Annotated in this window: 53 protein-coding genes and 1 pseudogene (1 of these 54 running past the window's edge); 37 read left to right on the top strand and 17 right to left on the bottom strand. The window is 33.8% G+C overall.

Annotation, left to right across the window (positions count from 1 at the left end):
* Window positions 1–739: the 5' portion of a quinone-dependent dihydroorotate dehydrogenase gene (locus ACNFIH_RS06595; protein WP_426485992.1), read on the bottom strand. 296 nt of this gene lie to the left of the window's left edge; the window shows 739 of its 1,035 coding nt (coding positions 1–739); it begins with the start codon at window positions 737–739; its stop codon lies off the left edge, out of view.
* Between the two features lie 305 nt (window positions 740–1,044).
* Between ACNFIH_RS06595 and ACNFIH_RS06600 the strand changes: the two genes are divergently transcribed.
* The 6 genes from ACNFIH_RS06600 (at window position 1,045) to ACNFIH_RS06625 (ending at window position 7,196) form a co-directional block, all read left to right on the top strand.
* The gene (locus tag ACNFIH_RS06600) at window positions 1,045–1,632 is read left to right on the top strand and encodes a hypothetical protein (protein ID WP_426485993.1); all 588 of its coding nucleotides are present in this window, start codon (window positions 1,045–1,047) and stop codon (window positions 1,630–1,632) included.
* A gap of 18 nt (window positions 1,633–1,650) precedes the next feature.
* Window positions 1,651–2,883 (top strand): OprO/OprP family phosphate-selective porin, encoded by a 1,233-nt coding sequence (locus ACNFIH_RS06605; protein WP_426485994.1) that lies wholly within the window; start codon window positions 1,651–1,653, stop codon window positions 2,881–2,883.
* 86 nt (window positions 2,884–2,969) lie between these two features.
* Window positions 2,970–3,968, top strand: coding sequence for a DUF6515 family protein (locus tag ACNFIH_RS06610; protein ID WP_426485995.1), 999 nt, complete (start codon window positions 2,970–2,972; stop codon window positions 3,966–3,968).
* A gap of 100 nt (window positions 3,969–4,068) precedes the next feature.
* Window positions 4,069–5,211 carry a formylglycine-generating enzyme family protein gene (locus ACNFIH_RS06615; RefSeq protein WP_426485996.1) on the top strand — a complete coding sequence of 381 codons (1,143 nt, stop codon included), beginning with the start codon at window positions 4,069–4,071 and terminating at the stop codon, window positions 5,209–5,211.
* Between the two features lie 120 nt (window positions 5,212–5,331).
* Window positions 5,332–6,603, top strand: a complete 1,272-nt coding sequence (pepT, locus tag ACNFIH_RS06620) for a peptidase T (RefSeq protein WP_426485997.1) — start codon at window positions 5,332–5,334, stop codon at window positions 6,601–6,603.
* A 5-nt stretch (window positions 6,604–6,608) separates the two neighbouring features.
* Window positions 6,609–7,196, top strand: a complete 588-nt coding sequence (locus ACNFIH_RS06625; RefSeq protein ID WP_426485998.1) for a YdeI/OmpD-associated family protein — start codon at window positions 6,609–6,611, stop codon at window positions 7,194–7,196.
* A 318-nt stretch (window positions 7,197–7,514) separates the two neighbouring features.
* Here ACNFIH_RS06625 and yajC read toward each other — a convergent pair whose 3' ends face one another.
* The 3 genes from yajC to ACNFIH_RS06640 all read right to left on the bottom strand — a co-directional run bounded on the left by yajC (window position 7,515) and on the right by ACNFIH_RS06640 (window position 10,065).
* A complete protein-coding gene (gene yajC / locus ACNFIH_RS06630) occupies window positions 7,515–7,790 on the bottom strand; it encodes a preprotein translocase subunit YajC (protein WP_035649136.1) in 276 nt (91 codons plus the stop codon).
* A gap of 62 nt (window positions 7,791–7,852) precedes the next feature.
* The gene (gene nusB, locus ACNFIH_RS06635) at window positions 7,853–8,764 is read right to left on the bottom strand and encodes a transcription antitermination factor NusB (RefSeq protein WP_035649460.1); all 912 of its coding nucleotides are present in this window, start codon (window positions 8,762–8,764) and stop codon (window positions 7,853–7,855) included.
* 194 nt (window positions 8,765–8,958) lie between these two features.
* On the bottom strand, window positions 8,959–10,065 hold the full coding sequence (locus tag ACNFIH_RS06640) for a Glu/Leu/Phe/Val family dehydrogenase (RefSeq protein ID WP_035649138.1): 1,107 nt from the start codon (window positions 10,063–10,065) through the stop codon (window positions 8,959–8,961).
* A gap of 203 nt (window positions 10,066–10,268) precedes the next feature.
* Between ACNFIH_RS06640 and ACNFIH_RS06645 the strand changes: the two genes are divergently transcribed.
* The 4 genes from ACNFIH_RS06645 (at window position 10,269) to ACNFIH_RS06660 (ending at window position 14,018) form a co-directional block, all read left to right on the top strand.
* Window positions 10,269–12,047, top strand: a complete 1,779-nt coding sequence (locus ACNFIH_RS06645) for an ABC transporter ATP-binding protein (protein ID WP_426485999.1) — start codon at window positions 10,269–10,271, stop codon at window positions 12,045–12,047.
* Window positions 12,048–12,116: 69 nt separating this feature from the next.
* Window positions 12,117–12,485: a PUR family DNA/RNA-binding protein gene (locus ACNFIH_RS06650; RefSeq protein WP_026728980.1), complete on the top strand. Its 369-nt coding sequence runs from the start codon at window positions 12,117–12,119 to the stop codon at window positions 12,483–12,485.
* 134 nt (window positions 12,486–12,619) lie between these two features.
* On the top strand, window positions 12,620–13,450 hold the full coding sequence (locus tag ACNFIH_RS06655; protein WP_426486000.1) for an alpha/beta hydrolase: 831 nt from the start codon (window positions 12,620–12,622) through the stop codon (window positions 13,448–13,450).
* A 19-nt stretch (window positions 13,451–13,469) separates the two neighbouring features.
* On the top strand, window positions 13,470–14,018 hold the full coding sequence (locus tag ACNFIH_RS06660; protein WP_426486001.1) for an RBBP9/YdeN family alpha/beta hydrolase: 549 nt from the start codon (window positions 13,470–13,472) through the stop codon (window positions 14,016–14,018).
* A gap of 169 nt (window positions 14,019–14,187) precedes the next feature.
* On the opposite strand, the gene ACNFIH_RS06665 is transcribed toward ACNFIH_RS06660, so the two are convergent.
* Complete coding sequence (locus ACNFIH_RS06665) at window positions 14,188–14,523, bottom strand: tRNA-binding protein (protein WP_035649143.1); 336 nt, start codon at window positions 14,521–14,523, stop codon at window positions 14,188–14,190.
* A gap of 130 nt (window positions 14,524–14,653) precedes the next feature.
* Here ACNFIH_RS06665 and ACNFIH_RS06670 point away from each other — a divergent pair, with 130 nt between their 5' ends.
* Window positions 14,654–15,547, top strand: a complete 894-nt coding sequence (locus ACNFIH_RS06670; RefSeq protein ID WP_426486002.1) for an alpha/beta fold hydrolase — start codon at window positions 14,654–14,656, stop codon at window positions 15,545–15,547.
* Window positions 15,548–15,999: 452 nt separating this feature from the next.
* Window positions 16,000–16,395: a GreA/GreB family elongation factor gene (locus ACNFIH_RS06675; RefSeq protein WP_426486003.1), complete on the top strand. Its 396-nt coding sequence runs from the start codon at window positions 16,000–16,002 to the stop codon at window positions 16,393–16,395.
* A 107-nt stretch (window positions 16,396–16,502) separates the two neighbouring features.
* On the opposite strand, the gene ACNFIH_RS06680 is transcribed toward ACNFIH_RS06675, so the two are convergent.
* The 8 genes from ACNFIH_RS06680 to ACNFIH_RS06715 all read right to left on the bottom strand — a co-directional run bounded on the left by ACNFIH_RS06680 (window position 16,503) and on the right by ACNFIH_RS06715 (window position 22,353).
* The gene (locus ACNFIH_RS06680) at window positions 16,503–16,814 is read right to left on the bottom strand and encodes a cytochrome c (protein ID WP_426486004.1); all 312 of its coding nucleotides are present in this window, start codon (window positions 16,812–16,814) and stop codon (window positions 16,503–16,505) included.
* Window positions 16,815–16,915: 101 nt separating this feature from the next.
* Window positions 16,916–17,848 (bottom strand): peptidylprolyl isomerase, encoded by a 933-nt coding sequence (locus ACNFIH_RS06685; protein WP_426486005.1) that lies wholly within the window; start codon window positions 17,846–17,848, stop codon window positions 16,916–16,918.
* A gap of 48 nt (window positions 17,849–17,896) precedes the next feature.
* A complete protein-coding gene (locus tag ACNFIH_RS06690; protein ID WP_238567982.1) occupies window positions 17,897–19,039 on the bottom strand; it encodes an MFS transporter in 1,143 nt (380 codons plus the stop codon).
* Window positions 19,040–19,173: 134 nt separating this feature from the next.
* Window positions 19,174–19,515 (bottom strand): cupin domain-containing protein, encoded by a 342-nt coding sequence (locus ACNFIH_RS06695; RefSeq protein WP_426486006.1) that lies wholly within the window; start codon window positions 19,513–19,515, stop codon window positions 19,174–19,176.
* A 5-nt stretch (window positions 19,516–19,520) separates the two neighbouring features.
* Window positions 19,521–20,429 (bottom strand): archaemetzincin family Zn-dependent metalloprotease, encoded by a 909-nt coding sequence (locus ACNFIH_RS06700; protein WP_426486007.1) that lies wholly within the window; start codon window positions 20,427–20,429, stop codon window positions 19,521–19,523.
* A 3-nt stretch (window positions 20,430–20,432) separates the two neighbouring features.
* Window positions 20,433–21,305, bottom strand: a complete 873-nt coding sequence (locus tag ACNFIH_RS06705; RefSeq protein ID WP_426486008.1) for a sugar phosphate isomerase/epimerase family protein — start codon at window positions 21,303–21,305, stop codon at window positions 20,433–20,435.
* 58 nt (window positions 21,306–21,363) lie between these two features.
* A complete protein-coding gene (locus ACNFIH_RS06710) occupies window positions 21,364–21,903 on the bottom strand; it encodes an NADPH-dependent FMN reductase (protein WP_426486009.1) in 540 nt (179 codons plus the stop codon).
* A 90-nt stretch (window positions 21,904–21,993) separates the two neighbouring features.
* Window positions 21,994–22,353, bottom strand: a complete 360-nt coding sequence (locus ACNFIH_RS06715) for a hypothetical protein (RefSeq protein ID WP_426486010.1) — start codon at window positions 22,351–22,353, stop codon at window positions 21,994–21,996.
* Window positions 22,354–22,627: 274 nt separating this feature from the next.
* On the opposite strand from ACNFIH_RS06715, the gene trmD reads away from it, so the two are divergent.
* The 15 genes from trmD (at window position 22,628) to ACNFIH_RS06790 (ending at window position 39,088) form a co-directional block, all read left to right on the top strand.
* A complete protein-coding gene (trmD, locus tag ACNFIH_RS06720; RefSeq protein ID WP_035649164.1) occupies window positions 22,628–23,308 on the top strand; it encodes a tRNA (guanosine(37)-N1)-methyltransferase TrmD in 681 nt (226 codons plus the stop codon).
* A 226-nt stretch (window positions 23,309–23,534) separates the two neighbouring features.
* Window positions 23,535–23,885, top strand: coding sequence for a 50S ribosomal protein L19 (rplS, locus tag ACNFIH_RS06725; protein WP_035649165.1), 351 nt, complete (start codon window positions 23,535–23,537; stop codon window positions 23,883–23,885).
* Window positions 23,886–24,166: 281 nt separating this feature from the next.
* A complete protein-coding gene (locus tag ACNFIH_RS06730; protein ID WP_426486011.1) occupies window positions 24,167–26,389 on the top strand; it encodes an NADP-dependent isocitrate dehydrogenase in 2,223 nt (740 codons plus the stop codon).
* A gap of 152 nt (window positions 26,390–26,541) precedes the next feature.
* Window positions 26,542–28,926, top strand: coding sequence for a TonB-dependent receptor (locus tag ACNFIH_RS06735; protein WP_426486012.1), 2,385 nt, complete (start codon window positions 26,542–26,544; stop codon window positions 28,924–28,926).
* Window positions 28,927–28,952: 26 nt separating this feature from the next.
* Window positions 28,953–29,783, top strand: coding sequence for a DUF4249 domain-containing protein (locus ACNFIH_RS06740; RefSeq protein WP_426486013.1), 831 nt, complete (start codon window positions 28,953–28,955; stop codon window positions 29,781–29,783).
* Window positions 29,784–30,266 (top strand): GyrI-like domain-containing protein, encoded by a 483-nt coding sequence (locus tag ACNFIH_RS06745; RefSeq protein WP_426486014.1) that lies wholly within the window; start codon window positions 29,784–29,786, stop codon window positions 30,264–30,266.
* A gap of 29 nt (window positions 30,267–30,295) precedes the next feature.
* On the top strand, window positions 30,296–30,742 hold the full coding sequence (locus tag ACNFIH_RS06750) for a DinB family protein (protein ID WP_426486015.1): 447 nt from the start codon (window positions 30,296–30,298) through the stop codon (window positions 30,740–30,742).
* A 54-nt stretch (window positions 30,743–30,796) separates the two neighbouring features.
* Window positions 30,797–31,459, top strand: a complete 663-nt coding sequence (locus ACNFIH_RS06755) for a thiamine diphosphokinase (protein ID WP_426486016.1) — start codon at window positions 30,797–30,799, stop codon at window positions 31,457–31,459.
* Window positions 31,460–31,903: 444 nt separating this feature from the next.
* Window positions 31,904–32,848: a 23S rRNA (adenine(1618)-N(6))-methyltransferase RlmF gene (rlmF, locus tag ACNFIH_RS06760; protein ID WP_426486017.1), complete on the top strand. Its 945-nt coding sequence runs from the start codon at window positions 31,904–31,906 to the stop codon at window positions 32,846–32,848.
* A gap of 58 nt (window positions 32,849–32,906) precedes the next feature.
* The gene (locus ACNFIH_RS06765; protein ID WP_426486018.1) at window positions 32,907–33,137 is read left to right on the top strand and encodes a hypothetical protein; all 231 of its coding nucleotides are present in this window, start codon (window positions 32,907–32,909) and stop codon (window positions 33,135–33,137) included.
* 156 nt (window positions 33,138–33,293) lie between these two features.
* Window positions 33,294–33,425: a type II toxin-antitoxin system RelE/ParE family toxin gene (locus tag ACNFIH_RS06770; RefSeq protein WP_426486716.1), complete on the top strand. Its 132-nt coding sequence runs from the start codon at window positions 33,294–33,296 to the stop codon at window positions 33,423–33,425.
* Between the two features lie 88 nt (window positions 33,426–33,513).
* Window positions 33,514–33,750: a hypothetical protein gene (locus tag ACNFIH_RS06775; RefSeq protein WP_008462143.1), complete on the top strand. Its 237-nt coding sequence runs from the start codon at window positions 33,514–33,516 to the stop codon at window positions 33,748–33,750.
* A 77-nt stretch (window positions 33,751–33,827) separates the two neighbouring features.
* The gene (locus ACNFIH_RS06780) at window positions 33,828–34,802 is read left to right on the top strand and encodes an alpha/beta fold hydrolase (RefSeq protein ID WP_426486019.1); all 975 of its coding nucleotides are present in this window, start codon (window positions 33,828–33,830) and stop codon (window positions 34,800–34,802) included.
* Between the two features lie 17 nt (window positions 34,803–34,819).
* Complete coding sequence (uvrB, locus tag ACNFIH_RS06785; protein ID WP_426486020.1) at window positions 34,820–36,811, top strand: excinuclease ABC subunit UvrB; 1,992 nt, start codon at window positions 34,820–34,822, stop codon at window positions 36,809–36,811.
* Between the two features lie 102 nt (window positions 36,812–36,913).
* Window positions 36,914–39,088 carry a prolyl oligopeptidase family serine peptidase gene (locus ACNFIH_RS06790; protein ID WP_426486021.1) on the top strand — a complete coding sequence of 725 codons (2,175 nt, stop codon included), beginning with the start codon at window positions 36,914–36,916 and terminating at the stop codon, window positions 39,086–39,088.
* Window positions 39,089–39,137: 49 nt separating this feature from the next.
* Here ACNFIH_RS06790 and ACNFIH_RS06795 read toward each other — a convergent pair whose 3' ends face one another.
* Window positions 39,138–39,539, bottom strand: a complete 402-nt coding sequence (locus ACNFIH_RS06795) for a TerB family tellurite resistance protein (protein ID WP_426486022.1) — start codon at window positions 39,537–39,539, stop codon at window positions 39,138–39,140.
* Window positions 39,540–39,592: 53 nt separating this feature from the next.
* On the opposite strand from ACNFIH_RS06795, the gene ACNFIH_RS06800 reads away from it, so the two are divergent.
* The 4 genes from ACNFIH_RS06800 (at window position 39,593) to ACNFIH_RS06815 (ending at window position 43,042) form a co-directional block, all read left to right on the top strand.
* Window positions 39,593–40,396 (top strand): alpha/beta hydrolase, encoded by an 804-nt coding sequence (locus ACNFIH_RS06800; protein ID WP_426486023.1) that lies wholly within the window; start codon window positions 39,593–39,595, stop codon window positions 40,394–40,396.
* A 29-nt stretch (window positions 40,397–40,425) separates the two neighbouring features.
* A complete protein-coding gene (locus ACNFIH_RS06805; protein ID WP_426486024.1) occupies window positions 40,426–41,436 on the top strand; it encodes a dipeptide epimerase in 1,011 nt (336 codons plus the stop codon).
* Window position 41,437: 1 nt separating this feature from the next.
* Entirely contained in the window at window positions 41,438–42,466 is a 1,029-nt protein-coding gene (locus tag ACNFIH_RS06810) for an aminotransferase class I/II-fold pyridoxal phosphate-dependent enzyme (protein WP_426486025.1), read from the top strand.
* A gap of 111 nt (window positions 42,467–42,577) precedes the next feature.
* Complete coding sequence (locus tag ACNFIH_RS06815) at window positions 42,578–43,042, top strand: DUF1456 family protein (RefSeq protein ID WP_426486026.1); 465 nt, start codon at window positions 42,578–42,580, stop codon at window positions 43,040–43,042.
* Window positions 43,043–43,360: 318 nt separating this feature from the next.
* Here the strand turns inward: ACNFIH_RS06815 and sucC are convergent, their stop codons facing one another.
* On the bottom strand, window positions 43,361–44,554 hold the full coding sequence (sucC, locus tag ACNFIH_RS06820) for an ADP-forming succinate--CoA ligase subunit beta (RefSeq protein ID WP_142449779.1): 1,194 nt from the start codon (window positions 44,552–44,554) through the stop codon (window positions 43,361–43,363).
* A gap of 416 nt (window positions 44,555–44,970) precedes the next feature.
* Here sucC and gltB point away from each other — a divergent pair, with 416 nt between their 5' ends.
* From gltB to ACNFIH_RS06845, 5 genes and pseudogenes are all read left to right on the top strand, one after another.
* Entirely contained in the window at window positions 44,971–49,488 is a 4,518-nt protein-coding gene (gene gltB / locus ACNFIH_RS06825) for a glutamate synthase large subunit (RefSeq protein WP_426486717.1), read from the top strand.
* 99 nt (window positions 49,489–49,587) lie between these two features.
* A complete protein-coding gene (locus ACNFIH_RS06830) occupies window positions 49,588–51,042 on the top strand; it encodes a glutamate synthase subunit beta (protein ID WP_426486027.1) in 1,455 nt (484 codons plus the stop codon).
* A 523-nt stretch (window positions 51,043–51,565) separates the two neighbouring features.
* A pseudogene (gene lysA, locus ACNFIH_RS06835) lies at window positions 51,566–52,792 on the top strand (diaminopimelate decarboxylase); the annotation flags it as partial.
* 339 nt (window positions 52,793–53,131) lie between these two features.
* Window positions 53,132–53,446 carry a GIY-YIG nuclease family protein gene (locus tag ACNFIH_RS06840; RefSeq protein WP_426486028.1) on the top strand — a complete coding sequence of 105 codons (315 nt, stop codon included), beginning with the start codon at window positions 53,132–53,134 and terminating at the stop codon, window positions 53,444–53,446.
* 177 nt (window positions 53,447–53,623) lie between these two features.
* Complete coding sequence (locus tag ACNFIH_RS06845; protein WP_426486029.1) at window positions 53,624–53,998, top strand: hypothetical protein; 375 nt, start codon at window positions 53,624–53,626, stop codon at window positions 53,996–53,998.
* A 117-nt stretch (window positions 53,999–54,115) separates the two neighbouring features.
* Here ACNFIH_RS06845 and ACNFIH_RS06850 read toward each other — a convergent pair whose 3' ends face one another.
* Both ACNFIH_RS06850 and ACNFIH_RS06855 read right to left on the bottom strand, forming a co-directional pair.
* Window positions 54,116–54,568: a hypothetical protein gene (locus ACNFIH_RS06850; protein WP_426486030.1), complete on the bottom strand. Its 453-nt coding sequence runs from the start codon at window positions 54,566–54,568 to the stop codon at window positions 54,116–54,118.
* Window positions 54,569–55,516: 948 nt separating this feature from the next.
* Window positions 55,517–56,725: an MFS transporter gene (locus ACNFIH_RS06855; protein WP_426486031.1), complete on the bottom strand. Its 1,209-nt coding sequence runs from the start codon at window positions 56,723–56,725 to the stop codon at window positions 55,517–55,519.
* 100 nt (window positions 56,726–56,825) lie between these two features.
* Here ACNFIH_RS06855 and ACNFIH_RS06860 point away from each other — a divergent pair, with 100 nt between their 5' ends.
* Window positions 56,826–57,644 (top strand): AraC family transcriptional regulator, encoded by an 819-nt coding sequence (locus ACNFIH_RS06860; protein ID WP_426486032.1) that lies wholly within the window; start codon window positions 56,826–56,828, stop codon window positions 57,642–57,644.
* Window positions 57,645–57,671: the final 27 nt, after the last annotated feature.

Genomic DNA, 57,671 nt, shown 5'->3' on the forward strand with positions numbered 1-57,671 from the left:
CACCCGCAATTTGAGTCGTTTTTACAATATCAATAATATCTAATAATTGCTCATCTGTTAAGTCTGGAGCAATTTTTAAAAGAATTGGTTTTACTTTTTGAGTGCTTGTTTTTTGCTTTTCAACATTTCTGTCTTGCAATGTCTGCAATAAGGCAGTCAAAGGTTCTTTATCTTGAAGCGCTCTTAAATTTGGCGTATTTGGAGAACTTACATTCACCACAAAATAATCGACGTGATCAAACAAGGCATCAAAGCAAATGATGTAGTCATCAACAGCATTTTCGTTTGGTGTCACTTTGTTTTTTCCAATATTTCCTCCAATTAAAACGCCTGAATTCTTTTTCAAACGTTCTACAGCTTCAATAACACCGCCGTTATTAAATCCCATTCGGTTAATAATCGCTTGATCTTCTTTCAAGCGGAATAAACGTTTCTTAGGATTTCCTTCCTGACCAACCGGGGTCACAGTTCCAATCTCAATAAAACCAAAACCAAAGTCTCCAAGTTCTTTATAAAGCTTCGCATCTTTATCAAATCCTGCCGCAAGTCCAACTGGATTTTTGAATTTAATTCCGAAAACTTCTCTTTCTAATCGAGCATCTTTTACTTCATAAATTGCTCTTATAATTGACGAAACTCCTGGGATTTTTGAAATGAATTTTACAAATGAAAAAGTAAAGTAATGTACTTCTTCTGGATCAAACCAAAAAAGTATCGGGCGAATTATCAATTTATACATAAGAATTTTATTGTGTTGTTTTCGGGTGCAAATTTAAATATTATAGTTTAAAAAGGTGCTTTTTTATCCAAAACAAATTATACGAGTTTTCCCGATCAATTTTAATTTCTAAAAAATGAAAACATATGCAAAACGAAAAATATCGCAGTAAAGTTTACTTTTTTAACGTTGCAGATTATAAAATGAAACAACTTCAGAGCTTCTTTCGGCTACGTTTGGGACATTTATTATCTATTTTTGAGACACTTAAGAAAATTATTTACTAGTAAATTCATTTATATAAATAATAATCAACATGAATCGCAATGTTTTATATAAATAGTCGTTTTAAAAACAGTTTTTTTTTAGCAGTTTTTTTTGCTTTATCAAGCTTCTTTTCAAACAAAATTATTGCTCAGGAAAACGAAGAAAAAGCTTTCAGTCCGCATCATCAAATAGGTGTTTCAATAAATCATGTTCATGTTTTTGAAGGCAGAGATGATGAAGGAAATCGGGAAGTTTTGAGCCTTCCGGCTTGGGGATTAGATTATACTTTTCAATTTCACGAAAAATGGGCAATTGGTCTTCATACTGATTTTATTATCGAAAAATTTAAAGTCGAAAAAAATCTCGAAAGCGGAGACGAAAAAGAAACCGTTGAAAGAAGTTACCCAATTGCACCAGCTTTAATGGGAATTTATAAACCCAATGAACACTGGAGTTTTCTTTTGGGCTTTGGAGGCGAATTTGCCAAAGAAGAAGACTATTTCTTGACCAGAGCCGGAGTTGAATATGGCTATGAACTTCCAAAAGACTGGGAAATTTTTGGAACTGTCAGTTATGATTTTAAATGGAATGCCTATGATAGTTGGGGAATTGGATTAGGTATTGCAAAAAGCTTTGGAGGAAAATAAATATTTTAAAAACCAATTATGCAGAGATATAAAACAAATAAAACTGTTTCGATTTCAAAAATTATTTTGACATCCTTATTGCTTTTAATTGGTTTAAACGGAATGGCGCAACTCGAAAAAGAAAAAGACACTACTAAACTGATTAATGTAAGCTATGGAAGCAAAGGAATTGAATTACGAACCAGAGATAATAAATTTCTTTTTCAATTACAAAGCAGACTCCAATTCCGATTTTCTACTCCCAATGATACAGATCCTCTAACTTATGACGATTACAGTCAAGAAGCAAAAACAACTTTTAAAATCAACAGAGCCCGATTAAAAGTTGGAGGACACGCTTTTCATCCTTGGCTGAAATATTATTGGGAATACGAACTCAGCCAGTCTAATTTATTAGATTTTAGATTGATGGTTGAAAAATGGGAATGGCTTAGTTTTAAAGCCGGACAATGGAAAGTCGAATATACAAGAGAACGTTTTATAAGCAGCGGTGAACAACAAACAGTTGACCGATCTTTAATAAACCGACCTTTTACTGCTGACAGACAAATGGGAGTTGAAGTTTACGGACATCTTAAAGGCGCCGGAATTGCCGATTTTAATTATTGGGCCGCCGCACTTACGGGAACTGGTCGAGGAAATACAGCAAATGACGATGGAAATCTAATGTATTTTGGACGCGTTCAATGGAATTTCCTAGGAAGATTTCTTGATTTTGAAGGAAGTGATTTGGAATTTCATGAAAAACCAACACCAATTATCGCAATCTCAGGTTTAACAAATCGAAGCCCTTATACCCGATTTTCACAATCAGGCGGAGGATCTTTAGAAGGTTTCGAAAATGGTGCGCCAGGTCAATACCGAGTTAATCAATGGAATATTGAAACTGCCTTTATGTATCGCGGTTTTTCCTGGCAAAGCGAACTGCATACAAAAGACATCATCGATAAATTAAATTTTGACAAGACTACAACATTAAGAGGTTATTATATTCAGGCAGGCTATTTCTTTAGTAATGTTTTTGGATGGTGGCCAAAAAAATTAGAAATGGCTGCCAGACATGCTGGATATCGTCCTGATGATTCAATCAAACAGAACTCACAGGAAGAAACAACTATTGCTTTTAACTGGTTTTTTAATGGACATAAAAACAAACTAACTTCAGAAGTTAGTTATTTCAGTTTTCAGGATAAAACACTGCCTTTAGAACAAGGCTGGCGCTTTAGAATTCAATGGGATATCTCATTATAACCAAAAAACCTGTTCCACTGAATTATAGTTAAATTTTAAAAGAGAAATCATTTTTTTAATAACTTTATGAAACTAAAACTCTGAAAATGAAAAATATAACCTTTACAATAAGAAAAACGGTTTGTATGCTTTTCGTGGGATCGTTTTTTATGATTTCAATTGACAGTTTTGCGCAACGCGGCCGCGGCGGTTTTCACGGGGCTGGTGGCGGTGGTGGAGCTAGACAAGCAAGACCTGCCAGGGAAGCCAGACCAGCAACACAATCTAGACCCGCCAATATAAATAGGCCTTCAACTGCAAACAGACCTTCTAATGTGACACGTCCGGGAGCTAATAATGGAGGAACCAGAATTAATGGAGGAACAGCAAATAATTCGAATATCCGAAACAAAAACGGTAATAATCGAAATTCAAACAATACAAACAGAATTAATAATTCTGGCAACAGAAATACCAACATAAGCGGCAATACAGTTAATAGAAACAGAAATAATGTAAATATTAACGTCAACAATAGTGTTCATGTTCGCAACAATCGAAACACGATAGTTAGACCAGGACCAAGACCGTATGTTCGTCCGCCTTATGTTTATGGCGGTTATAGATACAATTGCTACCATCCTTATTATCCACGTCCATACAGACCATTTTACTGGGGACCAGTTTGGCATCCATGGGGATTTTTTGTAGCTACTTTAACAACAACGGCAATCATTGTTAGTGTTGAAAATCAGAAATACCACTATGACCAAGGAGTTTGGTACAGTTCTACGAGTGGAGGTTATACTGCTGTTCCTGCCCCAGTTGGAGGTACTGTTAATAATATTCCTAGCGGAGCAGAAACCGTCAATACGGGAACGGTAAATAATTACTATTACGGAGGAACTTACTATGAAAAAGATGGAAGCAAGTACACCGTAGTTGCACCAACTGCCGGAACAATTGTAGAGAATTTACCTGAAGGAGGTGAAGAAGTTACTATTGGCGATGCTAAATATGTGAAATTTGGAGAAACGTATTATCAGCCGGTACAAGTAGATGGCAAAGATAAATATGAAGTTGTTTCGGTTGAAAAAGAAGGTTAAACAAAATAGTCTATAAATTCTATAAAATAAATAGACTATTATCGTGTTATTTTTATAATTTTATCACCTAATTAACAACCACTACATTAAAACTATTATAATGAAAAATAAAACCTATTGGATATTTGCACTGCTGACTATTTCAATTATTTCGATTGCTTCTTTTGGATACACTAAATTAAATACTCCAAAGCAAGAAAAACCAGTCGCAATGGATTGTGCCGAAACTCCAAGTACTACAGAAGCATCTGCATTTAAACCAACTATTGAAAACAAAAACAAACCTGCTGGAAAAGCACCAAAAGGAATGGTTTGGATTCCGGGTGGAGAATTTTCTATGGGATCAAATGTTGAAGATGAAAGTTTATGCAGCATAAAAGGTGTCACAAAAGACGCCGCTCCTATTCATCGTGTGTATGTTGACGGTTATTATATGGATCAAACTGAAGTAACAAACGAAGAATATGAAAAATTTGTAAAAGCAACCGGATACATAACGGTCGCTGAGCAAAAACCAACAAAAGAAGAATTTCCTACTGCCAATGAGGAAGATTTAGTTACAGGATCTGTAATTTTTACTCCTACCCCAAGTGCTGTTAATTTAAACAATTTTTTGCAATGGTGGCGTTATGAACCAGGCACAGATTGGAAGCATCCAGATGGTCCTCAAAGTACTATCAAAGGAAAAGAAAAATATCCTGTTGTACACATTGCATATGAAGATGCAGCTGCATACGCAAAATGGGCAGGAAAAAGACTTCCAACTGAAGCCGAATGGGAATTTGCGGCGAGAGGCGGAAAAACCGGAAATCTTTATGCTTGGGGAAATTCATTAAAACCAAATGGAAAATTTCAGGCTAATATTTATCAAGGTCATTTTCCGATAAAAGATGGTGATACTGGCGAAGATGGCTTTAAAGGAATCGCCCCTACCGGACAATATGCGCCAAATGCTTACGGTTTATACGATATGGCGGGAAATGTTTGGGAATGGGTAAACGACTGGTATAGCGTTGACTATTACAAAAGTCTTGCAGAAAACGGAGCTGTAACAAAAAATCCTCAAGGACCAGATGCATACAACGATCCAAATGATCCAACTCAGATTAAAAAGGTACACCGTGGAGGCTCTTTCTTATGTACAGATCAATATTGTACACGATATATGGTTGGAACCCGTGGAAAAGGCGAAGTTCGATCTGCAGCGAATCATCTTGGTTTTAGATGTGTTAAAAGCAAATAATTAAAATATTCGAAAAGAGATTTATAAATTTATAAATCTCTTTTTTTGTACCTAATTGCGAATAAAATTTTAAAATCATACCATTGAAAAATTTCTATATTTGCTAAAAAAAACAAAAAAATGCAACATATAATAGATCGTTTTATCAGTTATGTAACAATTGATACCGAATCAGATCCAAATTCTCAAACAACACCAAGTACAGAAAAACAGTGGAATCTTGCCAATAAATTAGTTGAAGACTTAAAAACAATTGGCTTACAAGATGTTACTATTGACGATAAAGCCTATATCATGGCAACACTTCCAAGCAATGTTGAGCATGAAGTTCCAACAATTGGTTTTGTTTCTCATTTTGATACTTCACCAGATTTTAGCGGTGCAAATGTTAAACCTCAAATTATTGAGAATTATGACGGAAAAGATATTGTTTTGAATGCTGAAAAAAATATCGTTTTATCTCCAAATTATTTCAAAGATTTACTTCAATACAAAGGCCAAACTATCATTACAACTGACGGAACAACTTTGTTAGGTGCCGATGATAAAGCCGGAATTACAGAAATCGTTTCGGCAATGGAATATCTAATTCAGCATCCGGAAATCAAACACGGAAAAATCAGAATCGGATTTACGCCAGATGAAGAAATTGGTCGTGGAGCACATTATTTTGATGTTGAAAAATTCGGCGCACAATGGGCCTACACAATGGACGGAAGCCAGATTGGCGAATTAGAATATGAAAATTTCAATGCTGCCGGAGCTAAAATTACTTTCAAAGGAAAAAGCGTTCATCCAGGTTACGCTAAAGGAAAAATGATCAATTCTATGCTTTTGGCTAATGAATTCATCAATGAACTTCCGAAAGGAGAAACACCTCAGGAAACAAAAGGTTACGAAGGTTTTTTCCATGTGCATCACATCAAAGGAAACATTGAAGAAACTGTTTTAGAGTTGATTATTCGTGATCACAACAAAAAGAAATTCGAGAAAAGAAAAGAACTTATTTTTAAGATCGCGAAAAGCTTCAATAAAAAATATGCCAAAAAATTCGGTGAAGATATTGTGATTCCAGTTGTAAAAGATCAATATTACAATATGAAGGAAAAAGTACTTCCGGTAAAACATATTGTTGATATTGCCGAAAAAGCAATGCGTGAATTAAACATAAAACCAATCATAAAACCAATTCGTGGCGGAACTGACGGTTCTCAACTATCTTTCATGGGATTACCTTGTCCGAATATCTTTGCTGGCGGGCACAATTTCCATGGAAAATACGAATATGTTCCTGCAGAAAGCATTCAGAAGGCAACAGAAGTAATTGTAAAAATTGCAGAGCTAACAGCTATTCCTGGAATTTTTAATGCAACAGAAAAATCTAAAAAATAAAATAATTGGAAGCCAAATCTGAAAATAAAGGCATGTGGAAATATGGCAGTCAGTGGGAAGAAGAATTACTCCTACTTAAAGCCATTATCGATAAAACTGAACTGACTGAAACCACAAAATGGGGCGGTACTGTTTATGTTTACGATAAAAGAAACGTTATTGGAATTGGCGGATTTAAAGATTATTTTGCTTTATGGTTTTTTAATGGCGTTTTCTTAAAAGATGAGAAAAAGAAATTAATTAACGCTCAGGAAGAAGTCACAAAGTCGTTGCGACAATGGAGATTTGCTTCTAAAGACGAAATCAACGAAAAAGTGATTTTAGAATACATCAAAGAAGCAATTGAAAACGAAAAGCAAGGAAAAGTCATTAAACCTTCTAAAAAAGAAGCGATTATTTCTGAACTTCTTAATGCAGAAATGAGTAAAAATCCGGCTTTAAAAGAAGCCTTTGAGAAGTTTAGCCCTTATAAACAATATGAGTTTTTAGAATATATTGAAACCGCAAAACAGGAAAAAACTAAAATTTCCAGAATCGAAAAAGTAATTCCGATGATTTTAGCGAATGTTGGGCTGAATGATAAATACAGGTAAATTAATTTCAAATTCCAAGCTATATGAAACCTTTGTCAAAGTTTAAAATTTTGACAAAGGTTTTCACTTTTTTGTTGTTCTACAAAATTTACCCGTAAAGTTTGTCATTCTGAGGAACGAGGACACGAGCGATAGCGAACTGGCGAAGCAATCTCCACTAGAAACTCTACAAAGATTGGCGATTTTCGTTGCGGAACTACTTACGAAGATTCCTCGTTCCTCGGAATTACAAGAATCTGGACAATCGGTTAAAAACAAAAAAAATCCCAAACTCCATTAAGGAATTTGGGATTTTTAAATTGAAAATTCTTAAAAAAATTAAGCTTTTTTATTCAAAGTAGCGCTCAATTCTAAAGAAATAGCTGAACGCTCTAATTTTAATTTTCCAGACATTGTTTCGATTACAACTGTAGTTTCTGCAAGCTCAACAACTTTACCGTGAAAACCACTTTTAGTAATTATTTTATCACCTACTTTTAGGTTGCTTTCAAATTCTTTTTCGTTTTTTGCTCTTTTTTGTTGTGGTCTAATCATAAAGAAATAGATTACTACAAACATTAAAAGGAATGGCGCAAATTGACCTAATTGTCCCATAATTAAATTCTGTTTTTTGATTTATATTAATATTTTCTAATTGTAATTCGTCTTTTCTAAAATTACATCAAACCTCTTCCTACTTTCACCATTTTTTTATTGGCTTCAAGTTCTTTCACAAGGTTGTCTAAAATTCCGTTGATAAAAATACTGCTTTTTGGTGTAGAATACTCTTTTGCAATTTCTAAATATTCGTTAAGAGTTACTTTCACTGGAATTGATGGGAATTTCAAAAATTCGCAAATTGCCATTTTCAAGATAATAGTATCGATTTCTGCAATACGCTCGCTATCCCAGTTTGGTGTTTTATCGTCATATTCTTTTGCAAGAACAGATTCGTTCAAAACTGTACGTCGAAACAAATCTTTTGCAAAATCCTTATCTTCAACATCTTTGTATAATTTTGGAACTCTAAAAGCATCTGGATCTTCTGTTTTGATCGCTTTTAATTGTTTGATGATGTGTGTATTTACAACCGGAATATCATCAACCCACGTCAATTTATCATCTTCTAAATACTCATATAATTTCTCATTCGGAACAATTACATTTTCAAACAAATCAATAATAAATTGTCTGTCTTCTTCAAACGTATTAACGTTGTTGCTCATGTATTTTTTATAGATATCGCTTGCTTTGATATCATTTAAAAGCAAAATGATATAATCGTCGTTTAAAGACCAATTGTTGATTTTACGAGTTTCTAAAGCAATGCTAAGAGAGTTGCTTTCGGCAAGAAGTTGAAAAATTTTGTTTTTAACAAACTTTTCATTCGGGTTACGTTCTGCTGCAGTTGCAAGGTGTTTTTTGCTTGATAAATGCAGGAATACTGATTCTTTTTTGCAAATTTCAATTAATGAAGAAAGCATTATAAGATATAAGTCCTGAATATTATCTATGCTGTAAAAAAGAAATTTTTCTTCTTTTTCCATATTATCAGAACCGCTTTGATGCATTGCATAAATAGATTGCATTACTTTAACGCGTATGTGTCTTCTGTTTACCACCTTGTAAGAACTTTTAAAAATTAGTCTGCAAAATTAAGAATTTCAATTCTTATAATAAAATTAAATCGACAAAAAAAGTCTCAGTTTTCAGTCACAATTTTAAGATTTATCTAAAAATTGTGGCCGAGACTGAGACTCTTCAACAATAAACTTTGTTTTTATTATTTTTTAGCGTTTTCAATTTTTCTCGCATCAATACGATTTTGAGCAATTGTAAGCGCCGCTTTATGAGTAGTGATATTATTTTTAGCTGCAAAATCAATGATTTCCAGAGTTGTATTGTAAATATTCTCTGTTTTGCTCATAATCTCAGCTTTGCCGTAGTTTGCTAATTCAGCATAAACATTGATAATTCCACCAGCGTTGATCAAGAAATCTGGAGCGTATAAAATTCCTCTTTCCTGCAATCTTGCACCGTGAACATTTTCATCAGCTAATTGATTGTTGGCAGCACCAGCAATAACTTTAGCTTTAATTTTGTCAACTGTATTTGCATTGATAGTTGCTCCCATCGCACATGGCGCATAGATATCAACATCTGCAGTATACAAATCTTCTCCTGTATAAATTGTTGCGTTGTATTTTGAAGCTACTTGATATAATTTTTCTTCGTTGATATCAGTAATAGTAACCTGTGCTCCTTCTTTAGTTAAATATTCAACCAAAGCTTCACCAACGTGACCAATTCCCTGAACCAAAACTTTTTTGCCATCTAAAACATCAGAACCAAATTGACTTTTTGCAGCCGCTTTCATTCCTAAGTAAACTCCGTAAGCTGTAACAGGCGAAGGATTTCCAGATCCACCTCTTTCTTCAGAAATTCCAGTTACATAAGGCGTAACATCTCTTACAGTGTCCATGTCTTTTGTCTCCATTCCAACATCTTCAGCAGTAATGTATCTTCCGCTTAAAGAGTGAACAAATTCTCCAAACTTGCGCATTAATTCAGGAGTTTTCTGCGTTTTAGCGTCACCAATAATAACCGCTTTTCCACCACCAATATTCAATCCGGTAATAGCAGATTTATAAGTCATTCCTCTTGAAAGACGTAAAACATCATTTAAAGCTTCCCATTCTGTGTTGTAATTCCACATTCTGGTGCCTCCTAAAGCTGGTCCCATAACCGAATTATGAATACCAATAATTGCTTTTAAACCTGTATCTTTGTCATTGCAAAATACAATTTGTTCGTGATCGTCAAAAGATAATTGACCAAAAACAGGATCCATTTTTTGAAGTTCCTTTCCAGTTGTGAAAGTTGCATCCATAGCGCTAGTATTAATTAGTTAAAATTGTGAATTTGTCAAAAAGACTTCTCAAACATAATTAAAAAATACACATGTGCTAATTTTTTATCTTTAAAATAACAATTTTACAATATAATTGTTTTGATTAAATCGTAATTTATTATAATTTTAATTAATAATAATTCATAATTTTAAATCAATTCAATATCACATTTCTTAAAAAAATGAAAGAATTAAGCTATTTAAACAAATATTTCATCAAATATAAATTCAGTTTCTCTTTTGGAATTTTAACCACAATAATCGCACAAATATTCTTTTTATTCACTCCAAAATTGGTCAGCCATTCCTTTGATGTGATTGAGCGCTTTCTAAAACTCTCAGAAGCAGATCAAAAATCCTCAATAATTAGAGATTTTTACAGACAAGATTTAATTCATAACGTACTGTTAATCATTGGAAGTGCTATTGTAGCGGGTTTCCTGACCTTTTTAATGCGCCAAACATTGATTGTAATGTCACGTCATATTGAGTTTGATTTGAAAAATGAGGTTTTCAAACAATACGAAACGCTTTCTCAAAATTTCTACAAACAAAATCGCACCGGAGATTTAATGAACCGAATTTCTGAAGATGTTTCAAAAGTGCGTATGTATGTAGGTCCGGCGGTAATGTATACTATTAATACGTTTATCCGTTTTGCGATCGTAATCATATATATGTATAATGTATCGCCGTTGCTGACATTGTATACGATTTTGCCATTGCCAATTTTGTCGTATTGTATTTTCAAACTGAGTTCAGAAATCAATAAACGAAGCACAACATTTCAGCAATATTTATCTAAAGTTTCGAGTTTTACACAAGAAATTTTCTCAGGAATTAGAGTTATAAAAGCCTATTCATTAGAAAATCAACATCAAAACAATATGATTGATCTTGCTGATGAAAGCAAACGCAAAAGTTTGGATTTAGCCAAAGTGCAATCGCTTTTTGGGCCTTTGATGATTGCTTTGATCGGAATCAGTAATTTGGTTGTGATTTATTTTGGAGGCGTTATGTACATCAACGGAACGATTCCAAATATTGGAACGATTGCCGAATTTATTTTATATGTAAACATGCTAACCTGGCCGGTCGCATCTTTAGGTTGGGTTTCATCGATGGTTCAGGAAGCCGAAGCTTCTCAAAAACGCTTGAATGAATTTTTGAAAATCGAGCCAGAAATCAAAAACAACAATCCGAATTCATCAGAAATTCAGGGTTCTATTGCTTTCGAAAATGTAAGTTATACGTATGAAGACACTAATATTGAGGCTTTAAAAAATGTTACGTTCTCAGTTAAAAATGGAGAAACATTAGCTATTTTAGGAAAAACAGGTTCAGGAAAATCGACCATTCTTTCTTTAATTTCTCGTTTGTATGATGTTACCGATGGAAGAGTAACAATTGATGGAAATGAAATCAGCACTTTGAATTTGAATGATTTGAGAAACAATATCGGAATTGTACCTCAAGACGCCTTTTTATTTTCAGATACAATTAAAAACAACATCAAATTTGGCAATCAAAATGCTACAGATGAAGAAGTTATCGAAGCAGCAAAAAATGCTGTAGTTCATGATAATATTGCAGCATTTAACAAACAATACGACACTATTTTAGGTGAACGAGGCATAACACTTTCGGGCGGACAAAAACAACGTGTGTCTATTGCGCGTGCCATAATCAAAGATCCGGCGATTTTACTTTTTGACGATTGCCTTTCTGCGGTAGATACAGAAACCGAAGAAACAATCTTAAATAATTTGTTTGAAATTTGTAAAAATAAAACTACAATTATTGTAAGTCACCGAGTTTCATCGGCCAAAAATGCCGATAAGATTATCATTTTAGAGGATGGTAGAATCATTCAACAAGGCTCTCATAATCAATTAATAAATCAGGAAGGTTATTATTCATCGTTATATTTAAAACAACTTTCGGAAAAAGAATTACTTTAATTGTTGTGTAATAGATAATTTTTTATGATTTTTGAGTACTATTAATTCCAAAAAATGATAGAACGTATTATGAGAGAAAATGACATGTTAGAAAAAGAAGAGATTTTTTCTAAAGTATTACGAGCAGGAAGAAGAACTTATTTCTTTGATGTGAGAGCTACAAAAGCTGACGATTACTACATCACGATTACCGAAAGTAAAAAATTCACTGAAGAAGATGGTTCTTTTCATTTTAAAAAACACAAAATTTACTTGTACAAAGAAGATTTTAGTGCATTTGCTGAAATACTAGAAGAAATGACTTCATACGTCTTGAACCACAAAGGCGAAGAAGTAATCTCTGAAAGACACCAAAAAGATTTTAAAAAAGAATACAGTTCTGATAAAGCTGAAACACAAAGATCTAGCTTTACCGATATTGATTTTGACGATATTTAGTCTCCAGATAACTTTTTAAAAAAGTACGAGTCCAATTTGTATAGCATTTTGGGCTTTTTTTATATATTTAAATTCTATTACTTTAATCGAATTTCATAACTGAATCACCTTTGGATTCAGCTAAATTGGCAATTATGAAAAAATTACTTTTCCTTCTAAGCTTTGTTATTTTTAGTATTTCGGCATTTGCACAAAAACTGGAATATGAAACAAAATCAAATATTCAATATTACAATGCCGCAGCAAACAAATCAGATAGTTACATTAACGAAAGATGTGTTTTAGATATTTATTATCCAAAAAATAGCAAGAATTTTGCAACAATTGTATGGTTTCACGGCGGCGGATTGACTGGCGGAAACAAAGAAATTCCTGAAGCATTAAAAAATAAAGGTTTTGTTATTATTGGTGTTAATTACAGGCTTTCGCCGAAAGTAAAAGCAGAAAAAGCTATTGAAGATGCTGCAGCTGCTGTAGCATGGGCTTTTAATAATATCGACAATTATGGTGGCGATTCTTCTCAGATTTTTGTTTCAGGACATTCAGCTGGAGGCTACTTAGGCATGATGATTGGCTTGGATAAAAAATGGCTTCAAAAAGAAGGAATTGATGCGAATAAAATTGCTGGATTAATTCCGTTTAGCGGGCAATGTATTACGCATTTTGAAATTAGGAGAGAAAATGGAATTCCAGATACAACACCTACAATTGATGCTTATGCACCACTTTTTTATGTTCGCGCTGATGCGCCGCCATTATTATTAATTACCGGCGACCGTGAATTAGAAATGTTAGGCCGATATGAAGAAAACGCATACATGGCACGCATGATGAAACTAAAAGGTCATAAACAAACCAAACTTTATGAGTTAGACGGTTACGGACACGGAATGACGGAACCTGGTTTTCCACTTCTTGTTAATGAAGTAAACCGAATTCTAAAAGAAAAACAAACCAAAAAATAATAATATAAAATCCACGGCAATGGAGACACAACTTTTAATTTTACCAGGACTTGGAGATTCTGGAGAGAAACACTGGCAAACTTTTTGGCACGAAAAATTCAAAAATTCAATTCGTTTGGTTCAAGATAATTGGGACAAACCGGTTCGCGAAGATTGGATTGCACGTTTGAATGAAGAAACTTCAAAACTAGAGAATCCGACAATTTTAGTTGCGCATAGTCTTGCCGTTTCTTTGGTATTGCATTGGGCCGAAAATAATTCGAATAAAAATATAATCGGCGCTTTATTGGTCGCACCTGCAGATGTTGATTCACCGGAACATACTCCCGATATTATTAGAAATTTTTCGCCAATGCCAATTTACAAACTACCATTTCCGTCAATTGTAGTTGCCAGCGAAAATGATCCTTATGCTTCTTTCGAAAGAAAAAAATATTTTGCGGAAAAATGGGGAAGTGATTTTGTAAACGTTGGACAACAAGGTCACATTAACTCTGATTCAGATTTAAAATATTGGGAAGAAGGACAAGTGATTTTGAATCAATTGATTAAAAAGATTAACCCTTAACCACTTACTTTTAACACATAGAAACATAGATTTCATTTAAAAAAAAGAATTATAAAAAAGAAACTAGTTTCTTAACACATATCCCGATAGCTATCGGGATGTTTTTATGAAAATGAAATGCCTTTTTTAAGATTATTTCAGACTATGTTTCTATGTGTTTAATGAAAAATTATCCAATCCTAAGTCCATTCGGTATTTTAAAATCCGGAGCTAATAAAATAACATCTCCCTCCTCGCCTACAGCCCCAAGAACCAGACATTCGCTCATAAATTTTCCGATTTGTTTTTTCGGAAAATTTACAACCGCAACAATTTGACGATTTACTAAATCTTCTTTTTTATAACGTTTTGTAATTTGTGCCGATGATCTTCGGATTCCAATTTCGGAACCAAAATCGATTGTTAATTGAAATGCAGGTTTTCGTGCTTCAGGAAAATCATTTACCTCAACAATGGTTCCAACACGCATATCGGTTCTTTCAAATTCATTCCAGGTTAAATCCATTTTATCTTTTATCTAGTTTATTTACAAACCTATAATTTTGTAATGAATTGCACTAATTCTATAATTAGTTTTTTCCTCTATCCTTTTAATTTTAACTATTCGTTTTTTACTAATATTTAAAATATACAAAATGGAAAATAGTATAATAACTCCCGGGATTTCTCTTAAAGACTTTGATTATGAGGTTAATAAATCAAATAGCGATAAATATATTGAAGTGGCAAAAAATGTAAAGCTATATGTTAAAGATTACGGAAAAGGAAAACCCGTAATTTTAATTCATGGCTGGCCACTTTCAAACGAAATGTGGGAATATCAAATAGAATTTCTGGTTCAGAATAATTACAGAGTAATTGCTTATGATCGCCGTGGTTTTGGTAAATCGTCTCAACCTTGGGATGGTTACGATTATGATACTTTAACTGATGATTTAAACGAAATTATTGAACAATTGCAATTAGATGATGTAACTTTAGTTGGCTTTTCTATGGGAGGCGGAGAAGTTGTGCGTTATTTTAGCCGATATCAGGGAAAAGGTGTTACAAAAGCTGTTTTAATTTCATCTATTATTCCATTTTTAGCAAAAACAGAAGATAATCCTGAAGGGCGTCCGAAAGAAAAAAGCGAAACAACTGCAGCTTCAATAAAAGAAGACAGAATTGGTTTTCTGGATAATTTTAGCAAAATCTTTTTTGGTGTAAACATCATCAATAAACCTTTGAGCACGCCTTTGTTAGAATATTACAGAAATTTATGTTCTATAGCTTCGCCAAGAGCAACTTTGCAATGTGGAGAATCTTTAAATACAACCGATTTTAGAGATGAACTTCACACTATTAAAGTTCCAACTTTAATAATTCACGGAACCGATGATAAAAATGTTCCTATTGAAATCAGTTCAGAAAAAACAGCAAAAGCAATCGAAAACAATACTTTCATTACCTATGAAGGAGCGCCACACGGCTTATTTTATACCGAAAAAGACAGATTAAACAAAGACTTACTTGAATTTCTGAATTCATAAATAAATTTTGCCACTCCCGATAGTTATCTGGAGTGGCAAAAAAAATACTATTGCTGCAATATTAAATGGAAATAAACATTTAAAAAAGTTTCTTATCTTTGCAAAACAAGCAATAAATACTCATTGTGAACACTATACAATTATTTACAGTTTCGGTTTCCCTGTTTTCTTCTACAAGAAAACCGGTTTCGGCTGTATTTATTTCACATAGTAAGGCCTTTATTAATTAGGCCTCCGTCTATTTCATTTCTTCTTTCAGGCGGAGGATTTACATCATTTTAAAACATTTATTTTATTTGGCAAAAGCAATTTTGGTCAGATATTTTTTTGTTTTCCCACATTTAAAGCATTTCAAAAATTTGACCTCAAGCAAGGTTATGAAATAACTCAGTCTTTAATTTATAAAAGAAGAAAAATCATTCAAAAAAATAAAACAATAAATTCAAACAGATATGAAACCAACACCCACTTTTAGTAAATCAGAATATAACTTTTTAAGAGAATTGATTTTAAAAAGCAAAAACTCAACAAATAGTAAAGAAGCGAACCAGTTATCGCAAGAATTAGATCGCGCTGTCATCAGTAAAGAAAGTGATTTAGACCCGACGGTTATCAGAATCAATTCTTTTGTAACAATTGAAGATGTTAAAGCTCAAAAACAAATGAAAATACAAATTGTTTTACCATCGTCTGCTGATTTAAAACAATCTAAAATTTCGATTCTTGCGCCTTTGAGCGTTGCCATTATTGGTTTTAAAGAAAATGATCAGGTTGACTGGGAATTGCCTGCCGGAATTAAAACTTTAAAAATAATTGCCGTTGACAATTCGGAAGTACATGCTTCATAATTTTTTGAACACCTCATTTTTATGAAGGTGTTTTTTTATATCTGTCTGAAAACAAAAAAACTATTCAAAATTGAATAGTTTTTTTGTTTTTGTTTAACTGCAAATTATTACAATTGCGAGTGAATATAATTTGTTATCGAAGCCATATTAGTATCATCTAATTTTGCTTTTTTCTGCATGCGAACCAAAATTGGCTGCCATTCTTCTTTCGTAAATTTCGTTGGTTCATACAACTTGTGGCATTTTGCACAGCTGTTTTCATATAAGCTTTTCCCTGCTGCAAGTTCAGGAGTCAATTCCGTTGCTTTTGCAGTTTCTGTAACTGCTGGCGCAGCTGGAGGAGTTGCAGGCGCTTTTTTTGTACCGCATGAAGCTGCAAATAATGTTATAGCGGCTAAAGTTAAAATTTTTGATTTCATCGCTCTTGGTTTTGTTTTATTTTAAGTAAATATAAAAAAATCCCATATGCCGTAGCATATGGGATTGTTATTTAAAACAATACTAAATTGCTTTGAAATTCTTATTTAACGTCCATTAATTCAACGTCAAAAACCAAAGTTGCGTTTGGTGGAATTACCCCTCCTGCACCTGATGGTCCGTATGCTAAATCAGATGGAATTACAAAACGAGCTTTGTCTCCAACTTGCAATAAAGCGATACCTTCATCCCATCCTTCGATAACTTGCCCAATTCCTAATTTGAATTCGATTGGTTTTTTTCTTGGGTAAGAAGAATCAAAAACTTTTCCGTTTTCTAAAGAACCTTCGTAGTGAACAGAAACTGTTTTTCCTGCTTCAGCTCTTTTTCCTTCACCTTTTTGAATCATTTTATAACGTAAACCGCTTTCAGTTCTATCAAAACCAGCAGCTAATTGTTCCATTTTTGCTTCAGATTCTGCTTTTAAAGCTGCTTCTCTTTTCATACGAGCACCTTTCAAAGAAATGAAAGCTTCAATTGCGTTCCATTTTTCAGCTTCTTCACCAACTCTGATAATTTCTAAAGTTTCAAGAGCATCACCTTGAGCTACAGCATCAACTATATCTTGTCCTTCAACCACATGTCCAAAAACAGTGTGTTTTCCGTCTAACCAAGGAGTTGGAACGTGTGTAATGAAAAATTGAGAACCATTAGTTCCAGGGCCTGAGTTTGCCATAGACAAAACTCCCGGACGATCGTGTTTTAAACTTGGAATGAATTCATCATCAAATTTATATCCAGGATCTCCAGTTCCAGTTCCTTTAGGACATCCTCCCTGAATCATAAAATCAGCAATTACTCTGTGAAAGTTCAATCCATCATAGAATTTTTGTCCTTGAGGTTTCACTTTATTTTCCATATTTCCTTCTGCAAGAGCTACAAAGTTTCCTACAGTTCCTGGTGTCAAATCGTGTGTCAATTTTACTAAAATCGAACCTTTGCTAGTATTGAATTTAGCATATATTCCGTTTTCCATTGTTGTATTTTTTTTTATTCGAATGCAAATTTACAAATTAATTATTTATCAATTTGTCTTTCTATTTTTAGATTTATAAGTAAGTCCGTAAACTGTAAATGCCAATGCTGATAAGCCAACGCAACCAATAGCAACTGCATGCCATCCGCCCAGTTTCCAAAGCAATAATCCATATGCAGATCCAGCAGCGGTTCCTAAAAAGCTAAACGACATAAAAACTGTATTTAGTCTGTTTCTGGCTTCTGGCAATAAAGAATAAACTCGGGTTTGATTTGAAATGTGAACACCTTGAATTCCTATATCAATAAATACAATTCCAATCGCAATTCCGATTACGCTTTCTATCGAAAAATAAAAAATTAAAAAGCTTATCAAAATCAATAAACAGCCATAACCAACTGCAATTCTAGAATTTCCTTTATCACCAATTTTACCAACCAAAGGCGCAGCCAAAGCTCCAGAAGCGCCCACAATTCCGAATAAACCAATAGTGGCACTATTAAAATCAAACGGTTTACCCGAAAGCAACAAAACCATAGTTGTCCAGAAAGCGCCAAATTGAGCAAAACTGAAAACATTGATTGCTGTAGCCTCACGCAAAACTGGCTGTGTTTTTATTAGTGTAAATAAGGACTGAATTAATTGCCCATAAGTTCCTTGAAACTGTGGTTTATTAACTGGGAATTTATTTTGGATCACAAAAAAGATTAAAAGACAAATTCCGGCAGCGATATAAAACATTGACCTCCAGCCTAAAACCTGGCCAATAAGTCCGCTTAAAGTTCTGGAAAGCAAAATACCAACCAATAAACCGCTCATAATTGTTCCGATAACTTTTCCGCGTTGTTCTGGCGTACTTAATGACGCTGCCAAAGGCAAAATAAGTTGTGGCACAATCGATGTAATTCCGATTAGTAAGGAAGCTATTTGTAAAATAAGAAAACTTTTGGCTGTTGCAGCAATCAAAAGTGCGATTACCGAAGCAAAAGTGGTTATTAAAATTTGTTTTTTACGTTCTAATTTGTCACCAAGAGGCACCATAAAAAAGAGACCAATTGCGTAACCTGCCTGAGTCAGATACGTTATTGTTCCGGCGCTGGCTTCGGGAATTTTAAATTCGTTGGCAATTAAAACAATCAAAGGCTGGCAGTAATAAAGATTTGCAACTATAAGACCAGTGCAAACTGCCATAAACAGTACATTAGTTTTTGATAAATTCATGATGCAAAAATACCAATCTAATCTTTAGGAAAACTTTAAAAAATCTATAAATTTTTCAAATTCAAGTTAAGATCAGGATATTTTTGCACCAATATCGTTGAATTTTAAGCTTTTAAAAAATCTTCTCGAACAGGGCTAAAAACATCGGTAAGCATTCCAGTTTCAAGACAAACAACGCCATGAACAGCGTGAGGCGGAATATAAAAACTATCGCCTTCTTTTAATGTCTGAGTTACGCCGCTGATTGTTACATCAAATTTTCCGCTTGCAATATAAGTGACCTGCGAATGATAATGATTGTGTAAAACGCCAATTCCGCCTTTTTCAAAATGAACATTTACAAGCATAATTCGGTCATCAAAAGCCAAAATTTTGCGTTTAATTCCTTCTCCGACTACTTCCCATTCGATTTCGTCTCCTTTTATAAATTCTTTGCTGGTTGTCATTTTATTTATTTTTTAATTTTTTCAATATCTTTTTTCATTAATCCTAATCCCTCTGCCAAGTTATTTTCTTTAAAATACTTTTCCAATTCTTTCAGCCTTTTTACATTATCATATTTAAATCCCGAATTTAATTTTCTTTGGCAAAGCGAACACAATCGAAGCGAATGTTCATCTGTTTCAGACAAACTATTGGTGCCATTCATCACACAATCGGCCTCAATGCAATGATGCAGGCCAAACATATGTCCAATTTCATGCGAACAAATTTTAAGTAATCGTTCTAAACATAAACTAAAATCTGCTCCTTCTAATGTTTTGTCATACAGTCTGTGAATCGAACTTACTGCAATTTTATCTCTATAAGATGCAAGTCCGAAAACATAATTCCATTCTGGTTTTGGATACAAATCCTTTTCTGTTATTGCCATTAATGCAATTCCTTTTTCATGTTTTTCCTTCTTTAAAACGCTGTCTAAAATATATCCGGCCAAAAATTGTTCTTGGCCAAGATCACCACTTCTTCTAACATTTTTTGGAATAATATCATTTGAAACCTCTTTCAAAACCTTTGTTTTCAACTGAAAGAAAATTTCTAAATATTGACGAACCAATTCAATTTGTTTGACTTGCAATGCGTCGAATTTCCCGATTGGCTGCAAATAAATAATATCTTCTTCTTTTGTTGGCACAACATATTTTGTATTCATAAATTGCTCAAAACTCTGTCCTTTTTCTGGATGAGAATAAAGCCAATCACCAAAAACCGGGGTACGAAGTTTTATATCATTAACTTTAATTTCTGCAAAATATGGATCTGGAGGTAGATTTAATTCCGGCTTTGCTCCCGAATTTTCTTTTTTATTTGATTGGCATGAACAAAGAATTACAACTATCAGAAAAAGAAGTTTCTTCATAAATTAAATTAGATTTTTTGAAATGAAATCACAGCTTGTTTTTATAGATTCAAAAGAATTTGGCACATAATTATTTTCCTGTTCCACAAAAAAATGAAGCATTCCAGATTGTTTTGCTTCTTTGAATAAAGGTTTAAAATCGATTAATCCTGAGCCAATTTCAGTATTCAATGCCTGATTTACTTTATCCATATCTTTTACGTGCCACATTTTAAAACGGCCTGGATTTTCTTTAAACAACTTTAACGAATCATTTCCAGATCGTGCGACCCAATATAAATCCAATTCAAAATAAACTAAATCTTTATCGGTTTCCTTAAGCAAGATTTCATAACCTGTAACGCCGTCATGTTTCTGAAATTCAAAATCATGATTATGATACGCTAATTTCAGGCCTGCATTTTTACACATTTTGGCAGCCTCATTTAAACGTGAAGCTATTATTTTATAATTTTCAATACTTTTTCTAAAATGCTCCTCAACCCACGGCACAGTCAAAAATTCATTTTTTAAGATTTTTGCTGCTTCAATCGCGGCCACAAGTTCAGCGGTATTTCCATCGTACAAAAAGCTTCCTAAATTATAATGTCCGCTTACTGCTTTTAAATTATTATCGTCCAAAATCTTCTTCAATTCTTTTGGCGACAATCCCCAAAACTGGTCTTTTATAGAAAAACCGTAAGTTTCAACGGTTGTATACCCCGCTTTTGCGACTTTCTCTAAAGTTGATTTTACATCCTTAGGAAGTTCGTCACGCAACGTATATAACTGTAATCCAATTTCTTTTTTATTCATAGTAAAAGCTAATGATGGCGCGGCTAAAACTGCAGCTGCAGCTAAGCTTGTGTTTATAATAAAGTTTCTTCTTGTTGTCATTTTTATCTTGAAAAAGTCTAAAAGTAAAACTAGTCTTTTTATTTGAACGCTACACAACTCAATCAAAAAATTGATTTTCAAAATTCGTTATAAAGCTTTCGAGAGCCTTTTCGGTTTCAGGATTTGTAACTTTTCCTTCGTTATCTATTTTTCCACGAATGCCTTGTATTAAAAGTTGTGAGGCATCGTCAAATTTCGCTTCAAGTGTTTTCATTACTAGCAAAAGTTGTTCGTGGCCCATTTCACCCGAAGCCGACGCAGTAATAAGTCCTGTCTTTTTTCCAGAAAAAACTGTGGTCGAAACACACCATTCTAAAGCATTTTTTAAAGTTCCAGGCAAACTGAAAACATACTCTGGCGTACAAATTAAAACACCATCAGCCTGAGCAATTTTATTTCTAAATTGAATAACTTTTTCTGGCAGAGTTTCCTGATCCAAGTCAGGATTAAAATGGGGTAATTGATCTAATTCTTCAAAAATTTCAACTTCAAATTCTTCTTTTATATTTTCAGAAATATGTTTTAGAATTTTAAAATTGCTGGAGTTTTTTCGTGTACTCCCGTTTATGGCGAAGATTTTTATTTTTTGAGAAGGCATTCTTTCTGGAAAAATTTAAAATTTGATTGTTTAAAAATAGCATTTATTTACAACCGAAATATTTTTTTTATCCCAAAACATTCATTCGAATCACTTCACAGTCAACAAACTCATTCCCGCTAATTTATCAGAATCAATAGATTGAGGAGAATAATTTTGTTTTTCATTTCTAAAAGAAGTTATTTTTCCTGTTTTGTCTACATACATATAAGTATAATTCCAATGTAGCGGACCAGCAATTCTGGAATCTTCATTTTCTCCTTTTTCATAAACCTGATCTGCATAAACCAGAATTTCGCCGTCTGCAGCATTATCAAAAGTCCTCACTGGAGTTCCCCAACTTTTCATAAGACTTTGTTTAGTCATTCCAATCCATTTATCTCCAGTATTTTTCGAACTTGCGCATGCATATAAAACCATTACAGCAAAACATAAAATTATATTTTTCATTAGATCGAGTTTTTAGATTTAAGGCAATATTTCTGTAAGTAAAAAACTATGTAATAGTACTTAAAAGTAAGGAATATTGTTTTACATAAAAACATTTTAATGTTATATAATTATTATTTATCAATCTGATAAACAATATCTTAAGTCACAAAAAAACTACACCCATGACCATCCCTTTTTACTTAAAAAAGGATATTCTTTTATTGAATTCCTATTTTTAAAATTTCTCCATATTTACTTTGTATCTTTGCCCCCAAACTTTTGAAAAAGAGAAATGCGAATTGATATTATCACACTTTTACCTGAATTATTAAGAAGCCCGTTTGAGGCTTCTATTATGAAACGTGCTATTGACAAAGGTTTAGTCGAAGTACATTTTCACAATCTTCGTGATTATAGCACCAACAGACAAAAAAGTGTTGATGATTATCCTTTTGGCGGCGGTGCAGGAATGGTAATGACGATTCAGCCAATTGACGACTGCATTACACACTTGAAAAGTCAGCGTGAATATGACGAAATCATATATATGTCGCCTGACGGAGAAACACTGAATCAAAAAATGGCCAATACAATGTCGATGTATGAAAACATTATTATTTTATGCGGACATTACAAAGGTGTTGACCAAAGAGTGCGAGATCATTTTATTACCAAAGAAATTTCGATTGGTGATTATGTATTGTCTGGCGGAGAATTAGGCGCCATCGTTTTATCTGATGCATTAATTAGATTAATTCCTGGTGTTTTAAGTGATGAAACTTCTGCTTTGACCGATAGTTTTCAGGATAATCTACTTTCAGGGCCTATATATACAAGACCCGCAGATTATAAAGGATGGAAAGTTCCGGAAGTTTTAACCAGCGGTCATGCAGCCAAAATTGACAAATGGCGCGAAGACAAGGCTTTTGAACATACTAAAAACAGACGACCAGATTTGCTTGAAGGGCATTAATTTCTGTTTCAAGTTTCAAGTTTCAGGTTTCAAGTTTCAGGCCAATTCACAAAGCAAAAACCTGAAATAAAAACACTTTAAACAACTTTTTTTCAGCAACTTAAAATAATTTACAATTTACAATTTATAATTCATAATTATTTTTTACATTTGCACCCGAATTTGACCAACCTCTGGCGAGATCCGTGAATGTTGCTCGATATAAAACTATAATAATAAAATTATCATGGCAGATTTATTAAAATTCGTTCAAAACGAATTCGTTGCTAAAAAAGATTTCCCTGTTTTCGGAGCTGGAGACACTATCACAGTTTTCTACGAAATTAAAGAGGGTGAAAAAACTAGAACTCAGTTTTTCAAAGGAGTTGTAATCCAAAGAAGAGGTTCTGGTAACACAGAAACTTTTACAATCCGTAAAATGTCTGGAGCTATTGGAGTTGAGCGTATCTTCCCAGTAAACTTACCAGCTTTACAAAAAATTGAAATCAACAAGAAAGGTGCTGTACGTAGAGCTAGAATTTTCTACTTCAGAGAACTTACTGGTAAAAAAGCTAAGATTAAAGATAAAAGAAGATAATCATTTATCAATCTGTTATAAAAAACTCGTTTCATATTACTTGAAACGAGTTTTTTTTATGTCTTCTTTTGAACCAATATTAAAACTGTAATTTTTTAATATCAAAATCATCGATTTGACAATTTAAGAAGCACGAAATAACAATCTGATAATTCAACCATTTCTAAACAAAACTACACCGATTTCGGACTGTTTTTATTATATTTGCTCCGCTCGTTTTGAGCCGACTATACTTTTCATATCGTCATCTCGTGACGACACGATTATAAAAAAAAAAAAAAATGACACAGAATTCAAAAATTTTTTACACCTTAACTGATGAGGCGCCATTATTAGCGACTTATTCTTTGTTACCAATTGTGCAGGCGTTTACTTCTACAGCAGGTATCGCTATTGAAACCAGAGACATCTCTTTAGCAGGAAGAATTTTATCTAACTTTCCTGAATCATTAACAGATGCTCAAAAAACCGGAGATGCTTTATCTGAACTTGGCCAACTAGCTACAAAACCTGAAGCTAACATCATCAAATTGCCAAACGTTTCTGCATCTGTTCCTCAATTAAAAGCAGCTATTGCTGAATTACAATCTCACGGATATAATGTTCCAAATTTCCCTGAAGATCCTCAAACGGATGCTGAAAAAGAAATTAAAGCAAAATATGCAAAAGTTTTAGGTTCTGCCGTAAACCCAGTTTTACGTGAAGGAAACTCTGATCGTAGAGCTCCAAGAGCCGTTAAAAACTTTGCAAAAGCAAATCCGCATTCAATGGGTGCTTGGTCTGCTGACTCAAAAACTAAAGTTGCTTCAATGCCAAACGGCGATTTCTACGGAAGTGAAAAATCACTTACTGTTGCTGAAGCTAATGATGTAAAAATCGAATTCGTTGCTAAAGACGGAACTACAACTGTTTTAAAAGCAAGTACTCCGCTAAAAGCAGGAGAAATTATTGATAGTTCAGTTTTAAGTGTAAGCAAATTGAAAGCTTTCGCTGCTGATGTAATTGCTGAAGCTAAAGCGGCAGGAGTTTTACTTTCTGTACACTTAAAAGCTACAATGATGAAAGTTTCTGATCCAATTATCTTTGGCGCTATCGTTGAAGTATATTTTGCAGATGTTTTCAAAAAATACGAATCTTTATTCGCTGAATTAAACATTGATACTAGAAATGGTTTAGGCGATATCTACGCTAAAATTGCTGGAAGACCTGAGCAAGCTGAAGTTGAAGCGGCAATCGATCAGGCAATCGCAAACGGACCAGCTTTAGCAATGGTTAATTCTGATAAAGGAATTACAAACTTACACGTTCCTTCAGATGTAATTGTTGATGCTTCTATGCCTGCAATGATCCGTACTTCTGGACAAATGTGGAACAAAGAAGGTAAAGCACAAGATACATTTGCTGTTATTCCAGATCGTTCTTACGCTGGAATTTATACTGCAACTATTGACTTCTGTAAAAAACACGGTGCTTTTGATCCAAAAACAATGGGAAGTGTTCCAAACGTTGGATTAATGGCTCAAAAAGCTGAAGAATACGGATCTCACGATAAAACTTTCCAATTGAAAGCTGATGGTGTTGTTCGCGTTGTAGATGCAAACGGAAATGTTTTAATGGAACAAAACGTTGAAACAAACGATATTTTCAGAATGTGCCAGGCAAAAGACGCTCCTATTCAGGACTGGGTTAAACTAGCTGTAAACAGAGCTCGTTTATCTAGTACTCCTGCTGTTTTCTGGTTAGACGAAAACAGAGCACACGATAGAGAATTAATCGTAAAAGTTCAAAAATACCTTAAAGACTACGATACTACAAACTTAGATATTCGTATTTTAAACCCAGTTGCTGCTACTGAATTTACGTTAGACAGAATCATCAAAGGTTTAGATACTATTTCTGTAACAGGAAACGTTTTACGTGACTATTTAACAGATTTATTCCCAATTCTTGAGTTAGGAACTTCTGCAAAAATGTTATCTATCGTTCCTTTAATGAACGGTGGTGGATTGTTCGAAACTGGTGCTGGAGGTTCTGCTCCTAAACACGTTGAGCAATTTACTGAAGAAGGATACTTACGTTGGGATTCATTAGGAGAATTTTTAGCTCTTGGCGCTTCTTTAGAGCATTTAGGACAAACTTTAGACAATTCTAAAGCAATTGTTTTATCTGAGACTTTAGATCAGGCAAACGATAAATTCTTAGCAAATGATAAATCTCCAGCTCGTAAAGTTGGTCAGATTGATAACCGTGGATCTCACTTCTATTTAGCATTCTATTGGGCACAGGCTTTGGCTGCTCAAAATAAAGATGCAGAATTAAAAGCAATTTTCACTCCAATTGCTGCTGAATTTGAAGCTAACGAAGCTAAAATAGATGCTGAATTAATTGGTGCTCAAGGAAAAGCGCAAAACATTGGAGGATATTACCAACCAACTCCTGAATTAGTAAGCAAAGCAATGCGTCCTAGTGAAACATTCAATGCTATTATTGCTAAAATCAAATAATAACAGAACATAATAATGTACTGTTAGAAGTAAATAAAAAAAGACAACCTTTATGGGTTGTCTTTTTTGTTTTATCTTAACCAACATTTAACAGCTGTTCCATTTTAATATATTAGTAAGAATTCTTAACTATGTAAACCAAAATCAAAAAGATGATTTCAAGAAAAATTGGCATTCTTATAATTTTCGTTTTAACGGCGTTTACTTCATTTGCTCAGGAAAAATTCACCTTGAGCGGTACTATAAAGGACAATAAAAGCAACGAAACTTTAATTGCAGTCAATATTTACATTCCTTCTTTGAAAATTGGAACCACTACAAACGAATATGGTTTTTATTCGCTAACTATTCCAAAAGGAGAACATCAAATAGAAATTAGCTATGTTGGATACCAAACCATTCAGCAAACAATAATTTTAAATCAAAATACCAAAATGAATTTCAGCCTCAGCGAAGGCGAAGGTCAGGAACTGCAGGAAGTTGTCATCAAGGAAAACAAAGGCAAAGTCAATATCAAATCCCCGGAAATGAGTGCGAACAAACTCTCCATTGCAACCATCAAAAAAATGCCGGTAGTTTTGGGCGAAGTTGACGTTTTAAAATCTATTTTATTGCTTCCAGGAGTTACAAATGCGGGTGAAGGCGCATCAGGATTCAATGTTCGTGGCGGTGGCGCTGATCAGAATTTAATTTTATTGGACGAAGCGACAATTTTCAATTCTTCTCATGTTTTTGGTTTTTTCTCCGTTTTTAATCCGGATGCGATTAAAGATTTAAAACTATATAAAGGCGGAATTCCAGCGCGTTTTGGAGGAAGAGCTTCTTCTGTTTTGGATATTTATCAGAAAGATGGAAACAGTAAAGATTTTCATTTAAGTGGAGGAATCGGATTGATTTCGAGCCGACTTTTAGCAGAAGGTCCTTTGGTAAAAGACAAAGGTTCTTTTTTAATTGGCGGAAGAGCTTCTTATGCTCATTTATTTCTAAAGCTTTCCGAAGATCAAAAGGACAATTCGGCTTATTTTTATGATTTGAATACCAAATTGAGTTATAAATTAAATGATAATAATAGTTTGTATTTATCAGGGTATTTTGGACGCGATGTTTTCAGTTTAAACAAAAGTTTCACGAATATTTACGGAAATTCGACTCTGAATCTTCGTTGGAATCATTTGTATTCTGATAAATTATTTTCAAATCTATCTTTAATTTACAGCGATTATTATTACGGATTAGATCTTGATTTTGTTGGATTTAAATGGGATTCAGGCATTCAAAACTATAATATTAAATACGATTTCAAACATTATATTTCAGATAAATTCAAATTGAGTTACGGCTTAAACGGAATTTATTACAAATTTAATCCGGGAACTATAAAACCAAGCGGGCCTGATTCAGGAATTAATCCTGATCAATTGGATAAAAAATATGCTTTTGAGCCTTCTGTTTATATTGATGCCGAAAATCAGCTTTCGAAGAAAATTACAATTGCATACGGATTGCGATACAGTTTGTTTTATCGTTTAGGCCCTTCTTCTGTAAATCTTTACGAAAACAACAATCCGGTTCTTTTCAATTCGGATATGCAGATTTATGAAAAAGCAACTCCTATTGGAACAGAATATTATGGAAAAAACAAATCGATCAAAGATTACAATAATCTAGAGCCTCGTTTTTCTGTTTCTTATCAATTAAATGATGATGAAGCATTAAAAGCGAGCTACAATCGAATGGCACAATATCTTCAGTTGATTTCAAATACCTCATCGCCTACTCCGCTTGACGTTTGGATGCCAAGCGATAATTATATCAAACCCCAAATTGCTGATCAGGTGGCGCTCGGATATTTCAGAAATATCAAAAACGGTGCTTATTCCTTAGAAGTCGAAACCTATTATAAAGAAATTCAAAACCGACTTGATTACATTGACGGCGCCGATTTAATTGCAAATAATGCTATTGAGCAAGTGATTCTGAACGGACAAATGCGCGCTTATGGTTTAGAAATCATGGTAAAGAAAAATGAAGGGAAATTTAATGGATGGATTTCATACACTTTATCAAAATCAGAACAGCAGACTCCAGGAAGAACTCCTGAAGAAACCGGAATTAATAACGGACAATGGTACAATTCGGCTTATGACAAAACACACAATTTAGCCATAACTTCAGCTTATAATTTGAACGAAAAATGGTCATTTGGTGCTAACTTTGCTTTACAGTCCGGAATGCCAGTTACTTATCCTAACGGGCAATATGAATATTTAGGAATCACAGTTCCAAGCTACGGCCTTCGAAACGAAAATCGCTTGCCAGCGTATCATCATTTAGATGTTTCAGCAACTTTGACTCCGAGAAAAAACAAAGATCGAAACTGGAAAGGCGAATGGGTTTTCAGCATTTATAATTTGTATAATCGAAAAAACGCTGCTTCAATAAATTTCCGACAAAATGTAGACACGGGTGACAATGAAGCCGTAAAAACATCTATTTTCGGAATTGTTCCTGCAGTAAGTTACAATTTCAGGTTTTAAATATAACTTTTTGTTAAAAAAATATCATGAAAAAAGTAGTTTTATATCTCATAATTTTTGTTTCCATCTTTGCCACAAGTTGTGAAGAAGTTGTCGATGTCGATTTGGATACCGCTCCTCCAAAATTAGTCATTGAAGCAGCAATAAACTGGCAAAAAGGAACTACTGGCCGACAGCAAACCATAAAATTAACCACTACAACTGGCTATTTTGAAAACGTAATTCCGACAGTTTCTGGCGCGAAAATTTATATAAAAAACAGTGCTAATGAACAATTTAATTTTAATGAAGTTCCGAAAACCGGCCGTTATATCTGTACCAATTTCAAACCTGTTTTAAATCAGGAATATACTTTGACGGTAATTTCAAACGGACAAACTTATACGGCAACTGAAAAGATGCAATCTGTTGCACCGATAACACATATCGAACAAAATAACGAAGGCGGCTTTACTGGAAAAGACATCGAAATCAAAGCATATTACAATGATCCTGCTGATGCCGATAATTTCTATTTGTATAAATACGTGTATTCAAGTAAAATTAAATCGAACTATTATGTTGATGAAGATAAGTTTTTTCAAGGGAATGAATTTTTCAGTCTTTCCGATGATGACGAATTAAAATCTGGAGACGAAATTGAAATTACCCACTTCGGAATCTCAAAGCAATATTACAATTATATGAGTATCTTAGTAAGCATTGCAGGTACAAACGTTGGCGGACCTTTTCAATCACCTCCTGCAACAGTAAAAGGAAACATAATCAACACAACCAATAAAGAAAATTATCCACTTGGCTATTTTTCACTGAGCGAAACCGATTTAAAAAAATTCACGATAAAACAAACCAACTAAATGGAAGCCCAAATTAAAATTTTAACCGAAAAAAAATTAGTCGGCAAGCATATTGTAATGTCGTTTATTGAGAATCATACTTTTCAATTGTGGAACGGTTTTATGCCAAGACGAAAGGAAATCAAAAATAATATTGATTCTAATTTATATTCCCTTGAAGTTTTTCCAAATGGCTATTTTGACAATTTTGACGCCAGTAAAACTTTCCAAAAATGGGCTGCAGTAGAAGTTAAAAATTACGCTGCAATTCCACCAGAAATGGAAAAATTAATAATTCCGACAGGAATTTATGCTGTTTTTATTCATAAAGGCCCGGCAAGTGAAGGTCACAAAACCTACCATACTATTTTTGCAGAATGGCTTCCAAATTCTGAATATACTGTTGACGATCGACCACATTTTGCCGTAATGGATGAAAAATACAAAAAAGACGATCCTGATTCTGAAGAAGAAATCTGGATTCCGATAAAAAATAGACCTTAATTAATTATTTCCTATAAATTCAAAATACTATGCTAATTGAAACCCTTAAATCGTTATTTGAACGAGATTTAAAAAGACTAAAAGTTGAAATCGAATCGTATCAAAACGAAAGCAGAATTTGGGAAATTGACAAAAACATTTCAAATTCAGCAGGAAATCTTTGTCTCCATTTAATCGGAAATATCAATAACTTTATTGGGGCAGAAATTGGAAAAACAGGTTATGTTCGAAATCGTCCGTTGGAATTTTCTTTAAAAGATATTCCAAAAACAGAATTGATTCAAAAAATCGACGAAACATTAATTGTCGTAAACAATGCCTTAGATTCTTTAAAAGAAACCGATTTAGAAGCAATTTATCCTCAAATTGTTTTCGAAAAAGAAATGACAACCGGATTCTTTTTAGTTCATCTTTCAACACATTTAGCCTATCATTTAGGACAGATAAATTACCACAGAAGATTGCTGGATTTTTAATCTACAAAATCTAAATTCTAGCCTTAACTTTGCATCACATTCAAAAATCTCCATATGTCATCACATCATATAGTTCGCGACGATCAGGAACCTGCTTTAATTATTGCTAACGGAGCCGCCTGCAGCAGCGAATTATTAGGGCAATTGCTTGAATGGTCACCTCTTGTTGTTGTTCTTGATTCAGCAATTGAACGCGTTATTGAATTAGGCATAAAAGTCGATGTGCTTTTGGGCGATTTTGACCGCGGTTTTGATCCGGAAATCTATAAAACATCACAATATCCAATAGAAATTGTTCACACGCCAGATCAAAATAAAACTGATTTAGAAAAAGCATTTGATTATTTAATCGAAAGAAAAATTCCGGCCGTAAATGTTGTCTGGGCAACCGGAAAACGTGCCGATCATACTATTACAAATCTTACTAACATTGTTCGTTACCGCAATTTACTCAAAATTGTAATTCTTGACGATCATTCTAAAATATTTTTACTGCCTTCAAAATTCGAGAAATGGTACACGGCAAAAACTCCAATTTCTCTGATTCCAATTGGTGTCGTAAATGGTATTTATTCGACTAATTTAAAATACGAATTGCAAAACGATACGCTTACAATGGGCTACAGAACAGGAAGCAGCAATTCTGTTGAACAAGATGGGATTGTAACTATCATACATCGTGAAGGTGATCTTTTAATGATGGAATGTTTTGATTAAATTGTTTTCTGAATTCAAAACTGACTTATGACATATAACAACGATCCCCGAATAAAATTCTTTATATTTTGCATCGTTTTTGTGGTTGCTGGCCTCTCTTATTTAACTAAAATTTTATCGGACAATTTTTTATATAAATACTTAGATTCTTTCAAATCTAAATTTGTCATAAATATCTTGGTTGGTTTACATTGGATAACATCAGCAGCAATAGCCTGTTTCTTACCCGATTATCTAATAAAATACAATTTCTTTAAACATATCTTTGAAGAGAGTGAAATATGGGTATGCTTAGCAACGTTATGCATTTTTTTTATTGCTTTAATCGTTGTGGCTTCAATATTAAACTTAGTATTTTATCGGAAAGCTATAAACGAAAATGAAATTTCTTCAGAGAACGTCACAAAAAAGGATTAACTATCTTTGCAGTCGAAATCAACAAAAATGAAAGCAAACGACAATTCTGAAAAAAACATTTTACATCCAAGAAATCTTCATCGCGATCGCTATGATTTTGAAAAACTGATTTCAAATTGTCCCGAATTAAAAGTTTTTGTTTCCATCAACAAACACGGAATCGAAACCATCGATTTCAGCAATCCGCTTGCAGTTAAAACGCTTAATAAAGCTTTATTGCAAACGTATTACGATATTCAAAATTGGGATATTCCTAAAAATTATTTGTGTCCACCAATTCCAGGACGTGCTGATTATATTCATTATATCGCCGATTTATTAGCCGAAACAAACAATGGAATTGTTCCAAAAGGAAATTCTGTTTTAGGTCTGGATATCGGAACAGGTGCAAATTTGATTTATCCGATATTAGGATATTGTATTTACGATTGGAGTTTTGTTGGTACGGATATCGACAAAAAAGCAATTGAAAACTGCAGTAAAATTATTGAAAACAATCCGAGATTAATTGATGCAATCAGTTTACAGCAACAAACTGAATCCCGATTTATTTTCAAAAACATTATTATTCCCGAAGACCGATTCACTTTCACTATGTGCAATCCGCCTTTTCATGCTTCGGCAGAAGAAGCAAACAAAAGCGCTTCAAGAAAAGTTTCAAATTTAAAAGAAAAAAGAAACACAAATCCTGTTCTGAATTTTGGCGGTCATAACGCAGAATTATGGTGCAACGGCGGTGAAATCGGATTTGTTACCCAAATGATTTACGAAAGTGCAAAATACGCTTCACAATGCTTATGGTTTACTACTTTAGTTTCTAAAAAAGAAAATCTTTCGTCGATTTACAAAATTCTGAAAAAAGTAAACGCCGTTTCAGTCAAAACAATTGATATGGCGCAAGGCCAAAAAAATAGCCGTATTGTTGCCTGGAGTTTTTTAAGTGAGGCGGAACAAAAAATGTGGAAATTTTAAGATTTCTTCAGCCATCATATTAAATTTTGTTTTGTAACTTCGAGTAAATTATAATACTATGAACACTCTTCAACTTAAAAATATTTTGATTTCTGAAGTTGAAAAAATTGATGACGATACGTTTTTATCAGCATTAAAAACGATTTTAGATAGCCGAAAAACTTCTCCTAAAGAATATTTGGAACAATATAATGATGAGTTAAAAGTCGCAGAAGAGGATATTGAAAAAGGTAATTTTTATTCTCATGATGATGTCAAGAATAAAATAGAACAATGGAGAAAAAAATAATTTGGTCTAAGACTTCTCTTAATCAGCTTGAAAAAATTCACTCGCATTTATTTAAAGAATCCAAAAGCGAAAACATTCCAAATAAAGTAATTGATTTCAATTTATAACTCTGTTTCAATTTTAAGTACAAATTGGGAAATATATGAATTGGATGAAATGAAGATTCCAAATCATAAAAATTACAGAGCTTATGAAATTTATAGCTATCGTATATCTTATAAAATAACTTCCACAGAAATTCATATTTTAAGAATTCGGCATACAAGTCAAAATCCAAAAAAAATCTAATCTTTTAAAACACTGATTTTCAACACCAATTCTTGAAAATATAATTTCATTTCACTACATTTAGTGTAAACAATTAAATATCAAGACTATGGCAGAATATGTTGGTTATCTCGCATCTGTTTTTATTGTTGGAGGTTTTTTACTGAAAAACCTCAGAACAATTCGGTTTATTAATATGTTTGGCTGTATCTGCTTTGTCATTTATGGTATTTTTTTAAACGACTATAGAGATTTTAATCAATGGCTTTGGCCCGTAATTATTCCGAATGCTATTTTAGCATTTGTACAGATTTATTATCTGACATCAAAAAATGATAAATCTTAAAATTATGATAGTTTCAGATAAAATTCTGAAATAGCCTCGAGATTAGATTGTTGTACCTTTAAAGTAAATTGAATTTTATGAGTACTTCAAAAACGTTCGTTGGTTTATTCCTTATTATAATACTCGCTGGTTGCGCATCTTCAAAAGAAACTAAATTTGATGATTATGTTTTTAAAACCAAAAGCGATAAACAAAATTATACAGCGGCCTATGATAAAGCGCTTGAACTTTGGGATGTTCCTTATACAGAAGAAAATGTAAAAACCACTTTTGGAACCGCCCACGTTATTATTTCCGGTCCAAAAAATGGAAAAGATCTTGTTCTGCTTCACGGTATGGACGCGAGTTCTACGATGTGGTATCCAAATATTAAAACTTTAGCCAAAAATCATCGCGTTTATGCCATTGATTTTTTAATGGAACCCAATAAATCAACTTTAACTGCAAAACCGCTTTCATCAGAAGAAATTGTGATTTGTTACAACGAAATTTTCAATCATTATAAATTAAAGAAATTTGATATTATTGGCGCTTCACGCGGAGGCTGGATTGCGACATTATTGGCTGTTCAAAAAAAGAATTCTATTGATAAAATTGTTTTATTAAGTCCGGCACAGACTTTTAAATTTATTGATAAACCTAGAAAAACATCATCCGCTTTACTTTTAAAACTTTTTCCTAGCGAAAAGAAATTCAGCAAAACATTAAAAACCTTTTCTACTCATCCAGAAAAAATTAGCCCTGTTTATAACAGACAATTTTATTTGGCCAATAAATATGCTAAATCCAATTCCAGTATGCTCAAAATGACGCCTTTCTCCGATGATGAATTAAGGTCGATTCAGAATCCTGTTTTGGTTTTAATTGGTGATAAAGACGTTATAAATTCAGATGAAAGTTTGGAACGGGCAAAAAAATATCTGCCAAACGCCAAAACAATAATGATTACAGATGCCGGTCATTTTTTGAGTATCGATCAGTCAAAATTTGTAAACGACGCTATGATTAATTTTTTCGAAAAGCCTTCAAACTTTGTATCTTTACAAAACTAATTTTTCAGCAGTAGAAAATGAATTTTCAAGTAACTTCCGAATATAGTCCGAAAGGAGATCAGCCACAAGCCATACAAAAATTAGCACAAGGTGTTGTTGATGGCGAAAAATATCAAACCTTATTAGGAGTTACAGGATCCGGAAAAACATTTACGGTTGCAAATGTTATTCAGGAAGTACAACGCCCTACTTTGGTTTTGGCACACAATAAAACTTTGGCGGCGCAATTGTATTCAGAATTCAAGCAGTTTTTTCCAAATAATGCGGTTGAATATTTCGTTTCTTATTACGACTATTATCAGCCAGAAGCTTTTATGCCTGTTACAGGCGTTTTTATTGAGAAAGATTTATCTATCAATGAAGAATTAGAAAAGATGCGTTTAAGCACTACTTCTTCCCTACTTTCAGGGCGTCGCGATGTTTTGGTTGTCGCTTCAGTTTCTTGTTTGTATGGTATTGGAAATCCCGTAGAATTTCAGAAAAATGTAATTGAAATTACCCGAGATCAGGTTATTTCGAGAACAAAATTATTACATAGCTTAGTTCAGAGTTTGTACGCAAGAACAGAAGCCGATTTTAATCCGGGAACTTTCAGAATCAAAGGTGACACAGTTGAGGTGTATCCAAGTTATGCTGATGATGCGTATCGAATTCATTTTTTTGGAGATGAAATCGAAGAAATAGAATCATTTGATGCCAAAACTTCGCAGGTAATTGAAAAATTCAAAAGACTGACCATTTATCCAGCTAATATGTTTGTGACTTCTCCGGAAGTTTTACAAGGCGCCATTTGGCAAATTCAGCAGGATTTAGTGAAACAGGTTGATTATTTTAAAGAAATAGGCAAACATTTAGAAGCCAAACGACTGGAAGAAAGAACGAATTTCGATTTAGAAATGATTCGGGAATTGGGTTATTGTTCTGGAATTGAAAATTATTCCCGTTACCTTGACGGACGTGAAGCAGGAACACGACCTTTCTGTTTATTAGATTATTTTCCGAGCGATTTTTTAATGGTTGTTGACGAAAGTCACGTTACCGTTTCGCAGGTTCATGCCATGTATGGAGGCGATCGCAGTCGTAAAGAAAACCTAGTTGAATACGGATTTAGATTACCTGCCGCAATGGACAACCGTCCTTTAAAATTTGAAGAATTTGAAGCTTTACAAAATCAGGTAATTTACGTTTCTGCAACTCCTGCCGATTACGAATTGCAAAAGTCAGACGGAATTTATGTCGAACAAATTATTCGTCCAACCGGATTATTAGATCCTATTATTGAAGTACGCCCAAGTTTAAATCAAATTGATGATTTGATTGAAGAAATTCAGGTGCGATGCGAATTGGATGAAAGAGTTTTGGTAACAACTTTAACTAAAAGAATGGCCGAAGAATTAGCCAAATATTTGACAAAAGTAAATATTCGCTGTCGTTACATACATTCTGAAGTTGACACTTTAGAACGTATCGAAATCATGCAGGATTTGAGAAAAGGTATTTTTGATGTTTTAATTGGAGTAAACTTGCTTCGTGAAGGTCTGGATTTGCCAGAAGTTTCATTAGTTGCGATTCTTGATGCGGATAAAGAAGGTTTTTTAAGAAACCACAGATCTTTAACTCAAACTATTGGACGTGCTGCAAGAAATTTAAACGGAAAAGCCATTATGTATGCCGATAAAATCACAGCCAGCATGCAAAGAACAATTGACGAAACGAATTACCGAAGAACAAAACAGATCAATTTTAATACTGAAAACGGTATTACGCCTCAGGCTCTAAATAAAAAAATCGACAGCGCCTTTACTAAAAATCCTTTAGTAGAATACGAATTAGGCCATACTTTGCCAGTTGCCGCCGAACCGGAAACGGCATATATGTCTAAAACTGATCTAGAAAAATTAATTCGCGAGAAACGAAAATCAATGGAAAAAGCTGCAAAAGAATTAGATTTTATGCAGGCCGCCAAACTTCGTGATGATATCAAAAAGCTTCAGGAACAATTGCCGTAAAAATTTTATAACTATTGCTTAAGTAAAATGTTTTTATAAATTTACACTTACAAAAACACGCGATATTTTATTTAATCCTAAGTTATAAACCAAACAAACAACATGAATAACCGATTCCTTCTAGTTACTACTTCATTTTTAGGTTCCATAATTTCACTTTACGCACAAAATAAACCACAACCAGCTCCAGAAATCATAGTCACCGATAATTATTTTGGAAAAACAATATCCGATCCTTATCGTTATCTAGAAAATCTTAACGATCCAAAAGTAATAGATTGGATGAAAAGCAATGCGGCTTATGCTCGTGAAAAATTAAACGAGATTCCTGAACGTGAAAATTTAATAAAAAAATTAAAGGAATTAAGTTCTAGAAGAGGTAGTACAATTACTGAGTTAGAAATAACAGAAAATAACAACTATTTCTATCTAAAAAGAAACGTAAATGACGAAAATCCTAAGCTATATTACAGGCAAGGATTTGATGGTACTGAAATATTACTTTTTGACCCAGTAAGCTACAAAAAAACTAATGGCACAACTTATAATATAACCGCAATTACTCCAAATATTGAAGGAGACAAAGTTGCCATTGAAGTTTCTCAAAACGGTTCCGAAATTGGTGAACTGTTTATAATGGATATTACTGGTAAAACATATCCTGAAACATTAGATAAATGTTGGGACAGTTATGTTTCCTGGTTTCCTGATGGAAACTCTTTTACATTTACAAGACTTAATTCTTCTGATGTCAAAGATGAAAATAGATCGTTAAATACTAAAGTCTATTATCATAAATTAGGTCAAACTGAAAAAGAAGACGCTGAATTTCTTTCGAATGTCACCAATCCTGAACTTAATATCCTTCCTGAAGAATATCCTTATAATATTTATAGAAAAAGCTCAAACAAGAATTACGCTCTTATAAGAACTGTAGACAATAGAATTAAATTATACACCTGTGATTTCAATAATAATTTTTCTCCTAAAACCTGGAAAAGTCTTGTCAGTCAAAAAGATGAAATTGTTAACTTTCTAACTGATAATGAATTTATCTATTATTCAACTTTCAAAAATGCATCTAATTTCAAAATCATTAAAGTTCCTCTTTCGCATCCTGAAATAGAAAATGCCATAACTGTAGTTGAAGAACCAAAAAATGGAAAAATAACTACTTATAACATTACAAAAGACGGCTTATATTATTCAATTGTTGAGAATGGTGTCGAGGCCAAAGTTTATTTTTTAGCAAAAAATACAACTAAAGCAATTGAACTAAAATTACCTTTTCAGGCAGGTTCAGCATCCTTTTCAATAATAAGTACAGACAAAAGTGACATTTGGATAACAATTGAGGGTTGGATTTCTGAGCCAAAAAGATATTTTTATAATCCTAAAACCAATGCATTTACTTTTCAGCCTTTAACAAAACCTGTCGAATATCCAGAATTCAAAGACATTATCTCTAAAGAAATCATGATACCTTCACATGATGGTGTTATGGTTCCTGTTTCGCTTATTTACAACAAAAACATCAAATTAAATAGTGATAATCCTGTACTTATAGGAGGATATGGGTCTTACGGAACCTCAATGCAACCATATTTTAGTCCTAGTCGTCTTTTACCTTATTGCCTTTATGGTGGTGTTTATGTTGTTGCTCATGTTAGAGGCGGTGGAGAACTGGGTGACAAATGGCATAAGGGAGGTTTTAAAGAAACCAAACCTAATACATGGAAGGATCTGATCTCTACAGCAGAATATTTGATTAGTAAAAAATACACTACATCCAAAAAAATCGCGATTCGAGGCGATAGCGCAGGCGGAATACTAATTGGAAGAGCGATTACAGAGCGCCCTGACTTATTTGCTGCATCAATAATTCAAGCGGGTTCATTAAATACTATCCGAGCAGAAATTCAAGCCAATGGTCCTGTCAATATTCCAGAGTTTGGCACAGTAAAAGACCCAAATGATTTTAAAGCTTTATTAGAGATGGATGCTTTTCATCATATTGTGAAAGGAACTGCATATCCGGCAACATTAATCAATGCGGGAATAAATGATCCTCGTGTTACTGCATGGGAACCTGCAAAATTTGCTGCATTACTTCAAAATTCAAATTCATCTGATAAACAAATACTGTTTTTTACTGATTTTGAAGCTGGACATGGATTAGGGAACAGCAAATCAAAAAACATGGAGATTTCTGGTGACATAATTAGTTTTGCTTATGCTAATACTGGTCATCCAAAATTTCAAATCTCAAAAAAATAATTCCCACATAAAAAATAAGGACTGTAATAATACAGTCCTTGTTTCTTTTTTAATTATGCTGTTCCTGAAAAACTCTCAATAATTTATTTGGATCAATAATCACATTTGGTGCCTTTTTCATCAATTCTAAAACGCGTTTTACTGCAGTAGGATTTAATCCCATTTCAAGCGCAATTTGATGTATCGCTTTCGATTCTTTTTCATGTAATATACCATCGCAATGCATAATCAAAGCCAATCTGTAGAATTGCTGAATGCGCTGAAACTCAGATCTGTTTACTTTTACGACATGTTCCTGATGAAATAAATCTCTAAATTCTTCTTTGCTGATATTCAATTCCTCGGCAACAATCCACAGAAAATCTACCTCACGTTTATGCAAATGTCCGTCAATGGTAGCAAACGCAATCATTTCTAAAAGTAAACTTCTTTTTTCTTCTTCGGTGTTCATCAAATTATTATTTTTAGCTAAATTATTACATTAAATCTAAAACACAATAACCAATGATTCGAGGATTCTTCTTTTTTATTTTATCGTTGCTCGTGAATATTGGAAATGCACAGGAAAGCACGGCTTCAAAAAATGTTTCCACTTTTACCATTGAAGCGCCTCAGCTCAAAACCACAAAAAAAATCTGGCTTTATCTTCCCGAAGGTTATTCGGCTTCAACCAAAAAAAGATACAGCGTAATTTATATGCACGATGCTCAAAATTTATTTGATGCCAAAACTTCTTTTGTAGGTGAATGGAATGTCGATGAAAAACTGGACAGCTTGAAAGCTCCGGTAATTGTAGTAGGGATTGAACATGGAAACGAAAAACGAATCGATGAATTAACTCCATTTAAAAACGAAAAATACGGCGGCGGAAAAGCAGATGATTATGTTGATTTTATCGTAAATACGCTAAAACCATACATTGATAAAAACTACAGAACCAAAACAAAAGCCAAAAACACCACGATTATGGGAAGTTCGCTTGGTGGTTTGGTTTCGTATTATGCAGCTGTAAAATATCCGCAAGTTTTTGGAAATGCGGGCGTTTTTTCGCCTTCCTTCTGGTTTTCAAATGACATTTATACTTTTACAGAAAAGTCTCCAAAAATCAAAACCCGATTTTATTTTTTATGTGGAGATAAAGAAAGCGACGAAATGGTAAAAGATCTGGAAAAAATGGAACGTTTATTAGACAAAAATCGTTGTTATTGTCTTCATATCAGCAAAACGAAAATTGTCAAAGGCGGAGAACATAATGAAAAATTATGGCGAGACGGTTTTGTAAAAGCCGTTTTGTGGCTTGGTTATTGAGCAAAAAAATAAAAAAAATAGCATAAATTATGAAACTAATTTTAAGAGAGTATAACTTAAAACTAAAACATACTTTCACGATTTCAAGAGAATCAATTGATTTTCAACCTTCATTGATTGTCGAATTACAAAGCAATGGTTTTTCTGGTTTTGGGGAAGCCACATCAAATCCGTATTACAAAACTACAGTTCCAATGATGATGCAGGATTTGGAAGAAATCAGAACAATCATCGAAACCTCAGAAATCGAAACTCCTGAAGTTTTTTGGGCAAAAATTCATCCGTATTTAAAAGACGATATGTTTGCTTTATGCGCACTGGATTTGGCTTATAACGATTTATATGCACGAATAAAAGGTAAAAAACTCTACGAATTGTGGAATTATACCACAGAGAAAAATCCAATGACGGATTATACAATCGGAATTGCTTCAATAGAAAAAATGGTTTCAAAAATGCAGGAACTTCCGTGGCCTATTTATAAAATTAAATTAGGAACTAAAGAAGATATCGCAATTGTAAAAGAACTTCGTAAACATACAAATGCCGTTTTCAGAATTGATGCCAACTGTGGTTGGGGCGTTGATGAAACAATAAATAATGCTGTAGAATTAAAAAAACTTGGTGTAGAATTCTTAGAACAGCCCATGAAAGCTGATAATTGGGAAGGGCATAAAGAAGTTTTCAAACATTCTGTACTTCCTGTAATTGCTGATGAAAGCTGTATTATTGAAGAAGATGTTGCCAAATGTTTCAATCATTTTCATGGCGTAAATGTGAAATTGGTAAAATGTGGCGGATTAACTCCTGGAAAACGAATGATTGAAGAAGCTAAAAAATTAGGCTTAAGAACAATGGTGGGTTGCATGACAGAATCGACTGTGGGAATTTCAGCCATTGCACATTTACTCCCACAATTGGATTATGTTGACATGGATGGCGCATTGCTTCTTGCTGAAGATATTGCGACCGGAGTAACCATTAAAAATGGCATTGTAAGTTATTCTGATTTAAACGGAACCGGAGTTACACTTCTGTAAAATGATAGTCGAAAAATTTCCAGATCGTATTATTGAAATTAACCAAGAACAGTATTTGTATTTTGGTGGAACTGCCTATTTAGGACTTCCAACCAATAAGAATTTTCAGAATTTGGTTGTTCAAAATATCCTAAAATGGGGAACAACTTATGGAAGCTCAAGAACTGCCAATATTCAATTAAGCGCTTATATTGCCGGCGAAAGGTCTTTGGCTCGACATATCGGTTCAGAAGCTGCGGTTACAGTTTCTTCAGGAATGCTTGCCGGGAAATTGGTTATTGAAAAATTAAAAAAAGAAACGGATTGTTTTTTTCATTTGAATGAAACACATTCGGCAATTAAAACAGAAAACAGCCTTCCTCTTTTTATTAATGAAAAAATAAACGATCGCTTATTAGATTCGAAATCCGAAAAAATAACGATTTTAACTGACGGCGTTCCTTCGTTTGAAACCAAACCTATTGATTTGTCTTTTTTAAAAGAAATTTCAAAACAAAAGGAAATCACATTAGTTATTGATGAATCGCATTCATTAGGAATTGTGGGTAAAAATGGTTCTGGGATTTATTCTTCAATTAACTTTCCAATTAAAAGAAAAATTCTGGTTTCATCTTTAGGAAAAGCTTTTGGGTTGACAGGTGGCGTAATTGCTTCAAATTCAGTTTTTATTAAGGAAATATCAGAAATAGAAACTTTCACCAGTGCAGCGGGAATGAATCCTGCTTTTGTACAAACACTTTCTGATGCTTCTGAAATTTATAAAACACAGCATCGAAAACTTAAGGACAATTTGAGTTACATTAATTCAATATTAATAAAAAACAGCAATATTTTATTTGACAAAAATTATCCTTTAATTTACTTATTATCAAAGGAATTAGTTGAAAAATTAAAAACAGAAAAGATTATTATTGCCAGTTTTAAATATACAAAAGAAGCTGAACCACTAAATAGAATTGTTGTTACCGCAAATCATCTTAAAGAGGATTTAGATAAACTTGTAAGCATTTTAAATTCGTGTAATTCATAAAAACCAACTCAATTATTACTTCATTTAGATAAGTCGAAATTCGTGAATTCGTGGCGAAAAAAAATACTCCAAATCTTTGCTTTTAAAACGTACCTTTGTAAAAAATAAACGATGACAAATAACGATATACTTAAAAAACTTCGCGTGGCTTTAATGCTCCGTGATGACCAAATAGTTGAAATTTTAGAATTAGTTGATTTTAGAATTTCAAAATCAGAATTGGGTGCTTTTTTTAGAGCTGAAGACCATCCAAATTATATGGAATGCGGCGATCAGGTTTTACGTAATTTCTTGAACGGATTAGTAATTCATTTAAGAGGAACGAAAGAAAATCCAAAAAATCCGAATGATGTTTTAGCAAAACATAAAGCTGAAATTCCGAAGAAAGAAACTTCAAAAGAAAGACCTGAATTCAAAGCAAGTCCAAAAGATTCAGAAAAATATAGAGGTGATCAAAGTTCATCAAAGTCAGGTTCAGCAGCTGGAAAACCTAAAAAGAAAGCATTCCCAAAAGGAAATGGAAAACCAGTTGTTGTAGAAAAAGTAGTTTTCAAAAACGGGAAGAATAAGAAATAATTTTGACCGCAAAGGGTGGTAATATTTTTTAGCCACAGATTAAAAAAATTAAAACAGATTTTTAAAATCTTTCTAATCTTTTTAATCTGTGGCTATATTTTTAGCAGAATTATCGTAGAGGCGCACAGCAGTGCGTCTACGCAACGTACTTCCATTTATATATTCACGAGACGTAGACGCACTGCTGTGCGCCTCTACGATATACTTTGTCTTAAAAAAACATTCTCAAAAAGGAGTATTTTTGAAATATTAAAACAAAAAAATCCCTCCGATTCTCGGAGGGATTTTCTATATAAATTGATTTCTTATTTTATTTAATTAAGAAAGAGCAGCTTTAACTTGGTCAGCAGCTTCTTGGAATTGAACTGCAGATAAGATTGGCATACCAGAGTTGTCAATTAATTCTTTTGCAATTTCAGCATTTGTTCCTTGCAAACGAACGATAATTGGCACATTGATAGCATCTCCCATGTTTTTGTAAGCATCAACAACACCTTGAGCAACACGGTCACAACGAACGATTCCTCCGAAGATGTTAATCAAAATAGCTTTTACGTTTGGATCTTTCAAGATAATTCTGAAAGCTGTTTCAACACGTTTCGCATCAGCAGTTCCTCCTACGTCAAGGAAGTTAGCAGGCTCAAAACCAGCATATTTAATTAAATCCATAGTTGCCATTGCAAGACCAGCTCCGTTTACCATACATCCTACAGTACCGTCAAGGTCAACATAGTTTAGACCAACTTCTTTAGCTTCAACTTCGATTGGATTCTCCTCACGGATATCTCTCATTTCAGCATATTTAGGTTGTCTGTATAAAGCGTTATCGTCGATGTTAACTTTAGCATCAACAGCTAAGATTTTGTTATCAGATGTTTTTAAAACTGGGTTGATTTCAAACATAGAAGCATCAGAACCAATGTAAGCATTGTAAAGTGCGTCGATGAATTTCACCATTTCTTTGAAAGCATTTCCAGAAAGACCTAAATTGAAAGCAATTCTTCTAGCCTGGAAACCTTGTAATCCAACATTAGGATCAACTTCTTCAGTAAAGATTAAGTGTGGAGTATGTTCAGCAACTTCTTCGATATCCATTCCACCTTCAGTAGAATACATGATCATGTTGCGTCCTGTACCTCTATTCAATAAAACAGAAACATAAAACTCAGAAGTTTCGCTTTCTCCAGGATAGTAAACATCTTCAGCAACTAAAATTTTGTTTACTTTTTTACCTTCAGGCGGAGTCTGAGGCGTGATCAATTGCATTCCGATGATTTGTTCTGCTAACTCTTCAACTTGCTGTAAGTTTTTTGCTAACTTAACTCCACCACCTTTTCCACGACCACCTGCGTGAATTTGTGCTTTTATTACATGCCATCCTGTACCAGTTTCGGCAGTTAATTGTTTTGCAGCAGCTACAGCTTCAACCGCATTATTAGCCACAATTCCGCGTTGAACGCGTACTCCGTAACTTGCTAAAATTTCTTTTCCTTGATATTCGTGTATGTTCATAATATAGAATTTGTCTGGTTCTGAATTTAGTTCAGAATAAAAGTGCGACAAAAGTAGCAAAATTCAACTTAATAGTAAAATCTTTTTCCAATTAAAAAATGAGTCAATTTGTTATTAATTGGATATTCTTTTTGAAAGCAAATTTATCGTTAACGAATTGCATCGAAAAAGTTAACACAAAACCACTATATCGTTTGAGATTTAACAAAAAAACCTATTGAATTCTAGGCTTCACGACGATTTTTCCTAATATTATTTAATTGTTATTATGATTTTATCATTTCGCAATGCCTTAAATAATATTATTATCATTTAAGAACCGTTTTTCTAATATTACGACAAAAATGAAAGCAAAAGAACAATTTCAATACATTATGTTTAACGAAATCTTTATTTTTGTAGAAAAAATATCAAGAATGAAAGTTAAAGAACAAGGGCTCTATTTGCCTGAATTTGAACACGACAATTGTGGTGCAGGATTTATTTGTAATTTGAATGGTATTAAGTCAAATGATATTATTCACAAAGCATTGGACATCTTAATAAAATTGGAACATCGTGGTGCCGTTAGTTCTGATGGAAGAACTGGAGACGGGGCTGGAATTTTATTTGATATCCCACATGCATTCTTTAAGAAAGTGTGTGACTTTGAAATCCCTGAAACGCGTGAGTATGCAGTAGGAATGGTTTTTTTACCAAAAAGCAAAAACCAGGTTTCTTTTTGTATTAATGCATTTGAGGCTACTATTAAAGACCAAAATTTAAAAGTTTTAGGTTGGAGAGATGTACCAGTTGACGTTGAAAATTTAGGTGAAATCGCCGCAGAAAAAGAACCAACAATTAAACAAGTTTTCGTTTCCAAAAACGGACAGGATTTAACTGAACAAGAATTTAATGCAAAACTTTTTGCAGCTAGAAAAATTGCTGAACATGCCGTAAGAGGATCTAAAACCTCAGAAAGCCACATGTTTTATTTTACTAGTTTATCGACAACTACTATAATATATAAAGGTCTATTGATGCCGGAAGACATCAGCCGTTATTATATAGATTTGAAAGATCCAGACTTGGTGACTCGTTTAGCGCTTGTACACCAACGTTTCTCTACAAATACATTCCCATCTTGGGACTTAGCTCAACCATTTAGATACATGTGTCATAATGGTGAGATCAATACACTTCGTGGAAACGTAAGCCGTATGCGTGCTCGTGAAGAGCTTATGCAGAGCAAAGTTTTTGGCGATGACATTAAAAAATTATTCCCAATTATCTTAGAAGGAAAATCAGATTCTGCTTCTATGGATATGGTGATTGAACTTTTATTAATGACAGGTCGTTCGCTTCCAGAAGCAATGATGATGGTTGTTCCTGAAGCTTGGGAAAAACACCAGACAATGTCTGCTGAAAAAAGAGCTTTCTACGAGTTTAATGCTTGTATTATGGAGCCTTGGGACGGTCCTGCTTCTATTCCGTTTACAGATGGAAACGTAATTGGAGCTTTACTGGACAGAAACGGTTTACGTCCTTCTCGTTATACTTTAACGAAGAGTGGTTTCGTAATTATGTCATCTGAAATTGGTGTATTAGACATCGATCCAGAAGATGTAATTCAGCACGGTCGTTTAGAGCCAGGAAAAATGTTCTTGGTTGATATGAATGAAGGTCGTATCATCGAAGACGAAGAAGTTAAAAAAGCGATAGTTACAAAACGTCCATATAAACAATGGGTTGATGAAAACTTATTGCCATTGGCTAGCGTTCCTTATACAAACAACCCTACTCCTGTTGAAAAATTAGATTTCTTAACAAGACAACGTTTGTTTGGTTACACTATTGAAGATTTAAAAACGATAATCAACCCAATGGGTAGCGACGGAGCTGAAGCAATCAGTTCTATGGGTAACGATACACCTTTGGCAGTTCTTTCAGACCAGCCTCAGTTGTTGTACAATTACTTCAAACAATTATTTGCTCAGGTTACTAACCCGCCGTTGGATGGTATTCGTGAAGAAATTATTACTGACATCAGTTTAGCGATTGGTGGAGATTTCAATATTTTCGAAATTGAATCGAAACAATGTAAAAAATTAAAAATCCAAAATCCGGTTATTTCTAATGAGGATTTGGATAAAATCAGAAATATCGATCACGCAGATTTCAAATCGGCTACAATTTCTACTTTATACAAAATAGAAAAAGGAGTTAACGGTTTAGAGCGTGCTCTTGAAAAATGTGTTCAGGCTACTTTTAAAGCGGTTGAAGAAGGATGCAACATCATTATCTTATCGGATAGAGGTGTAAGTGAAGAATTTGCTCCAATTCCTATGTTATTGGCTTGTTCTTATATTCACCACTCTTTGAACATTTTACAGGTTCGTTCTAAATTCGGAATCATTATCGAATCTGCTGAACCAAGAGAACCTCATCATTTTGCTTTATTGTTCGGATACGGTGCAAGTGCAATCAATCCTTACATGGTAAATGAAATCATTCATGATCAAGTTGCTCAAGGGTTCATTACAAAAGTGAAAGCAGATTACGCAGTTGTAAATTACAACAAAGCAATTGCAAAAGGAATCGTAAAGATCATGAACAAAATTGGTATCTCTACTTTACATTCATACAGAGCTGCTCAAATTTTCGAGATTTTAGGATTAAATAAAACATTTACATCTAAATACTTCCCTTACACTCCATCAAGAATCGAAGGAATTGGTTTAATGGAAGTGGAGAAAGAAGTAAAAAAACGTTTCCAAAAAGCTTTCCCAAATTCAAAAATTGCAAACTTGCTTTCTCTTGAAATTGGAGGTATTTACAGATGGAGACGCGGCGGTGAAAAACATATGTTTAACCCGACTACTATTTCTAAATTACAACAAGCGGTTCGTTTAAACAGCCCAGAAAGTTATAAAGAATACTCAAATGCCGTTAACGAGCAAAGCTCAAACTTAATGACAATTAGAGGTTTATTTGAATTCAACAACTTAGATCCAATTTCTATTGACGAAGTTGAGCCTTGGACCGAAATTGTAAAAAAATTCAAAACGGGTGCCATGTCTTACGGATCTATTTCTAGAGAAGCACACGAGAATTTAGCGATTGCCATGAATAGAATTGGCGGAAAAAGTAACTCTGGAGAAGGTGGAGAAGATCCAAAACGTTTCCAGAAAGAAATTAACGGTGATTCTAGAAACAGTGCGATCAAACAAGTTGCGTCAGGACGTTTTGGTGTTTCGATCAACTATTTGACAAACGCTAAAGAAATCCAAATCAAAATGGCTCAGGGAGCGAAACCTGGTGAAGGTGGACAATTACCTGGAGAAAAAGTAGTGCCTTGGATTGCTGAAACCAGAAACTCTACGCCTTATGTAGGTTTGATTTCGCCTCCTCCTCACCACGATATTTACTCAATTGAGGATTTATCTCAGTTGATTTACGATTTGAAAAATGCAAACCGTGAAGCACGTGTAAACGTAAAATTAGTTTCTGAAGTTGGAGTTGGAACTATCGCTGCCGGTGTTGCCAAAGCAAAAGCAGACGTTATCTTAATTTCTGGTTATGACGGAGGAACGGGAGCTGCACCATTAACATCTTTACAACACACTGGTATTCCATGGGAACTTGGTTTAGCTGAGGCACAGCAGACTTTGATCTTAAACGATTTAAGAAGCCGTGTAGTTTTAGAATGTGACGGACAGTTGAAAACAGGTCGTGACGTTGCGATTGCAGCTTTATTAGGAGCTGAGGAATTTGGTTTTGCAACGGCTCCGCTTGTAGCTTCTGGATGTATCATGATGAGAGCTTGTCACTTGAATACATGTCCTGTTGGTATTGCAACTCAGGATCCAGAATTGAGAAAAAATTTCAAAGGAACTCCAGAGCACGTAATCAACTTCATGTATTTCATTGCTGAAGAGTTAAGAGAAATCATGGCGCAGTTAGGTTTCAGAACTTTAAAAGAAATGGTTGGTCAGTCACAAAAATTAAATGTGAACAAAGCCATCAAACATTATAAAGCAAATGGTTTAGACTTGTCATCAATTCTATACAAACCGGAAAAAGCGAAAACAGAGCCAAATCATAATACAACTACTCAAGATCACCAACTTGAAAACGTATTGGATTTTGACATCATCAAAGAAGCGATTCCGTCTATCTATAGAAAAGAGAAAACAAGAGTAACCTTTAAAATTAAAAATACAGACCGTTCTGTAGGTGCAATTTTGAGTAACGAAATCTCAAAAATCTACGGCGCACAAGGATTACCTGATGATACTATTTTAGTTGATTTTGAAGGTTCTGCCGGACAAAGTTTTGGTGCATTCGCAACAAACGGATTGTCATTTAAAATTCACGGAAACTGTAATGATTATTTAGGAAAAGGTCTTTCTGGAGGAAAATTAATTGTAAAAGTACCTCCTACCGCAACTTTCAAACCTGAAGACAATATCATTATTGGAAACGTTGCCCTTTACGGAGCTATTACCGGAGAGGCTTATATTAATGGAATGGCCGGAGAGCGTTTCTGTGTGAGAAATTCTGGAGCAACAGCAGTTGTTGAAGGAATTGGAGATCACGGTTGCGAGTACATGACTGGTGGTACAGTAGTCGTTTTAGGAAAAACAGGAAGAAACTTCGCGGCTGGTATGAGCGGTGGTGTGGCTTATGTTTACGATCCAAATAAGAAATTCGATTCGACAGTTTGTAACATGGAAATGGTTGCATTCGATCCGTTGGAAGAAGAGGACGTTACTAAACTAAGAAAATTGATCAAAAATCATTCATTGTACACAAGCAGTCCATTAGCAAAAAGAATTTTAGCAGACTGGGAAAACCAACAACAGCACTTCGTAAAAGTAATGCCAACTGATTACAAAAAAGCATTACAAAGAATTGCAGAAGAGAAAAAAATAGAAGAATTAATAGCTGATTAAAAAAGGTTCTGAGGTAATAAGTTTCTGAGGTACTAAGTTTTGAGTTTTCAACTCACATCTTACATCTCACATCTCACAACTAAATCTAATTAAAAAGTCATGGGTAAAATAGGCGGATTTAAAGAATATAACAGAGCCGATGAAAGTAATTTAGCAGTAGCAGAACGTGTTTCGAACTACAACGAATTTACTATTCCGGTACCAAAAGATAAATTAAAAGAACAAGGATCAAGATGTATGGACTGTGGAATTCCTTTTTGCCACAGTGGTTGTCCGTTAGGAAATTTAATTCCTGACTTCAACGACATGGTACATCAGGAAGAATGGCAGAGTGCATTAGAGATTTTACAATCGACTAATAACTTCCCTGAATTTACAGGACGTCTATGCCCTGCTCCATGTGAAAAATCATGTGTATTAGGAATCATCAAAGATCCGGTTTCTATCGAAAACATCGAAAAAAGCATTGTTGAAAGAGGTTTCGCTGAAGGATGGATCAAACCGCAGCCACCAAAAACAAGAACTGGTAAAACAGTTGCTGTTATTGGTTCAGGACCTGCTGGTCTTGCAGCTGCTCAACAATTAAACAGAGCGGGTCACACGGTTACTGTTTTTGAAAGAGACAACGCAATTGGAGGTTTATTACGTTACGGAATTCCGAATTTCAAATTAGAAAAAGGAATTATCGACCGTCGTGTAGCAATTCTTGAAGCAGAAGGAATCACTTTCAAAACTAATGTAAACGTTGGTGTTAACTTCAGTGTTGAAGAATTAAACCAATTCGATTCTATCGTTTTGTGCGGAGGAGCAACTGAAAGAAGAAGCTTACCAACTAAAGGAATCGAAAGCAAAGGCGTTGTTCAGGCAATGGATTTCTTAACACAACAGACTAAAGTTTTATACGGAGAATCAATTCCAGATCAGGTTAAAGCAACTGGTAAAGATGTAATTGTTATTGGTGGTGGAGATACAGGTTCTGACTGTATTGGAACTTCAAACAGACACGGAGCAAAATCGGTAACTAACTTTGAGATTTTACCAAAACCTCCTGTTGGAAGAAGCGAGTCAACTCCTTGGCCTTTCTGGCCGTTGCAGTTAAAAACATCTTCTTCTCACGAAGAAGGTTGTGACAGAAACTGGTTGATTAACACTAAAGAATTCATTTCTAACGATAAAGGCGAATTAACTGGATTAAAAACAGTTGAAGTACAATGGAAAATGACTCCAGGTCAGCGTCCTGAATTAATCGAAAAAGAAGGTTCTGAGAAAATATGGCCTTGCGATTTAGCTTTATTAGCTCTTGGATTTACAGGTCCGGAGAAAACGTTAAGCGAGCAATTAGGAATCGAAACTGATTTTAGAAGCAACTACAAAGCACATAATTATCAGACAAATGTTCCTCACATTTTCACCGCTGGTGATATGAGAAGAGGACAATCATTAATCGTGTGGGCTATTTCAGAAGGTCGCGAAGCTGCAAGAGAAGTAGATTTATTCCTTATGGGATCTACAAACTTGCCTACTAAAGGAAAAGGAGATTTACCGAGTCTATAATTTTTTTTAAAGATTCTAAGATGCTAAGGTTCTAAGTTTTTTTTCCTTGCATTTTATTAATCTTTTCCAATAAACAACATAACTACTAACAAACCCTTGAATTTATATTCAGGGGTTTTGTTTTTTTGAAGCATAACAATTGGCATTTTATTAAACATAGTTCCCGCTTTCGGCTATATCTCTCCTCCCGATAGCCATCGGGATTCGAGGATACCGCCTCAATCGGGGCTAAATCCAAACATTTGGCTTCTTTTAAAAAATTAGAATAAAAATCCATTTAATCAGTGCAATCAGTGGCAAAAAACAATTTCAACAGCATTTAAGCATAAGTTAAATTCGTGAATTCGTAGCTAAAAAACTTAGTATCTTAGCATCTTAGAACCTTAGCACCTTTAAAAAGGTTATAAAAATTCAAAACAAGCAACTTTTTGTTTAAAAACAAACAATTTGTTACAATTTGTTATTTTTCTACAATTAATTTGCAGTTACTCAAAAGTGTAATAACTTTGCCCAAAATGATTTAAAAATGCAAGCAAAAGATTTACTGCAGTTAGCAGACCAATTTGGAAGTCCATTGTATGTTTACGATGCCGAAAAAATCCAATCTCAGTACAACAGATTAACTAAAGCTTTCTCTAAGGTAGAAAACTTAAGAGTTAATTACGCCATGAAGGCATTGTCAAACGTTGCGATTCTTCAGTTATTAAAGAACATGGGGTCTGGCTTAGATACTGTATCAATTCAGGAAGTTCAGTTAGGACTTCACGCTGGCTATGAACCCGAAAGAATTTTCTTTACACCAAACGGCGTTTCTTTAGAAGAAATCGAAGAAGTTGCCGCAATGGGTGTACAAATCAATATCGACAATTTATCTATTTTAGAGCAATTCGGAACAAAACATCCACATATTCCAGTATGTATTCGTATCAACCCACACGTAATGGCGGGCGGAAATGCAAATATTTCTGTTGGACATATCGATAGTAAATTCGGGATTTCTGTTCACCAGATTCCGCATATCCTGCGAATTGTTGAAAATACAAAAATGAGTATTGTTGGAATTCACATGCACACAGGATCTGATATTTTAGATATCGAAGTATTCTTGTATGCTGCTGAAATCTTATTTGATACCGCTAAACATTTCAAAGATTTACAATTCTTGGATTTCGGAAGCGGATTCAAAGTTCCTTACAAAAAAGACGATATCGAAACAGACATCGAAGAATTAGGTAAAAAATTATCTAAAAGATTCAACGCTTTCTGTACCGAATACGGAAGAGATTTAACTTTGATTTTCGAACCAGGAAAATTCTTGGTGAGTGAAGCAGGTCATTTCTTAGTAAAAGTAAACGTAGTAAAACAAACAACATCAACAGTTTTCGCAGGAGTTGACAGTGGTTTCAACCACTTAATTCGTCCAATGTTGTACGGATCTTCACACCATATTGAAAACATCTCTAACCCAAAAGGAAAAGAGCGTTTTTACTCAGTTGTAGGATACATTTGCGAGACTGATACTTTCGCAAACAACCGCAGAATTCAGGAAATTACTGAAGGAGACATTTTATCTTTCAGAAACGCCGGAGCATATTGTTTCTCAATGTCTTCAAACTACAATTCAAGATACAAACCAGCTGAAGTATTATGGATGAACGGTCAGGGAATCTTAATTCGACAAGCTGAAACATTTGAAGATTTACTTAAAAATCAAATTCCGTTGCCAGAAGAAATTGCTGCTACGGTTTAAAATAAAAAAAAAGAGAATATCAATTGTTGAAATCCCGTTCCCGAAAGGTGAACGGGATTTTTTTTACATAATATTATCATTTCGATCCAGAGGCTTCGGGAGAGAAATCTTCAAGAAATTCCGCAAAGAAAATCAACACTCACGCAAAGTAACCTCCAAGTTTGTCATTTCGACGAAGGAGAAATCCTCGCAAGTAACTTCCACAAAGATTGGAAAATTCCACGTCAGTTTTGTCATTTCGACGTAAGGAGAAATCCTCACAAGTAACTCCGCAAAGTATACCAAACGAAAAAAAGAAAGAAAAATCTTAAATAAATATTTTATCTTTCGTCAAAAAAAATGCAACACCAAGAAGGCTATCACACATACTACATATACATTCTCACAAATAAATACAAAACCGTTTTCTACACAGGAGTTACAAATAATTTAAAAATTCGTTTAAGCCAACACAAAGAAAACAGCACAACTTCGAACAAAACTTTTACATCAAAGTACAAAGCCACATTCTTGCTATACTACGAAAAGTTTACTTGGATTCAAGAAGCAATTGCTCGAGAAAAAGAAATAAAAGATTGGCGTAGAGAAAAGAAAATCGAATTGATAAAAACTATTAATCCTAATCTAGATTTTTTGAATTATTTATTTACTTGATTTAAATATAATGTCTCCAATCTTTGTAGAGTTACTTACGAAGATTTCTCCTTCGTCGAAATGACAAGATTGTGGATAATAGGAACTCAAAACTGAAACTTAGAATAAAAAATTCCTTCAGAAAAACCATATATTTATTCTTTAAAAAAATCAAATTCAGAATTAAAAAAATTAAACATGAATATAATCGGCAATTATTTAATGGCCAGTACGATCGAAGAAGTTGTAGAAAAATTAGAGGAACAAACCATAACTTTTAATTTAATGTTTCCGTATGATTTTGGAAATAACTTGTTTGAAGAAAGATATTTGAAGTTTAAAAATGTTGTCTTTTATCAAGTCGAAGAAATAATTATTCCTATAGGCCGAATTCCACAAATATATCATATAAATGATTTGGGGAAATCCACCAGAATTGTAAAAACCTCTGATAATTTAGATATAAAACTTATTTGCCGAAAAATTGAAATTATTACAAATGTTGGAAAACGAGTAATTGAATTTTCAGATTACGAATTTCAGGGTAAAACAAATGAATCTCATCAACGATAATTTTCGATTGTTGGTCTAAAAAAGCACTTTATGGAGTTTCTTGCAAAGCTTTGTCAGCGTTTTAAACTTTAACAAAGTTTTATAGCGAATGATACATTTTCAACTAAACTCCCAGGCTTATTTTGCTACTTTAAGCCTTATCTTTTGTATCATTATTCTATTATCTTTAAAAGGATAAACGTTTCTTACATCTTCCCAATGAGAATTTTTCTTTAAAAGAATTGTGAAATTTCCTAAATCAAACCAAATCTCAAATTCAATGTATTTTGATTCGGCTTTGCTTACTTTAACCAAATATTGATTTGATTTTTCGGTTTCTACAATTTCGAGCAGGCCATTTACTGGGACCAAATTAATATCATTGTCACGAATAAATGTGTCCTTCAAGTCCGGAATTATTGTAAATAGAATTTTAGTTTCTCCTACTTTTAATTCAGGAAATTCTTTGAATTCGGGATACCAGCTTCTCAAAATAACTTGTGGTTTTCTTTGCAGTCGTATTGTATCCTGCGCACTAATATTAGTAAAAAGAAGAAATGTTATTCCAAAAGCTAAAATTAATCTCATCATTTTCTATTTAATTTCCTGATAATACTTTTTGCGTACCAAGACTGCAAGGTATAAAATTGACTCGTTTAAACTTAACCAAAGTAGCATCTTTTTACCTCAGCCTGCAAAATTCAGGAAACATTATGTTAGATTTTTTTACTATTTCAAACCAAAATCAAATTCCATTAACTCAAATAAAAAAAACTATTTTATCTTAGTAAACCAAAAACCAAATCATGAAAATTACGATTCACCCTTCGCTAGCGCGAGCATCCCGCTCGTGAACACAAACTGAAAAAATCAATAACATAAAAATTCTGCGGACACGAGCGAGACGCTCACGCTAGCAAAAAACAATCCCAATTAAATACTATGAAAATCATAATACGAATATTATTTTTTATTGGACTTTTTCTTTTAATTGTCAGCTATTTTATTACTCCATATATCATCAACGATGGACAATATATAGTAGTTGACGAAGATGGAATAGCATTCTTAAAAATGCTATACATCATCACTAGTATAATTTTTGGATATCTACTTTTTGCATTTCTTAGAGTTTTTAAAAATAAAAGTTATTTGATTTTTTCTTTTATTTTTCTTGTTCTCAGTTTAATATTTTTAGCCAAAATGTTCTTCTATTTTGATACTTTTTTAGAATAATTACACAAAGGAAATGCAAAAGCAAGCAAAAAAGAATACAAAGTTTTTTATAAATTGCCCCCCGCTAGCGCGAGCGTCCCGCTCGTGAACACAAACTGAGGAAATAAAAAACACAAAAACTTTATAGACACGAGCGAGACGCTCGCGCTAGCAAAAAAAAACACAACGTTTTTTATAAGTTGCCTCCAGTTTTAACTGGAGGAATATGTAAAAGTTAGAAAAGGCTTTAGCCAAATTATTTACAATTTGGCTAAAGCCTTAAGCTCCTTTATTATTTTCTCATCCAGCTAAAGCTGGACGCAATTAAACCTTTTTCCTTCCCTCAATATTCGGCAAAAAACCAGTAATAATCCCAATCAAAGGCAGAAACGCACAAATTTTAAAGACATATTCTATACTCGTTGCATCGGCGATTTTTCCTAGAACTGCTGAGCCTAAACCTCCCATTCCGAAGGCAAATCCGAAGAAAAGACCGGCAACTAAACCCACTTTTCCTGGCAATAATTCGGTTGCGTAAACTAGAATTGCAGAGAATGCCGAAGAAAGAATTAATCCGATAATTACAGATAAAGTTCCGACCCAAAATAAATCTACATAAGGCAACATCAAAGTAAATGGCGCAACTCCAAGAATTGAAACCCAGATTACATATTTTCTTCCAATACGGTCGCCAATTGGTCCTCCAATTAAAGTTCCAGCTGCGACAGCTCCAGAAAACAAGAATAAATAAACCTGAGATTGCTGAATCGAAATATGAAATTTATCTATCAAAAAGAACGTATAATAACTCGTAATACTGCTCATGTAAAAGTATTTAGAGAAAATCAAAACCAATAAGATGATCAACGAAGTAATAACTCTGTTTTTAGATAAATGATGGGTTTCGATTTTATGTGCGGCTTTATTGGCATTTCTTTCAGACAAATGTTCCGTGTACCAAAGCGCAATTTTATATAAAGTAAAAATTCCGACTAAGGCAATAATACAAAACCAAGCCACATAACTTTGTCCGTGCGGAATGATAATAAAAGCGGCTAATAAAGGTCCGATGGCGCTTCCGGCATTTCCTCCCAATTGAAAAATAGATTGCGCCAATCCTTTTTTTCCACCCGAAGCCAAATGCGCGACTCTCGAAGATTCTGGATGAAAAATCGAAGATCCAATTCCGATTAAACTTACTGATAATAATAGAAAAGTGAAACTAGAAGCAATCGAAACCAAAAATAATCCCGTCATGGTGAAACACATTCCAATAATAAGCGAATACGGTTTAGAATTTTTATCGGTATACATTCCCACAAACGGCTGTAAAATTGAAGCGACAATTTGATAGGTAAAAGTGATAATTCCGATTTGAGTAAAACTCAGTCCGAAATTTTCTTTAATAAGCGGATAAATTGACGGAACTACAGCCTGCAAAAGATCATTAATTAAATGCGAAAAGCTGATTATAAAAAGTATTGAATACGTTGTTTTTTTAATTACTTCTGGTTCTACTTTAACGGTTTCCATGAGTTGTATTTAGGTTAATCTTCATTTTAAAAATAACAGCTGTATTATTTTTTTACAAAATTGAAATAATTTACAATGTCAAAATTACTATATTTGGACAATGAATAATCAGATTCGGACATATAGAATGGCGCAGGATTATGGATACCAAGTTGATCCATCGATACCTGTTATAGGTTATACAGAAACGGTAAACAACGAAATGTGTATTTCGCATTCGCATCCGAGAGCGCAACTTATTTATGCTACGCGCGGTGTAATGCATGTTGTGGTTGGTAATCATATTTGGGTTGTGAATCCATTGCAGGGATTGTGGCTTCCAAGTGGCGTTGAGCATCAGGTTACTTTTCAGAAAGACGTTAATTATTATAGCGTTTTTATAGATCCTTCAGCAACTGAAGGATTGCCAGCAAACAGTTTTTCTTTTGATATTCCGATGTTTTTAAAGCAACTGGTTTTCAAAATTATTTCTTTTGGAACAAACGGAAATTTAACCGATTCACAACTAAGAATCATTGCCGTTTTTCTTGATGAACTAGCACAAATTGTCCCAAGCGCCACATTTTTACCAACTACAAATAACGAAAGACTACAAAAAGTCGTCGAACTTTTAATGAGTGACGTCGCGAGTAAAAACACCATTGATCATTATGCAGAACTTTCGTTTATGAGCAGCAGAACTTTATCGCGTTTATTCATAAAAGAATTGGGAATGAATTTCAGCGATTGGCGAACTCGCTTAAAATTACTTGAAGCCATAAAAAGATTGGGCGAAAAACAATCCATAAAAGAAATTGCTTTAGATTTAGGCTATGAAACAGCCAGCGCTTTTATTTTTATGTTTAAAAAACATTTAGGAAAAACGCCTTCTAATTATATTTTAGAAGATGAAAATGATTCGGATAAAATACCGGCGTAAAGTTTTCAGATAAAAAATTTAATTCTG

It is taken from the genome of Flavobacterium sp. 2 (assembly GCF_049949195.1).
Taxonomy (GTDB): Bacteria; Bacteroidota; Bacteroidia; order Flavobacteriales; family Flavobacteriaceae; genus Flavobacterium.

Bases quoted from the DNA above. Each gene is read 5' to 3' on its own strand.
- ACNFIH_RS06765 (WP_426486018.1), top strand. From the start codon at position 32,907: ATGAACACTCTTCAACTTAAAAATATTTTGATTTCTGAAGTTGAAAAA.
- trmD (WP_035649164.1), top strand. From the start codon at position 22,628: ATGCGAATTGATATTATCACACTTTTACCTGAATTATTAAGAAGCCCG.
- ACNFIH_RS06740 (WP_426486013.1), top strand. From the start codon at position 28,953: ATGAAAAAAGTAGTTTTATATCTCATAATTTTTGTTTCCATCTTTGCC.
- ACNFIH_RS06790 (WP_426486021.1), top strand. From the start codon at position 36,914: ATGAATAACCGATTCCTTCTAGTTACTACTTCATTTTTAGGTTCCATA.
- ACNFIH_RS06695 (WP_426486006.1), bottom strand. From the start codon at position 19,515: ATGACAACCAGCAAAGAATTTATAAAAGGAGACGAAATCGAATGGGAA.
- ACNFIH_RS06755 (WP_426486016.1), top strand. From the start codon at position 30,797: ATGTCATCACATCATATAGTTCGCGACGATCAGGAACCTGCTTTAATT.
- ACNFIH_RS06705 (WP_426486008.1), bottom strand. From the start codon at position 21,305: ATGACAACAAGAAGAAACTTTATTATAAACACAAGCTTAGCTGCAGCT.
- ACNFIH_RS06735 (WP_426486012.1), top strand. From the start codon at position 26,542: ATGATTTCAAGAAAAATTGGCATTCTTATAATTTTCGTTTTAACGGCG.
- ACNFIH_RS06800 (WP_426486023.1), top strand. From the start codon at position 39,593: ATGATTCGAGGATTCTTCTTTTTTATTTTATCGTTGCTCGTGAATATT.
- ACNFIH_RS06675 (WP_426486003.1), top strand. From the start codon at position 16,000: ATGAAACCAACACCCACTTTTAGTAAATCAGAATATAACTTTTTAAGA.
- ACNFIH_RS06665 (WP_035649143.1), bottom strand. From the start codon at position 14,523: ATGGATTTAACCTGGAATGAATTTGAAAGAACCGATATGCGTGTTGGA.
- ACNFIH_RS06715 (WP_426486010.1), bottom strand. From the start codon at position 22,353: ATGAAAAATATAATTTTATGTTTTGCTGTAATGGTTTTATATGCATGC.
- ACNFIH_RS06770 (WP_426486716.1), top strand. From the start codon at position 33,294: ATGAAGATTCCAAATCATAAAAATTACAGAGCTTATGAAATTTATAGC.
- ACNFIH_RS06845 (WP_426486029.1), top strand. From the start codon at position 53,624: ATGAATATAATCGGCAATTATTTAATGGCCAGTACGATCGAAGAAGTT.
- ACNFIH_RS06730 (WP_426486011.1), top strand. From the start codon at position 24,167: ATGACACAGAATTCAAAAATTTTTTACACCTTAACTGATGAGGCGCCA.
- rlmF (WP_426486017.1), top strand. From the start codon at position 31,904: ATGAAAGCAAACGACAATTCTGAAAAAAACATTTTACATCCAAGAAAT.
- ACNFIH_RS06605 (WP_426485994.1), top strand. From the start codon at position 1,651: ATGCAGAGATATAAAACAAATAAAACTGTTTCGATTTCAAAAATTATT.
- nusB (WP_035649460.1), bottom strand. From the start codon at position 8,764: ATGCAATCTATTTATGCAATGCATCAAAGCGGTTCTGATAATATGGAA.
- ACNFIH_RS06600 (WP_426485993.1), top strand. From the start codon at position 1,045: ATGTTTTATATAAATAGTCGTTTTAAAAACAGTTTTTTTTTAGCAGTT.
- ACNFIH_RS06780 (WP_426486019.1), top strand. From the start codon at position 33,828: ATGAGTACTTCAAAAACGTTCGTTGGTTTATTCCTTATTATAATACTC.
- ACNFIH_RS06745 (WP_426486014.1), top strand. From the start codon at position 29,784: ATGGAAGCCCAAATTAAAATTTTAACCGAAAAAAAATTAGTCGGCAAG.
- ACNFIH_RS06700 (WP_426486007.1), bottom strand. From the start codon at position 20,429: ATGAAGAAACTTCTTTTTCTGATAGTTGTAATTCTTTGTTCATGCCAA.
- ACNFIH_RS06690 (WP_238567982.1), bottom strand. From the start codon at position 19,039: ATGGCAGTTTGCACTGGTCTTATAGTTGCAAATCTTTATTACTGCCAG.
- ACNFIH_RS06810 (WP_426486025.1), top strand. From the start codon at position 41,438: ATGATAGTCGAAAAATTTCCAGATCGTATTATTGAAATTAACCAAGAA.
- ACNFIH_RS06860 (WP_426486032.1), top strand. From the start codon at position 56,826: ATGAATAATCAGATTCGGACATATAGAATGGCGCAGGATTATGGATAC.
- ACNFIH_RS06645 (WP_426485999.1), top strand. From the start codon at position 10,269: ATGAAAGAATTAAGCTATTTAAACAAATATTTCATCAAATATAAATTC.
- ACNFIH_RS06615 (WP_426485996.1), top strand. From the start codon at position 4,069: ATGAAAAATAAAACCTATTGGATATTTGCACTGCTGACTATTTCAATT.
- ACNFIH_RS06670 (WP_426486002.1), top strand. From the start codon at position 14,654: ATGGAAAATAGTATAATAACTCCCGGGATTTCTCTTAAAGACTTTGAT.
- ACNFIH_RS06830 (WP_426486027.1), top strand. From the start codon at position 49,588: ATGGGTAAAATAGGCGGATTTAAAGAATATAACAGAGCCGATGAAAGT.
- ACNFIH_RS06840 (WP_426486028.1), top strand. From the start codon at position 53,132: ATGCAACACCAAGAAGGCTATCACACATACTACATATACATTCTCACA.
- ACNFIH_RS06795 (WP_426486022.1), bottom strand. From the start codon at position 39,539: ATGAACACCGAAGAAGAAAAAAGAAGTTTACTTTTAGAAATGATTGCG.
- ACNFIH_RS06655 (WP_426486000.1), top strand. From the start codon at position 12,620: ATGAAAAAATTACTTTTCCTTCTAAGCTTTGTTATTTTTAGTATTTCG.
- ACNFIH_RS06680 (WP_426486004.1), bottom strand. From the start codon at position 16,814: ATGAAATCAAAAATTTTAACTTTAGCCGCTATAACATTATTTGCAGCT.
- ACNFIH_RS06640 (WP_035649138.1), bottom strand. From the start codon at position 10,065: ATGGATGCAACTTTCACAACTGGAAAGGAACTTCAAAAAATGGATCCT.
- ACNFIH_RS06685 (WP_426486005.1), bottom strand. From the start codon at position 17,848: ATGGAAAACGGAATATATGCTAAATTCAATACTAGCAAAGGTTCGATT.
- ACNFIH_RS06710 (WP_426486009.1), bottom strand. From the start codon at position 21,903: ATGCCTTCTCAAAAAATAAAAATCTTCGCCATAAACGGGAGTACACGA.
- ACNFIH_RS06805 (WP_426486024.1), top strand. From the start codon at position 40,426: ATGAAACTAATTTTAAGAGAGTATAACTTAAAACTAAAACATACTTTC.
- yajC (WP_035649136.1), bottom strand. From the start codon at position 7,790: ATGGGACAATTAGGTCAATTTGCGCCATTCCTTTTAATGTTTGTAGTA.
- uvrB (WP_426486020.1), top strand. From the start codon at position 34,820: ATGAATTTTCAAGTAACTTCCGAATATAGTCCGAAAGGAGATCAGCCA.
- ACNFIH_RS06610 (WP_426485995.1), top strand. From the start codon at position 2,970: ATGAAAAATATAACCTTTACAATAAGAAAAACGGTTTGTATGCTTTTC.
- ACNFIH_RS06750 (WP_426486015.1), top strand. From the start codon at position 30,296: ATGCTAATTGAAACCCTTAAATCGTTATTTGAACGAGATTTAAAAAGA.
- ACNFIH_RS06660 (WP_426486001.1), top strand. From the start codon at position 13,470: ATGGAGACACAACTTTTAATTTTACCAGGACTTGGAGATTCTGGAGAG.
- ACNFIH_RS06815 (WP_426486026.1), top strand. From the start codon at position 42,578: ATGACAAATAACGATATACTTAAAAAACTTCGCGTGGCTTTAATGCTC.
- gltB (WP_426486717.1), top strand. From the start codon at position 44,971: ATGAAAGTTAAAGAACAAGGGCTCTATTTGCCTGAATTTGAACACGAC.
- ACNFIH_RS06650 (WP_026728980.1), top strand. From the start codon at position 12,117: ATGAGAGAAAATGACATGTTAGAAAAAGAAGAGATTTTTTCTAAAGTA.
- ACNFIH_RS06850 (WP_426486030.1), bottom strand. From the start codon at position 54,568: ATGATGAGATTAATTTTAGCTTTTGGAATAACATTTCTTCTTTTTACT.
- ACNFIH_RS06855 (WP_426486031.1), bottom strand. From the start codon at position 56,725: ATGGAAACCGTTAAAGTAGAACCAGAAGTAATTAAAAAAACAACGTAT.
- ACNFIH_RS06775 (WP_008462143.1), top strand. From the start codon at position 33,514: ATGGCAGAATATGTTGGTTATCTCGCATCTGTTTTTATTGTTGGAGGT.
- pepT (WP_426485997.1), top strand. From the start codon at position 5,332: ATGCAACATATAATAGATCGTTTTATCAGTTATGTAACAATTGATACC.
- rplS (WP_035649165.1), top strand. From the start codon at position 23,535: ATGGCAGATTTATTAAAATTCGTTCAAAACGAATTCGTTGCTAAAAAA.
- sucC (WP_142449779.1), bottom strand. From the start codon at position 44,554: ATGAACATACACGAATATCAAGGAAAAGAAATTTTAGCAAGTTACGGA.